The organism is Acinetobacter sp. (genome assembly GCF_045628685.1).
Classification (GTDB): Bacteria; Pseudomonadota; Gammaproteobacteria; order Pseudomonadales; family Moraxellaceae; genus Acinetobacter.
Genome location: NZ_JAZQPV010000026.1, coordinates 1 through 48,823 on the forward strand (window position 1 = coordinate 1; position 48,823 = coordinate 48,823).

General features: G+C 42.2%; 43 protein-coding genes, 1 other RNA gene and 2 pseudogenes. 11 read left to right on the forward strand and 35 right to left on the reverse strand.

Annotation, left to right across the window (positions count from 1 at the left end):
- Together ACKI4H_RS03725 and ssrA are read right to left on the reverse strand one after the other, a co-directional pair.
- The coding region (locus ACKI4H_RS03725; protein WP_407303955.1) for a tyrosine-type recombinase/integrase at positions 1 to 594 on the reverse strand (594 nt) is incomplete at its 3' end.
- A gap of 176 nt (positions 595 to 770) precedes the next feature.
- Positions 771 to 1,129, reverse strand: a transfer-messenger RNA (tmRNA) gene (ssrA, locus tag ACKI4H_RS03730).
- A gap of 130 nt (positions 1,130 to 1,259) precedes the next feature.
- On the opposite strand from ssrA, the gene glpK reads away from it, so the two are divergent.
- Positions 1,260 to 2,744 (forward strand): glycerol kinase GlpK, encoded by a 1,485-nt coding sequence (glpK, locus tag ACKI4H_RS03735; RefSeq protein ID WP_407303956.1) that lies wholly within the window; start codon positions 1,260 to 1,262, stop codon positions 2,742 to 2,744.
- Between the two features lie 68 nt (positions 2,745 to 2,812).
- On the opposite strand, the gene ACKI4H_RS03740 is transcribed toward glpK, so the two are convergent.
- The 3 genes from ACKI4H_RS03740 to ACKI4H_RS03750 all read right to left on the reverse strand — a co-directional run bounded on the left by ACKI4H_RS03740 (position 2,813) and on the right by ACKI4H_RS03750 (position 6,288).
- Positions 2,813 to 4,345, reverse strand: a complete 1,533-nt coding sequence (locus tag ACKI4H_RS03740; protein WP_407303957.1) for a DHA2 family efflux MFS transporter permease subunit — start codon at positions 4,343 to 4,345, stop codon at positions 2,813 to 2,815.
- Positions 4,346 to 4,351: 6 nt separating this feature from the next.
- Positions 4,352 to 5,503, reverse strand: a complete 1,152-nt coding sequence (locus ACKI4H_RS03745; protein WP_407303958.1) for an HlyD family efflux transporter periplasmic adaptor subunit — start codon at positions 5,501 to 5,503, stop codon at positions 4,352 to 4,354.
- A 287-nt stretch (positions 5,504 to 5,790) separates the two neighbouring features.
- Entirely contained in the window at positions 5,791 to 6,288 is a 498-nt protein-coding gene (locus tag ACKI4H_RS03750) for a thioesterase family protein (protein ID WP_407303959.1), read from the reverse strand.
- Between the two features lie 106 nt (positions 6,289 to 6,394).
- Between ACKI4H_RS03750 and hemB the strand changes: the two genes are divergently transcribed.
- Together hemB and thiO are read left to right on the forward strand one after the other, a co-directional pair.
- Positions 6,395 to 7,408 carry a porphobilinogen synthase gene (gene hemB / locus ACKI4H_RS03755; protein WP_407303960.1) on the forward strand — a complete coding sequence of 338 codons (1,014 nt, stop codon included), beginning with the start codon at positions 6,395 to 6,397 and terminating at the stop codon, positions 7,406 to 7,408.
- A gap of 18 nt (positions 7,409 to 7,426) precedes the next feature.
- A complete protein-coding gene (gene thiO / locus ACKI4H_RS03760; protein ID WP_407303961.1) occupies positions 7,427 to 8,548 on the forward strand; it encodes a glycine oxidase ThiO in 1,122 nt (373 codons plus the stop codon).
- On the opposite strand, the gene ACKI4H_RS03765 is transcribed toward thiO, so the two are convergent.
- The 4 genes from ACKI4H_RS03765 to ACKI4H_RS03780 form a co-directional block, all read right to left on the reverse strand.
- The gene (locus tag ACKI4H_RS03765) at positions 8,534 to 9,442 is read right to left on the reverse strand and encodes a TIGR01777 family oxidoreductase (RefSeq protein WP_407303962.1); all 909 of its coding nucleotides are present in this window, start codon (positions 9,440 to 9,442) and stop codon (positions 8,534 to 8,536) included. The genes thiO and ACKI4H_RS03765 overlap by 15 nt on opposite strands.
- Positions 9,443 to 9,514: 72 nt before the next feature.
- Positions 9,515 to 9,952: an ABZJ_00895 family protein gene (locus ACKI4H_RS03770; RefSeq protein ID WP_407303963.1), complete on the reverse strand. Its 438-nt coding sequence runs from the start codon at positions 9,950 to 9,952 to the stop codon at positions 9,515 to 9,517.
- Positions 9,953 to 10,357: 405 nt separating this feature from the next.
- Complete coding sequence (locus ACKI4H_RS03775; RefSeq protein WP_407303994.1) at positions 10,358 to 10,939, reverse strand: LysE family translocator; 582 nt, start codon at positions 10,937 to 10,939, stop codon at positions 10,358 to 10,360.
- Positions 10,940 to 11,282: 343 nt separating this feature from the next.
- Entirely contained in the window at positions 11,283 to 11,474 is a 192-nt protein-coding gene (locus ACKI4H_RS03780) for an NF038215 family lipoprotein (protein WP_407303965.1), read from the reverse strand.
- Positions 11,475 to 11,783: 309 nt separating this feature from the next.
- Between ACKI4H_RS03780 and ACKI4H_RS03785 the strand changes: the two genes are divergently transcribed.
- Both ACKI4H_RS03785 and ACKI4H_RS03790 read left to right on the forward strand, forming a co-directional pair.
- Entirely contained in the window at positions 11,784 to 12,653 is an 870-nt protein-coding gene (locus ACKI4H_RS03785; protein ID WP_407303966.1) for a 1-aminocyclopropane-1-carboxylate deaminase/D-cysteine desulfhydrase, read from the forward strand.
- A 66-nt stretch (positions 12,654 to 12,719) separates the two neighbouring features.
- Complete coding sequence (locus ACKI4H_RS03790; RefSeq protein ID WP_407303967.1) at positions 12,720 to 13,919, forward strand: NAD(P)/FAD-dependent oxidoreductase; 1,200 nt, start codon at positions 12,720 to 12,722, stop codon at positions 13,917 to 13,919.
- A 22-nt stretch (positions 13,920 to 13,941) separates the two neighbouring features.
- Here ACKI4H_RS03790 and ACKI4H_RS03795 read toward each other — a convergent pair whose 3' ends face one another.
- From ACKI4H_RS03795 to eat, 7 genes and pseudogenes are all read right to left on the reverse strand, one after another.
- The gene (locus tag ACKI4H_RS03795; protein ID WP_407303969.1) at positions 13,942 to 14,100 is read right to left on the reverse strand and encodes a hypothetical protein; all 159 of its coding nucleotides are present in this window, start codon (positions 14,098 to 14,100) and stop codon (positions 13,942 to 13,944) included.
- Between the two features lie 138 nt (positions 14,101 to 14,238).
- On the reverse strand, positions 14,239 to 14,412 hold the full coding sequence (locus ACKI4H_RS03800) for a hypothetical protein (protein WP_407303971.1): 174 nt from the start codon (positions 14,410 to 14,412) through the stop codon (positions 14,239 to 14,241).
- Positions 14,413 to 14,485: 73 nt separating this feature from the next.
- Positions 14,486 to 16,393 (reverse strand): mechanosensitive ion channel, encoded by a 1,908-nt coding sequence (locus tag ACKI4H_RS03805; protein ID WP_407303972.1) that lies wholly within the window; start codon positions 16,391 to 16,393, stop codon positions 14,486 to 14,488.
- A gap of 331 nt (positions 16,394 to 16,724) precedes the next feature.
- Positions 16,725 to 16,997: pseudogene (locus tag ACKI4H_RS03810) on the reverse strand (hypothetical protein); the annotation flags it as partial.
- Positions 16,998 to 17,119: 122 nt separating this feature from the next.
- Positions 17,120 to 17,938, reverse strand: a complete 819-nt coding sequence (gene eutC / locus ACKI4H_RS03815) for an ethanolamine ammonia-lyase subunit EutC (protein ID WP_407303973.1) — start codon at positions 17,936 to 17,938, stop codon at positions 17,120 to 17,122.
- Between the two features lie 15 nt (positions 17,939 to 17,953).
- On the reverse strand, positions 17,954 to 19,339 hold the full coding sequence (locus ACKI4H_RS03820; RefSeq protein ID WP_407303974.1) for an ethanolamine ammonia-lyase subunit EutB: 1,386 nt from the start codon (positions 19,337 to 19,339) through the stop codon (positions 17,954 to 17,956).
- Positions 19,340 to 19,374: 35 nt separating this feature from the next.
- The gene (gene eat / locus ACKI4H_RS03825) at positions 19,375 to 20,817 is read right to left on the reverse strand and encodes an ethanolamine permease (protein ID WP_407303975.1); all 1,443 of its coding nucleotides are present in this window, start codon (positions 20,815 to 20,817) and stop codon (positions 19,375 to 19,377) included.
- A gap of 217 nt (positions 20,818 to 21,034) precedes the next feature.
- On the opposite strand from eat, the gene ACKI4H_RS03830 reads away from it, so the two are divergent.
- A complete protein-coding gene (locus ACKI4H_RS03830; protein ID WP_131267781.1) occupies positions 21,035 to 21,457 on the forward strand; it encodes a hypothetical protein in 423 nt (140 codons plus the stop codon).
- 133 nt (positions 21,458 to 21,590) lie between these two features.
- On the opposite strand, the gene ACKI4H_RS03835 is transcribed toward ACKI4H_RS03830, so the two are convergent.
- Entirely contained in the window at positions 21,591 to 22,352 is a 762-nt protein-coding gene (locus ACKI4H_RS03835) for a ferredoxin--NADP reductase (protein ID WP_407303977.1), read from the reverse strand.
- Positions 22,353 to 22,437: 85 nt separating this feature from the next.
- On the opposite strand from ACKI4H_RS03835, the gene gigC reads away from it, so the two are divergent.
- Positions 22,438 to 23,322: a LysR family transcriptional regulator GigC gene (gene gigC, locus ACKI4H_RS03840; RefSeq protein ID WP_407303978.1), complete on the forward strand. Its 885-nt coding sequence runs from the start codon at positions 22,438 to 22,440 to the stop codon at positions 23,320 to 23,322.
- Between the two features lie 50 nt (positions 23,323 to 23,372).
- Here gigC and ACKI4H_RS03845 read toward each other — a convergent pair whose 3' ends face one another.
- From ACKI4H_RS03845 to ndhC, 16 genes are all read right to left on the reverse strand, one after another.
- Positions 23,373 to 23,987, reverse strand: coding sequence for a cold shock domain-containing protein (locus ACKI4H_RS03845; RefSeq protein ID WP_407303979.1), 615 nt, complete (start codon positions 23,985 to 23,987; stop codon positions 23,373 to 23,375).
- 123 nt (positions 23,988 to 24,110) lie between these two features.
- A complete protein-coding gene (locus ACKI4H_RS03850; protein ID WP_407303980.1) occupies positions 24,111 to 24,407 on the reverse strand; it encodes a cold shock domain-containing protein in 297 nt (98 codons plus the stop codon).
- 85 nt (positions 24,408 to 24,492) lie between these two features.
- Positions 24,493 to 25,128 (reverse strand): uracil phosphoribosyltransferase, encoded by a 636-nt coding sequence (gene upp / locus ACKI4H_RS03855; RefSeq protein WP_131268658.1) that lies wholly within the window; start codon positions 25,126 to 25,128, stop codon positions 24,493 to 24,495.
- Positions 25,129 to 25,250: 122 nt separating this feature from the next.
- A complete protein-coding gene (nuoN, locus tag ACKI4H_RS03860; protein WP_407303981.1) occupies positions 25,251 to 26,744 on the reverse strand; it encodes an NADH-quinone oxidoreductase subunit NuoN in 1,494 nt (497 codons plus the stop codon).
- Between the two features lie 3 nt (positions 26,745 to 26,747).
- Positions 26,748 to 28,352 carry an NADH-quinone oxidoreductase subunit M gene (gene nuoM / locus ACKI4H_RS03865; RefSeq protein WP_407303995.1) on the reverse strand — a complete coding sequence of 535 codons (1,605 nt, stop codon included), beginning with the start codon at positions 28,350 to 28,352 and terminating at the stop codon, positions 26,748 to 26,750.
- Positions 28,353 to 28,359: 7 nt separating this feature from the next.
- Positions 28,360 to 30,249 carry an NADH-quinone oxidoreductase subunit L gene (nuoL, locus tag ACKI4H_RS03870; protein ID WP_407303982.1) on the reverse strand — a complete coding sequence of 630 codons (1,890 nt, stop codon included), beginning with the start codon at positions 30,247 to 30,249 and terminating at the stop codon, positions 28,360 to 28,362.
- Positions 30,246 to 30,554 (reverse strand): NADH-quinone oxidoreductase subunit NuoK, encoded by a 309-nt coding sequence (nuoK, locus tag ACKI4H_RS03875; RefSeq protein ID WP_039621332.1) that lies wholly within the window; start codon positions 30,552 to 30,554, stop codon positions 30,246 to 30,248. Before nuoK ends, nuoL begins: the two co-directional genes overlap by 4 nt.
- Complete coding sequence (gene nuoJ, locus ACKI4H_RS03880; RefSeq protein ID WP_407303996.1) at positions 30,554 to 31,072, reverse strand: NADH-quinone oxidoreductase subunit J; 519 nt, start codon at positions 31,070 to 31,072, stop codon at positions 30,554 to 30,556. Before nuoJ ends, nuoK begins: the two co-directional genes overlap by 1 nt.
- A complete protein-coding gene (gene nuoI / locus ACKI4H_RS03885; RefSeq protein WP_067870251.1) occupies positions 31,072 to 31,614 on the reverse strand; it encodes an NADH-quinone oxidoreductase subunit NuoI in 543 nt (180 codons plus the stop codon). The genes nuoJ and nuoI overlap by 1 nt, the downstream gene beginning before the upstream one ends.
- A gap of 18 nt (positions 31,615 to 31,632) precedes the next feature.
- The gene (gene nuoH, locus ACKI4H_RS03890; RefSeq protein ID WP_131214221.1) at positions 31,633 to 32,649 is read right to left on the reverse strand and encodes an NADH-quinone oxidoreductase subunit NuoH; all 1,017 of its coding nucleotides are present in this window, start codon (positions 32,647 to 32,649) and stop codon (positions 31,633 to 31,635) included.
- A 3-nt stretch (positions 32,650 to 32,652) separates the two neighbouring features.
- The gene (nuoG, locus tag ACKI4H_RS03895) at positions 32,653 to 35,334 is read right to left on the reverse strand and encodes an NADH-quinone oxidoreductase subunit NuoG (protein WP_407303983.1); all 2,682 of its coding nucleotides are present in this window, start codon (positions 35,332 to 35,334) and stop codon (positions 32,653 to 32,655) included.
- An 11-nt stretch (positions 35,335 to 35,345) separates the two neighbouring features.
- Positions 35,346 to 36,677: an NADH-quinone oxidoreductase subunit NuoF gene (nuoF, locus tag ACKI4H_RS03900; RefSeq protein ID WP_407303984.1), complete on the reverse strand. Its 1,332-nt coding sequence runs from the start codon at positions 36,675 to 36,677 to the stop codon at positions 35,346 to 35,348.
- Entirely contained in the window at positions 36,674 to 37,183 is a 510-nt protein-coding gene (gene nuoE, locus ACKI4H_RS03905) for an NADH-quinone oxidoreductase subunit NuoE (protein WP_407303985.1), read from the reverse strand. The genes nuoF and nuoE overlap by 4 nt, the downstream gene beginning before the upstream one ends.
- A gap of 14 nt (positions 37,184 to 37,197) precedes the next feature.
- Positions 37,198 to 38,985 carry an NADH-quinone oxidoreductase subunit C/D gene (nuoC, locus tag ACKI4H_RS03910; protein WP_407303986.1) on the reverse strand — a complete coding sequence of 596 codons (1,788 nt, stop codon included), beginning with the start codon at positions 38,983 to 38,985 and terminating at the stop codon, positions 37,198 to 37,200.
- Between the two features lie 88 nt (positions 38,986 to 39,073).
- Positions 39,074 to 39,751, reverse strand: coding sequence for a NuoB/complex I 20 kDa subunit family protein (locus ACKI4H_RS03915; protein WP_407303987.1), 678 nt, complete (start codon positions 39,749 to 39,751; stop codon positions 39,074 to 39,076).
- Between the two features lie 6 nt (positions 39,752 to 39,757).
- A complete protein-coding gene (gene ndhC / locus ACKI4H_RS03920; protein ID WP_407303988.1) occupies positions 39,758 to 40,306 on the reverse strand; it encodes an NADH-quinone oxidoreductase subunit A in 549 nt (182 codons plus the stop codon).
- 648 nt (positions 40,307 to 40,954) lie between these two features.
- On the opposite strand from ndhC, the gene ACKI4H_RS03925 reads away from it, so the two are divergent.
- Entirely contained in the window at positions 40,955 to 41,311 is a 357-nt protein-coding gene (locus ACKI4H_RS03925; protein WP_407303990.1) for a hypothetical protein, read from the forward strand.
- 43 nt (positions 41,312 to 41,354) lie between these two features.
- Here the strand turns inward: ACKI4H_RS03925 and bfmS are convergent, their stop codons facing one another.
- Together bfmS and bfmR are read right to left on the reverse strand one after the other, a co-directional pair.
- On the reverse strand, positions 41,355 to 43,013 hold the full coding sequence (bfmS, locus tag ACKI4H_RS03930; protein WP_407303991.1) for a sensor histidine kinase BfmS: 1,659 nt from the start codon (positions 43,011 to 43,013) through the stop codon (positions 41,355 to 41,357).
- 31 nt (positions 43,014 to 43,044) lie between these two features.
- Positions 43,045 to 43,761 (reverse strand): response regulator transcription factor BfmR, encoded by a 717-nt coding sequence (bfmR, locus tag ACKI4H_RS03935; protein ID WP_067726452.1) that lies wholly within the window; start codon positions 43,759 to 43,761, stop codon positions 43,045 to 43,047.
- A 588-nt stretch (positions 43,762 to 44,349) separates the two neighbouring features.
- Here bfmR and ACKI4H_RS03940 point away from each other — a divergent pair.
- From ACKI4H_RS03940 to ACKI4H_RS03950, 3 genes and pseudogenes are all read left to right on the forward strand, one after another.
- Entirely contained in the window at positions 44,350 to 47,184 is a 2,835-nt protein-coding gene (locus tag ACKI4H_RS03940) for a ribonucleoside-diphosphate reductase subunit alpha (RefSeq protein ID WP_407303992.1), read from the forward strand.
- 131 nt (positions 47,185 to 47,315) lie between these two features.
- Positions 47,316 to 48,554 (forward strand): tyrosine-type recombinase/integrase, encoded by a 1,239-nt coding sequence (locus ACKI4H_RS03945; RefSeq protein WP_407303993.1) that lies wholly within the window; start codon positions 47,316 to 47,318, stop codon positions 48,552 to 48,554.
- Between the two features lie 2 nt (positions 48,555 to 48,556).
- Positions 48,557 to 48,823 (forward strand): annotated as a pseudogene (locus ACKI4H_RS03950) (site-specific integrase); the annotation flags it as partial.

Genomic DNA, 48,823 nt, shown 5'->3' on the forward strand with positions numbered 1-48,823 from the left:
TGGGTTGTAATCAATACGCCCAGTGACTTTTGCATAATCATAAATATCACGGCACATTGCACACATGCGCTTCACTTGCTCATAAATCTTTCGCTCAAGTTGGATACGTTTTAAATATTCCATCCACTCAATCGGGCGAATCGAAACAAATAACCGCTTTCCGAACATTGGGAAAATATGCTTTTCTAATGCTCCCTTATTACGAGTCATTGTGTCAGCTACCCACTGAGTTTGCTTTGTATCAAGCCATTCACGGGCTAAAGCTTCAAACGTAGCATTATTAGTTTCGAGTTCTTTAATCTTCCGCTCTTGCTTACTAATAATCGGATTCTCGCCGTTACCGATATCATTCAATAACTCTTGTGCTTTCTTTCGAGCCAACTTACCTTTAATAGCAGGATACCCACCCAATCCAATCCAAGACCATTTTCCATCGGGTTTTTTATATCGTAATTGCCAAGATTTATTGCCATTCTTTTGTACAAAGAAATAAAGCCCATTACCGTCTAATTCGCGATAGTCTTTATCTTCGGGCTTTAAATTTTCCAGTGTCGTATCTGATAAAGGGCGCTTTTTAATATCCGAACGCTTCATTGTGTATCACAGTGGTTTCAATAATTTATCAATGATACACGATGTGATACATGATACAAACTCGTATACTCGGTTAAGCTCAGTTATATACAGGCATAAAAAAAGGCTTGATCCTTTCAGAATCAAGCCTTTCCGCTTTATATCACATCATATTCAGTCATATAAAGCTAGGTATTTGGTGGAGGTGGCGGGAGTTGAACCCGCGTCCGCCAGCATTACGCTCGAGAATACTACATGCTTAGATATCGTCTATTGTTTTAACTCTTTGTGACCCGACGAACAGGGTACAAATCGCGATCCTCTTAATTTAGTACAAAGCCCCGAGGCTTGACTTTATACGGCCTTGTGTGCGTGCGCTTCAGTCGGTCTCTCTAACCACAAGTATTCGGAGAGGCGGACAAGCTGCCCTTAGGCAGCTAGAGCGTATGATTCGTCGTTTGCGACTAAAAAATGCAAATTTGATTTACGAGAGAAAATGCGCTCTCGGCATGCATCTATGAGTTTCATCACCAGCGTCGAAGCCAGAAACACCCCCAAAGTACAAAGCGATCATAGCATAAATGTCAAAAATTACGACATCTTTTCTAAACATTTACACAACTAGATGCGCTTAGTTACATTATTGCGCTAATATTTTATTTTTCAAGCCTAATAATAGAAAAATTATGAGCTACTTACTTGCACTCGATCAGGGAACTACTTCTAGTCGCGCGATTATTTTTAATGAGCATGGGCAAGTTCAGGCAACTGCTCAACGTGAAATTAATATCCAAACTCCACATTCGGGTTGGGTGGAGCAAGATGCGCAAGAAATCTGGACAACGCAAATTGCTGTAGTCCAACAAGCATTGGCCTCTGCCCGCATTCTCGCCAAAGATATCAAAGCCATTGGACTGACCAACCAACGAGAAACCACAGTAATTTGGGATAAAAGAAATAGTAAGCCTCTTGCCCCTGCCATTATCTGGCAAGATCGTCGTGCAACCGAATGGTGTAACCAGCTCACACGACAAAATTTGAAGGATAAAATTCATCAAATAACAGGTTTACTCATAGACCCTTATTTCAGTGCAGGAAAATTGGTTTGGCTTCTGGAAAATATAGAGGGCTTACGCGCTCTGGCCGAACAAGGACATGTGGCTTTTGGCACAGTCGATAGCTGGCTGATGTGGAACTTAACCCAAGGTGCTGAACATGTGATTGAAGCCAGTAATGCGTCACGGACCATGCTGATGAATCTGCAAACTCAGGTTTGGGATGAAGAGCTGCTTGAACTGTTTAATATTCCCCGTTCAGTTTTACCCAAAATCATTTCGTCTGATCACTACATTGCCGACACTGCCACCGGTTTACTGGGTGCCAATATTCCGATTACCGGTATTTTAGGCGACCAGCAATCTGCACTTTTTGGCCAATCTTGCTTTGATGTAGGCACGGCGAAAAATACCTATGGTACAGGTTGCTTCATGCTCTTTAACACGGGTCATCAAATTCAATTTAGCCAAAATAAATTACTCAGTACACTTGCATGGCAATGTCATGATCAAACCACTTATGCACTTGAAGGCAGTGTGTTTATGGCAGGTGCCATTGTGCAATGGCTGCGTGATGGATTGGGCATTATTCAAAACAGCAGCGAAATTGAAGCACTGGCTTGCCAAGTGGAGGATACCGATGGTGTTATTTTAGTACCTGCTTTTACCGGACTAGGTGCCCCGCATTGGGACAGTGATGCTCGTGCCCTGCTTTGTGGAATGTCACGCGGAACCAATAAAGCCCATATTGCCCGTGCAGCACTGGAATCCATTGCATTTCAGGTCTCTGATGTTCTCACCGCAATGCAATCCGACATTGCTCATCCGTTGAAAGAATTAAGGGTAGATGGCGGTGCCTGTCGAAATGATATGTTGATGCAATTCCAAGCAGATATTCTCAATGTTCCGGTACTGCGTCCAAAGATGCTGGAATCGACGGCTTGGGGAGTGGCTGCAATGGCGGGATTAAAAGCAGGTGTATTTTCCAATTTGTCTGAGATTTCAGAATCTTGGCAGTTAGATCGTGCATTTGAACCAAATATACAGGCGGATCAGCGTCAAAGCCGTTTAGGTCAGTGGCAAACCGCTTTAAAGCGGTCACGATCAGATATATAAGGTTAACTGCAATATTTTTATAAAAAACCTCTGAATTCAGCGGTTTTTTAGTCTTAGATGCATGAGTATTAATGCGCGTGACCACCGCCCCCCACACCCAGTTTGGGCCTTGGTGCGAGCCAAACAATCAATGCAGCAAACACAAAAATCATCGCTAAAATTAAAAACACATGGTTGGCTGATAAAGTTAAAGCTTCCTTATCGACCAGACTTGATATATAACCCAGTGCACCTTGTGAACTCATCCCGGTTTGCATCAGGGTATTTTGTACTTCATCCACATGTAAGTTGGAAACCATTTCACTACGTGCAACTTTGGCATGATCATCCCAAAGGGTTACGGCAATGGAAGCACCGATTGCTCCAGCCATGGTACGCAAGAAATTCATTAAGCCGGCAGCAGATGCCATTTCATGGGGCTGCACCGAAGCCAGTGCCATATTAGATAAAGGAATAAAGAAAAATGGCACAGCAAAACCTTGTAGAATTTGTGGCCATGCCAATGCCATAAAATCAGCATCAGTGGTCCAGAAAGCACGCATCAAGGTCACTGCGGCCAAAAGACTTAAACCAAAACTGGCTAAAATCCGTTGGTCATATTTGGTTGCCATTTTTGCCACAATCGGTGACATCAGCAAACTGCCAAAGCCCATGGTTGCAGTGAGATAACCGGCCCATGTGGCGGTATAACCCAAATTAATCTGCACCCACTGCGGAATCAGCACAATACTGGAAAAAAATGCACCGAAAGCGAAAGCTAAGGATAAGACTGAGAAGGTAAAGCCGCGATATCTAAAAATCTGGATATTGACCACAGGATGCTGTTCGGTCAGTTCCCAGATAATAAACAGAACTAACCCGACGACAGTAATCACGGCCAAGACGCAAATAAAACTACTGTTAAACCAGTCATTTTCATGCCCGAGATCGAGCATCAACTGCAATGCGCCAATCCATAGAATCAGCAAAAACAGTCCAATAGTGTCAATTCTGATTTTTGAAATTAAGGTTTCAGCAGGTTTTAACAGGCGTAATGCTGCAATCGCACAAAAAATTCCCACTGGAATATTGATAAAGAAAATCCAATGCCAGGACAGGTTGTCACTGATCGCACCGCCTAAAATCGGACCCAGAATCGGGCCAACGACGGTAGTCATTGCCCACATGCCCATGGCTTGAGATTGCTTTTCCGGAGGGAAAATACGCATCAGCAAGGTTTGGCTAAGCGGCATGATCGGTCCACCAAACAAGCCTTGTCCGATACGGCAAAAGACCAACATTTCCAGACTGCTGGATAATCCACAGAGAATGGAAAAAATCGTAAAGCCAATCAGACTGATCACAAACAGCCGCACCGCACCAAAGCGCCCTGCGAGCCATCCGGTCAGCGGAACACAAATCGCTTCTGCAACAGCATACGAAGTAATGACCCATGTTCCTTGAGAACTGGACACTGCCAGACTGCCGGTGATATGCGGCACTGAAACATTGGCAATGGTCATATCCAGCACCACCATAAAGTTGGCCAAAGCCAACACAAAGGCTGCAAGAATCAGGCGACCCCCTTTCAGGTCGCCAAATGGTACGTAGTTATTGTTCATAAGCCACTACTTCGAAGCGAGATTGATTTTCGCTTCCATCGACAAGCCTACGCGTAAAGGATGCTCGGCCAATTCTTTAGGATCAAGGGCAATACGCACCGGTAAACGCTGAACCACCTTAATCCAGTTACCAGTCGCATTTTGTGCGGGAATTAAGGCAAATGCCGAACCTGTACCACCCGAAAAGCCCACGACTTTGCCATGAAACTCGACATCATCGCCATATAGGTCAGAGATAAGAATAGCCTCTTGTCCGGCTTGTACTTTTGCCAACTGGCTTTCTTTGAAGTTAGCATCGACATAGAGTTTATTAATCGGCACCAGCATCATTAACACGGTACCCGCAGCAACACGCTGTCCAACCTGAATATTTCGACGCGCAATCACACCATCAAACGGCGCTTTAATTTCGGTACGTTCCAAATCCAGTAGTGCCTGTTTCAGTTTTGCCTGAGCAATCAATACATCTGGCGTTGAGGTTTCATTACTGCCACGAATTAACGCTTCATTTGCAGCCAAAGTACTTTGCGCCGCTTTCTGACTTGATTGTGCTTGAGCCAAGCCAGCTTTGGCCAAATCCAAACCGGCCTGAGCATTATTCACGGCACTTTGTGCAGTACTGAGTTCTTCTTTAGAGATTGCACCTGAAGCACTCAATTGGGCACGTCGTGCCAAATCATCCTGTGCCTTATTGAATTCAGCTTGGGCTTTAGCAACCTGTGCTTCTGCGCTGTGAATACCATCATCGCTGACATAGACTTGTGAATTTAAGGCACTGCTGTTGGCTTGCGTCTGTTTGTATTGACGTTTTGCTTTTATCAATTCTGCTTGTGCCTGGGCAACCGCAATTTCTGCATCACGATTGTCCACCCGAACCAAAATATCACCCTGTTTTACCGCTTGAGTATCACTCACCATAACCTGTGCAACTTGCCCATTTACCATGGAAGTAATGGATGCAGTTTCTGCACCGACATAGGCATTATCGGTACTCACTGAATGATTTAAAAACAATGCCCAGATGGCATATAGAATAGCTGCAATAATAAAGATCAACGCAACCAAGCTTAAGGCTTTCTTGCGTTTTGTTTTTGCAGGAGTTTCCGAAATGTCTGCGTCTGGTTGTGTTTCTGGCAGGGTATTTTGCGCATCTGTCATCGATTATTCCTAAATCCAACAGACTTGGTCACTACACATCATAGATGCCGTTCTAATTAATCTGAAACGAACCGCTATGCAAGACAACGAATGTCAGGAGATGGTGTCAATGAGAAAGTCGTTTTTTCTTTAAATATTGATGCGCATTTTAATGACAAAAAATCATGATGCGATAATAAAAATGTAACTCCCCAGTCTTTAAAAATGAATTCGGCACTGAATTTTCATTCAATGCCGAATAAACAGGTTCTTTGTGCTGGTTTTAGCACACTGGCCTTAAAGCCAACTTAATAGGCATACGATGCAATTGCAGTTGCAATCGGCTTATCTTCATCATTGACCAAGGTCATGCGCATAGTGCAGCCCTTACGACCTAAACGTAAGGTTTCAGCACGTGCAATAAAATATTTGCCACGGCCCGGCGCTAAATAATCGACCCGCATATCAACCGTTGCCAAGCGAGTGACTTTTTTAATGGTGTCAGGCAATTGGTCAGCTTCAGCCTTTTTATATAACTCGCCCATTGCAACAATACCGCCGATACTGTCCAAAATCGTCGCAGCTACCCCACCGTGTAAAATCTGAAAAGCGACATTACCAATCATAAAAGGCTGCATTTCAATATAAGCTTCAATTTGACCATCAACGACACGCATGATCATCTCGTTGTGCTTGAAGTAAGGAGAGCTATTGAATGCATGACACAATTGCTTCAGGACCACATCAATATCCACTTTCGAGCCTAAATGAATACTTCCTGTCCACTTTTTATCTGAATCACTCATAATCTGCTCGAATACCTTAATTTGAGAAATAGCTATTAACTTTTGCCCCAAAATTTTATTCTGGGGCTACAATAGCTGTAGTTTAATACTGATCATTGAGATTGTTATGACTTATACGTTCAATCGTCCTGCATTTCCTGCGACTCGCATGCGCAGAATTCGTAAAAATGACAAATTACGGTCTATGGTACGTGAAACCCAGTTGACGACAGATCATCTCATTTACCCAGTATTCGTACTTCCGGGACAAAATCAGACTCAGGATGTTCCAAGTATGCCGAAGGTTCAGCGACTTTCCGCTGATCTGCTGTTAAAAAAATCAGAACGCTTGCTTGAATTAGGGGTTTCTAAACTGGCTTTATTCCCGGTTACTCCACAAGAAGATAAAAGCCTAACTGCAGAAGCTGCCTGGCATGAAGATGGCCTGGTTCAAAACACCATTCGCCTGCTGAAAAAAGAATTGCCGGAAATGGTGCTAATTACTGATGGCGCTCTTGACCCTTATACCACGCACGGTCAGGATGGCATCATTGATGACACCGGTTATGTGCTGAATGATGAAACCGTTGAATGCCTGATTAAACAAGCCTTGAGTCATGCCGAAGCCGGTGCCGATGTGGTTGCACCCAGTGACATGATGGATGGCCGTATTGGCGCAATTCGTACTGCGCTTGAAGCGAATGGTCATATCTATACCAACATCATGGCGTACTCGGCAAAATATGCGTCTAGCTTCTACGGCCCGTTCCGTGATGCTGTCGGTTCATCCAGTAATCTGAAAGGTGGCAACAAATACAATTACCAGATGGATATTGGCAACCGCGCTGAAGCCTTGCATGAAATTGCACTGGATATTCAGGAAGGTGCAGACATGGTGATTGTGAAACCGGGTATGCCTTATCTCGACATTGTGCGCGAAGTGAAAGATACTTTTGGCGTACCGACTTTCGTTTATCAAGTGAGCGGTGAATACGCGATGCTGGCCGGTGCCATTCAAAATGGCTGGTTATCTGATGATGTGATTATTGAATCACTCATGAGTTGCCGCCGTGCCGGTGCTGATGGCATCTGGACTTACTTCGCTGAAGAAGCTGCACTTAAACTGAAAGACATGAAATAAGGATTAGTGGCTTAAGCGATGAAAGTTGCCATTATCGGAGCAGGAATTAGCGGCCTACTGTCTGCTTTAGAACTTGTGGAACACGGCTGTTCCGTCATCATTTTCGATCAGCAGCAAGCTGGCAAAGCCGCCTCCTGGGCGGGTGGTGGCATCCTTTCTCCGATGTATCCATGGCGCTATCCACGCGCGGTGAATCAATTGGCACAATATGGCAAGTCACTGTATTTGGAATGGAATGAAAAATTAAAACCTATCACGGGTATTGATTTTGAAATTCATGATACTGGCATGCTGATTCTGGATGAAAGTGATTTTGATATCGGACAGCGCTACGCCCAGCAGTTTGATGAACCGATGCAGCAATGCCAACTTCTCCAACAGCCTCAACTTCAACAGATCAACCCGCATATTTCAGCGCAATTTAGTCAGGCGCTATATTTTTCACAGCTGTCTAATGTCCGTAATCCACGTCTGCTCAAGTCCATTATCAGTTATTTAAAACAACACCCGCAGGTACAATTCTATGAAAATACCTGGGTGGATCATTTTCATATTCAACAGCAGCGTGTGACCTCTGTTCAAACCCAATCCGGTCACCAGATTCAGGCCGACCAGATCATCATTGCAACCGGTGCATGGTCCGCGCACTGGTCGCAACAATTGAATATGAGCATTCCGGTCAAGCCCGTTCAGGGACAAATGCTGCTGTTTAAAACCCCTGAGCAGTGGTTGTCAACCATCTGCATGAATAAGGTGATGTACCTAATTCCACGTCAGGACGGTCATATAGTCTGTGGTTCCAGTATGGATGAGCTGGGTTTTGAACACCGACCGAATATTCAAACCCAACAGACTATTTACAAAGCCTGTCTGGAAATGGTGCCAGAACTTGAACAGTTTCCGATTGTGAAACAATGGGCAGGACTCAGACCAAGTTCACCTACTGGCGTACCCTATATCGGGAAAATGCCAGAGTTTGATAATCTATGGGCCAATTTCGGACATTTCCGTAATGGTTTATGTATGGGACCTGCCTCGGCACGTTTATTAAGACAGCTGATGCTTGAGCAGCCCACATGTGTAGATCCTGCTGCTTTTAGCACTCAGAGATTAGAATCTGAAGCTTTAACTACCCGCTAAAATATCGACCAAAGCCAGCTTCAAAGTGGGATATTTAAACTCAAACCCCAGTTCCTGCAGTGCTTTCGGTTGTACATATTGACCGTTCAAAACCAGTTGCGATTGTTCGCCCAACATCCCCTTCAAAACAAAAGCCGGTAAACAGAATAAAGGTTTACGATGCAGTTGCTGTGCAGCTGTTTGAGCAAATTGCCCTTGGGTCATTTTTTCTGGACAGACCACATTAAAAATTTGCGTGCTCGTTTCTTTTACCATGAGAAATTCAATCGCACGCAATACATCTTGAATATGCACCCACACCACGGGTTGCCGACCATGTCCGATTTTCCCAACCATATTCAGTTTAATCGGCAACAGTATGCGTGGAAGAATGCCTCCCTTCTTTGCAAATACAATACCGAAACGCACGATTTTGGTATTCTGCTGTTGAAAGCTTAATGTCGCCTGTTCCCATAACTGACATAGTTCCGACATAAAAATAGATTGTGGTGCAGACTGTTCGGTACAAATTTCTGACCATTGTTCGTTCGGATCAATACCGTAATAGCCCACTGCAGAACCTGAAATAATACGTTTCGGGAAAATTTGTCTTTTTTCTAAATATCGGTACAGCTGATGAGTGATTTCAACCCGACTCTGAATGAGTTGCTGCTTTCTTTTTGCTGTCCAGCGCGACTGGCCAATATTTTCACCAGCCAGATTAATCACATAATCAATCCGATCTGTTTTAAGATCCTCCAGACTCTGAACCCAGCTCAAACCAGGATGATTGGAAATCTTATTTTTCTGACGTGTCAGCCCAAACACCGCATAATCACGCGCCAATAGATAAGGCAGTAAATGCGAGCCAATAAAACCACTTGCGCCAGTGACCAGTACGTTTTCTTTTAGCATTCGACTATCTCACTTGAGTATTCCTATCTATAAAATAGGCTCATTTTTAGTTCAAGCGTATCGCAATTTATCTTAGCCAAGCATTTTTTTTGCCATGCGCTGGGCTTGTTTACCGTAAAACCAAAAGCTGATGAGATAAAATGGAATCATAAAAATGAGTAAGCGTGAGATAAGCAGCAATTGAAACTCACTTTGTGAGACAAAATCCCACCACAATTGAAAAATATTGGGCTGGCTAAAATTAAAGATGAGCTGTCCAAAAACAGCAAAAATATAATTATATAAAAAGAAAATCAAAACAAAAATTAAGCTGAATCTGTTACGTTCGGTTTGTGTCGGTGCGCGCTGTTCGTTACGAATAAATTTAAACAATACCAAAATCATCGCAATCAAATAAGGAAACGCTGTTAATACTTGACCTACTACATTTGGCAAAAAACCGGCAACAATCCCTGCAAGCAGAGTAAATAAAATTAAATATATAAAAAACCTTAAGAAATATTTACTCATTAGATTATTTTGAGGACCAAATTTATGATAAGAACTCCTATTATAAAAAAAAATGAATTTTTTTTCATTTTATTGTCAACCAATCTGTAATCCTCTGCGTTATATAAGGTAAGAAGTTCATAAATCCGTTAATTTGTACCGGCATCCACAATATTTTCGGTGAACTTTTTCTAAAGCAATAAACTTAGTTTCAAGTTTTAGTAAGGAACAGCAGCCCAAGCTAAAACTTGTGACAGATTTTTTTGACCGACGATTTCATCATCACTCGAATCGTCGGTCTTTTATTTTCTACAGTTTATTTTTTTCTCTTAGAAATACATATGAAACATTAACTTCACCCAATACCCGCGCTATCTTTGAGCGATCAGAAGAATAAAATGCTCTCACACATAAATAATAAGAAAACTATTTCATTCCAAAAATGAGTTTCAAACCAAGTAAAGTCATCACTCCACCTGCAATACGGTCAAATAGTGCTTTAAATTTTAAATAGACTTTTCGTGGGCCTTCAGCCGACAATGCAACCGCAACCAATGAATACCAGCCTGCATCAATAAAGAAACACAGCACAGGCAAAACCACATAAAAATAAGCAGGAATATCCTTGGGTAAGAGTGCTGTAAAAACACTGGCCAAAATAATCGCAATTTTTGGATTACTCATTTGGGTAATTAAACCCAAACGGTATGCCTGTTTAAAACTCATCGGTTGAACTGAGGCATTTACTGAATCCATCCGCTCTTTGGCATGTTTAATAATTTTAAAAGCCAACCACAGCAAGTATAAACCACCACAAATTTTTAAAGCCAAATATGCTGATGGCACAGCGAGTAAAACAGCTTGTAAACCCATCACGGCAAGTAAGCCAAAAACGGCAGCGCCGGTACCTGTACCTAAAGCAGTAAACAGACCATGCTTACGTGAAATCGCAATTGAATTTTTAGCCACATAAATAAACGTTGGCCCTGGACTGATTGCGCCCAACATTAAAGCCAAAGTAATTGAGCCTAATATCAATAACGATTCCAATGCTTTTTACCTTAAATCATGCGGAAAATTTGTTGGCTAATTCTACGTGGTTTAGATTCTTATTACCCTAACAATTTTATCTTTCTGATAGATTCTATAATCACATTTTAGACAGACACAAAATGCAGAGGATGATTTTATTCAATCCTCATCTAGGCCACAGTTCAGGCATATTCGGAAAATAGCACTTTTTTTTATATTCTTCTTAATGGTTTAAAATAATACAAGTTGTTTGCAAAAATAAAGGGATCTACTTCAAATTTTCACAAATCTGGCAGCCTCCTAATTTCTTTCCAATCTATTAATGTTGAGCCACTGGCTTAATTTCACGAGCGTTAAGCTGCGAGGTTCGGTAGTCCTGGTCATAAACTGGCATACCACCAATAATCATGGTTCGAGCTTGAGTTTTCGGCTTGTTATATTCATCTTTTGCCTCACATGCTGCTAGCAACAAGAGTAAGCAAACAGATATACTCATGGAGAGCTTTTTCATCACATATCCTCTTTTTTCATAGTTGTTATGTTTTCTAGCTTAGCATCAATGTGTGTTTTTTAATCATTTTTTTGTTTCTTAAATTCAATTAGTTCAGATATTTTTACAAATAAGCCTAGACGGAAAATTTACTATAGCCAAAAATATTGCTTCAAAGTTTATTTCAATCAATTGAGTTATAAAATTAATGGTCTTTCCTAGGTAGATTTTAGCAATCTGTATAGATCGACACTCTCAAGCAAATAATATAATTCGTGATAAAAATATTTTGCGTACAATACGATTGAATATTCGAAGGATCGTGACGAAATGTTTGATCAGATTGCACAGTCAGTGGCCTACCAAAAACTTGATCTTGATGCTGCTGTGTCAGTCACGGTCAAGCGATTAGATCAAATTCATCCGCAAATCTCCGGCAACAAGTTTTTTAAACTGAAATACAATTTTCTTGAGACACAAAAACAAGGTTTAAATAAAGTCCTGACCTTTGGGGGGGCTTATTCCAACCATATTGTGGCAACGGCATATGCAGCGCATTTATTTGGCTTCAAAAGCGTCGGGATTATTCGCGGTGAAGAACTGGCAAGCAAAGCATTGAATCCGACTTTAGCCACGGCGCAGCAGTTTGGCATGCAACTGCATTTTATTTCGCGTGAACAATATAGACAAAAAGATCATCCTGAATATCTGGCTAAATTAACCCAACAATTTGCTGAACATTTTTTTATCCCTGAAGGTGGAACCAATCCGTTTGCCATTCAGGGCTGCAAGGAAATCTTAAATGCTAAAGACCTGCAAAATTATGATGTCATCTGTTGTGCCGTCGGTACAGGCGGAACCCTTTCAGGAATTATTGAAGCAAGTTCAGGGCATCACAAGGTTCTGGGTTTTTCAGCCTTAAAAGGTAATTTTTTACAGCGCGATGTACAACAATGGACGACCAAGCAGAAATGGCAAATAACCGATGCTTATTGCTGTGGAGGTTATGCTAAAACCACGCCTGAGCTCTTACAATTTATGCAGTCTTTTGAAGACAAGCACAATATTCCCCTAGAGCAAGTTTATACTGCCAAAATGATGATGGGCTTGTTTGACTTAATTGAACAAAATTATTTTTCTCCCGACGCACGTATTCTGGTCATTCATACGGGTGGCTTGCAAGGTCGCCACACTAAATAAGATCAAGCCTGAAATTGCCGCTAAAATTGTCTATAATGCCCTGTTTTATCTCCCGCGAGTTGTTCCATGTCTACAAATCAGTATGATGTCATTGTTTTAGGTGCAGGTGCATCAGGTCTGATGTTGGCATATATGGCGGCGCAACGTGGTCGTAAAGTTTTGGTGCTAGAAAAAGCCAATAAAGTCGGTAAGAAAATTCTGATGTCTGGTGGAGGTAAATGTAACTTTACCAATCTGTATATCGAACCTGAAAACTTCATTTCACATAATCCGCACTTCGTGATTTCTGCCCTGACGCGTTATACCAACTGGGACTTTATTGGCTTGGTTTGCGAACATGGCATTGAATACGAAGAGCGTAAACACGGCCAGCTTTTTACCTTAAACGGGGCCAAAGAAATTTTGGCCATGCTGTTGGCAGAATGTGATAAAACTGCTTTGGTGGATATTAAAACCAGTTGTGAAGTGAAAGCTGTTAACCCTATTGAGGGTCAAGGTTTTCAAGTGGCAACATCTTTGGGCTATTTTCAAGCTGTATCTGTAGTAGTGGCAACCGGTGGTTTATCCGTTCCTACGCTGGGTGGTTCAGGAATCGGTTATGAGATTGCCAAACAGTTTGGGCATCATATTCACCCTACCCGTGCGGGCTTAGTGCCTTTCACTTTTTCCGATCAATTCAAAGAAGTGACTACCCGTTTAAGCGGTAATGCAGTCGATGCAACGCTCTCCAACGATTTAAATAGTTTTACCGAAGCCCTGCTGTTTACCCATCGTGGTTTAAGTGGACCAAGTTCACTGCAACTTTCCAATTATTGGGATGTCGGTCAGCGCTTTAATATTAACTTTCTGCCTTATATCGATCTGGTTGATTTTTTTAAATCGAAAAAAGCCAGTCAACCGAAAGTCTTGCTTCGAACTTTATTAAATGAGCATCTGCCTAAAAGTGTGGTCCTGGAATTGCAAAATTTAATCTGGGCTGAATCGGCAGATCTGACGATGGGTAATTTGAGTGATGAAAAGCTTGAACAGATTGCTCAGCGCTTGCATGCTTTTGAGGTAAAACCCTCTGGGACTGAAGGTTATCGTACTGCTGAAGTGACTTTAGGTGGTGTGGATACCACAGAAGTTTCATCCAAAACAATGGAAAGTAAAAAGCAAAAAGGCCTTTATTTTATTGGTGAAGTGCTTGATGTATCCGGTCATTTAGGCGGTTTTAATTTTCAATGGGCATGGTCATCTGCACATGCCGCATCGAAATATGTTTAATAAAACACCTATTCTGAGCCGATTATTCTAAATAATCTGTCCGTAATAAACGAACAGGTTTCGCCTGCTGTAAACGGGCAATTGTGATCTCCATTTTTGCAATTGCTTGTGTCTCAGATGAAGTTTCCGCAACATTTACCCTAGTCTTAAGCGACTTAAAAATTTTGTTCAATAACATCATTATCTCCTTTATGATGGCTATTCATATATCCCAATATGATTCTTCCCATTTCACAAAAATTAGTCTAAATTCTTATATTTTATGAAATAGTTACTTTATAAATAGCATAAAAAAGCAAGAAAAACGATCATTATTTAACTATTCTCCACCCTCATTTTGTTGTGATATATCTACTGCATAATTATGTTTTACGTGTTTATCTGCTGGCTTCAGCTTAGCAAATACGAAACGATAAGCACTGACAAAGAATCCTGCGGTAATTCCTGCAATTACAATCGGCGCAATAAAGTTATTAGGACGTTTTTTTGACATTCTCATCTCCTTTAAATTTTTACATTAAAAATCGACCACATTACTGTGGTCGATTTTATCTCAATCTAATCGATTATTTATTGTCATCTTTAGGATTGAGATTATTTGGATTTTTGTCCGTATGAATATCAACTTTGGGCTCAGGTTCACCCGTGGATCCAAATGGATTATTTTTTGGCGGATGTTGAGGATTCACAGGTACAGAATCTGGAACTGCTTGATCTGTATCTAAAGCTGTATCCTCTTGAGGAGCTGTCGTCAATGATGCAGGTGTCGGATTTGCTAATGGGAATCGACTTTCTGATGCAGATTTTGAAATATCAGAAGGTGTTGAAGGCGCGCCTCCATCCATTTCCAATTCAGAAGATTTATTGGCTGAAGGATCAGACCCTTTATCTTCAACACCATGTTCAGTAAATTCTTGTGCAGCATGAGCAGAGATTGAATCTGAACCATTTGTTGCAGTCATGATATCTGAATTGTCCTGATGTAAAGGATTCGGCTCTTTCGCATCTCTCTTACATTTATCAATCAAGTCTGTTAATACTTGCTCTGCTGGGTTACGACCGCCTAAACCGAAAGCAAGAGCAAATGCCACTGCAACTGCACCGAGTGTTAAACCGAAGGCTAGGTTCACAATGGAATCGGCAATACCCATTGCACGTAAGCCCATGGCAATCACTAAGCCTATAATCAGGATACGAACCAAGTTTGCCAACCAGCGTGAACTGGTATATTCACCACGTTCAATGACTTTCGCGACCAGGTTTGCAAGCCAGAAGCCGATCATCAAGATGACAGCACCCAGTAAAATATTGGCACCAAACTGGATAAACATCGAGATCAGTGCACTGACCTGGTCAAATCCAAGACGGTTGGCAGCTTCAGATACTGCAAATAACATGGTAAAGAAAACGATCAGGTATCCAATAATAGCCGATACTTTAGTTGTTCCCAAAAAGCGTTGTGCATCCATTTTGGCAGGTAGTTCATCAACGCCGGTTCCCGCCAATATGTCAACCACCAGATTAGCCACAAAACGTGAAACCACATAAGCCAAAATCAGAATTAGGCCAGCCGCAATAATCTGCGGGATCGCATTCATAATTTCATACAACATCGCAGTTGCGGGTTGTGAAATGGATTGAATGCCTAAGGCTTCAAATGCAACAATCAGCGCAGTAATAATAATGATGGCAAAGACAAATGAACCCAGAACTCGGGGCAAATTAGAGTTTTTTAACAAACCAATTTTTTGCGTTTCATGCTGTAAATTTAAACTGCCCACCAAACCTTCGACAATGCCACGTACAATTTTTGCCAGAATATAACCGACAAAAACAATGACTGCTGCAATGAAGATATTCGGCAAGTAGGAAACAACTTCACTCACCATATTTTGAATTGGGAATAACAGACCGTTGAGACCTAAAATAGACAGTACAATCGGGAGGAATAACAACAAAATGAGCCAATAAATAATGTCGCTAATATTCTTGCTGAGAGGACTAACACCAACATTAGCACTCAACTTTTCATCTAGCTGGGTACGGTCAAGCAGTTTGTGCATGCCTGCTCTAACAAGAGTAGCCACAATCCAACCGATAAAAGCAACAGCAATTGCAGCTAAAAGTTGTGGAATAAACAATAGGAATTGTTGAATCATAACGCTAAATGGTCCACTCACACTGGTGAGGTTAAGCACATTTAAAGCACCTATGATCGCAATGATCATCACTATCCAGAACACAATACGCGATACGATAATTTCAATATTTGCGCGATGTCCAGTTGTGCTTGAAAGTTTTTTATTTGTCTCTATTTTTTCCAAAAGTTTTCTAATTCCTGCTGCAATAATAAGAGCAAGAATCCAACCAATCAATAAAATGGCAACAGCGGCTAGAATGGGATGGAATTGATTCCAGTAATATATGGCATCAAGTTCCCCCCTTCTAGGGCCTCCGGAAAAATATTCATTCATGTTGTATTTCCTCTTGTTATTACTTATTGAAGTCTTACTGCGATGAATCGCTTTATTATCTTGACCAAGCCTATGTGAGCAAGCTTATATGAGCGAGCCGAACCAAAAAAAATTATCAGGTTAAAAACACATTAGAATTTGCTTATTTTTAATTCAATACAAATCATCATAAATACAACAAAAGCGCACATTAGATTGCAAAAAAGCCCCAGTCTTTTCAAACCAGGGCTTTAAATAATTAGAATAAAATTATCTTTTAATTTCCGTTACTTTTTCCCACGCCTACATTATCAGCAGCTTTGGTAATTGCGTCACTTTCACCTGCTTCTCTTGCGGTATCCACATCGGTGGCGACTGCTTCATCGGATGCAGTGGCTGTTCCGGTTGCTGGAGTGGTATTGTTTGATGTCGCTGTTTGGGCTGAAGGGTCAGGATGTCCAGGAGGTGCATCTTGAGCATTTGGTTCGCTATCCGCAAACATGTAAGCCAGTAAGGCAATAAGAAAAATACCTACAATAACCAAAATATAAACAGGCAAGCGTTTCTTTTGCGATTTTTCTTCTGGAGTGATTACATGAGGCGGTTTATTGAAATCGTGTGGCATATGCCTATCCCCTTTTTATTTGTCATACCCATATTTTCATACTAGCAATACTTGTTGCCCTATTATGTATAGAAGCATAGTGACATGGTGAATACATGTAAATTTCACTTAAAGGCTTAAGCTTAAAAAATCCATTTTTCAGTGGCTTGAGCGACTGATTCCACAACCACCTCATGTTCATCTTTCAGTTTGACACCAGAGAGCTGTAACTGTCGTGATTTTCTCATCAGTGCCATTAAACGCTGAATGGCAACTCGTTCAGATAACCCCGCAGTACGCACATTGGAAATACAATTGCGCATCGCATCATGGCAGCCTTTATAAGCATTCCAGGTGTAATAGATGCCCATACTGTCCGGTGAACTCAAACCCGGACGTTCACCGATCAGCATCACCAGCATTTTAGCGTTTAGAATCTGCGCGACTTCATCACCCAATGCGACACGGCTACCCGTTGCAATCACCAGTGGTGCAACAGACCAGCCTTCATTAATGCAAGAGTGGTGTAATTGTGCAATAAAATACGCTGCATTATCTTCGATGGCACGCGCAGATAAACCGTCACCCGCCACAATCAGCACATCATATTCTGCTTTATGTTGCGGCTGATATTGTTTTAATAACTGCCGGGATGTTTTCGACAGTTCCCGACCTAAATCTGGACGTTTTAAATAAAGGTCTTTATCTTCTGCACAACTGGAAATCTGCAAAATATCGCTGTTCAGTTTCGCCAATTGTTCTACGAATGCCTGAACATCAAGAATTTTTAAAACTGCGTCTTTGGCCTGCGCATGTGCCAGTTGAAATTCCAGTGAAGGCTTGGTCGGTTGACTGCCACCAACGCGTCCCAAGGCAATTCGGGCATCGGTGAACTGTTTCAGTTGTTCCCAGGCATTTTGTGTCAGTTCGGGTTGAAATTGAATATCGTATTGGACTTTCATTGTTAAACCCTCGACTCATGACAGAATTAAACGGGAAAATTTTTCTGGGAGTTGGCTTGGCCATTGCAATTGTGAGGACTGCTGTTTCAAAATTCCCTGTTGTTCAAGCCAAGCTGAAAACTCGGGTGCAGGCTGCAAACCTAATAATTGGCGAATGTATAAAGCATCATGAAAAGAGGTGGTTTGATAATTCAGCATCACATCATCTGAACCAGGAATACCCATAATGAAATTAATGCCGGCATTGGCCAGTAAAGTTAATAGTACATCCATATCGTCCTGATCGGCATCGGCATGGTTGGTATAGCAAATATCACAGCCCATCGGCAAACCCAGCAATTTCCCACAGAAATGATCTTCCAGTCCTGCCCGAATAATCTGTTTGCCGTTGTATAAGTATTCAGGTCCGATAAACCCGACTACAGTATTGACCAGAAAAGGATAATATTTCCGGGCCACGGCATAGGCACGGGCTTCCATGGTTTGTTGATCGACCCCATGATGGGCATTACTGGATAAGGCACTGCCCTGTCCGGTTTCAAAATACATGACATTTTGACCGACCGTACCGCGCTTTAAACTTAAAGCCGCTTCATAACCCTCCTGCAACACATTCAAGTCAATGCCAAAAGCACTATTGGCGGCTTGTGAACCGGCAATCGACTGAAACATCAAATCGACTGGAATGTTTTTATTGGCCAGCTCTATGCCTGAAGTAACATGCGTCAAGACACAAGACTGGGTCGGAATTTCATATTCATAAATAATATGATCCAGCAGTTTTAACAGTTCTGATAGATTTTGAAGATTATCGGTAGCGGGGTTAATGCCAATGACGGCATCACCATTGCCATACATCAGACCGTCTAAAATACTGGCGGAAATACCGAGTAAGTCATCGGTAGGATGATTCGGTTGTAATCGGGTTGAAAGTCGTCCTTCCAAACCAATGGTGTTACGAAATCGAGTGATCACCGTGCATTTTTTGGCGACCAGAATTAAATCCTGATTGCGCATGATTTTGCTGACTGCAGCCACCATTTCAGGTGTTAGACCGGATTGTAAATACTGTAATTTTTCTGTGGTTGCATCCTCACTGAGTAGCCAATTGCGAAAGTCGCCTACAGTAAAATGTGCAATCGGATAAAAAGCCAAGGCATCATGTTCATCAATAATTAAACGGGTGACTTCATCCTGCTCATAATCAATCAGCGTTTCATTTAGAAACTGCTTGAGCGGTACATCTGCCAGGCACATTTGCGCTGCGACCCGTTCTGTTGCATCACATGCTGCAATTCCTGCCAACTGATCTCCCGACCGTTCAGGCGTCGCTTTTGCCATCAAGGTTTTTAAGTCTGCAAAAACATAATGATGATGAGCCACATTGATTTGATACAGCATGATGCATTGCTCCTGATTCTATCTTCTAATAAGTATTATTTCAGTTCATGTTGTGCTGCCTGAATATTGGCAAACTCTTCTTCTGGTGTTCCCGCAACCAATTGATTTCGGCTATATAAGAAGAAATAAAGAATAAAGGCTGCATAAATTGTGGCCGCCATCAGCCATACTTTAGGGTCAACCACGAAGCCTGCCACGACCGCAATGGCTGCCAGAATCAAAGCAATCGATGCAGTGATGATCCCGCCCGGTGCTTTATACGGACGCGGCATATCAGGTTTTGAAGTTTTCAGTTTGATGTATGCCATCATCATCAGCACATAAGAAATGGTTGCACCAAAAACAGCCATCAAAATAAGAAGATCACCCTCTCCGGTTAAAGACAGCATAAAACCAATAATACCCGGAATGATAATCGCCCAATGCGGAGCATGGTTGTTATTTGTTAAAGAGAGTTTTTTCGGTAAATAGCCGGCACGTGACAGCGCGAAAACTTGCCGAGAGTAGGCATAAATAATAGAAAAGAAACTTGCGATTAACCCTGCCAAACCTACAAAGTTCACAAAGCCAGCCAGCCAGGTATTTTCACCATAAACTGCTTTTAAGGCATCCACCAGTGGTGCACCGGAATTTTTTAAAGTATCTGCACCCGCTGCACCCGTCCCTAAAACCAAGATACTTAATGCAAAAATGAAGAGGATGACCATGGAACCGATTAAGCCACGCGGTAAGGATTTATGCGGCTCTTTGGCTTCTTCCGCCGCTAAAGGTACGCCTTCCACCGCAAGGAAAAACCAGATTGCATAGGGTACTGCTGCCCAAATACCTAAATATCCTAAAGGCAGCAATGCGCTAGATCCAGTTGCTTCAGTATTTACTGCAATGTTAAACAAGTTTTCACTATTGAAATACGGCGCCATGGCGAAAATAAACACCAATAAAGCGACAGCGGCAATGGCGGTAATCATAAAAATGATTTTTAATGCTTCACCTGCACCTTTTAGATGCATGCCCATAAACAGCAAATAACAAGTCAGATAAATGCTCCATCCACCGATCCCAAATAACGATTCGCAATACGCCCCAATGAAACAGGCAATCGCTGCAGGGGCAATGGCATATTCAATGAGAATCGCAGTTCCTGTGAGATAGCCGCCTAAAGGACCAAATGCCGTACGGGCAAAACTGTAACCACCACCTGCGGTCGGCAACATAGTCGACATCTCCGACATCGCCAGACACATACACAGGTACATGATCGCTACGATCACTGTGGCAATGAACATACCACCCCAACCACCCTGAGCCAGACCAAAGTTCCAGCCGGCAAAGTCACCCGAGATGACATACGCCACACCTAAACCAACCAACAACAACCAGCCGACTGCTCCTTTTTTTAATTGTCTTTGAGCAAAATATTCTTCTGTTGTATTTCCCTCAATCGGGGCATTCTCTATGACATCTTTAAGATCTGACATACGCACCTCTTATTTTATTGAATCAATAAGAGCGTTATGCATAAGCCATACCAATTTTTTAAATTTGGTAAAAAAGCGGTTCACGTGGCTGTGATACGAAAATAAATAATTGTAATTTTTATCTTTAATCTCAAATAAAGATGACTCTGGCTTTAGGTGCTGAAATAGCTAAAATGAGCTATAATTATGCACCTTGTTTTTCATGCTGCTTAACTTTATGGCGTATCGTCAGCAATCTGTAACGCTTGATTTGGACACTGATGTCACTCATCAATGTAGCTTGCATTACACTCGTGATGAACATCTCATTGGGATTATTGAATTTAATAAACCCAGTTACGTGCTTAAATGGGGTGACCTGGAATATTTTCGCCGTCGTACAGAAGAGCTTTCAGTGATGCCTTTTCCTGAATGCATTAACGCGATGGTGATTGATATTCGTAATATCGCGCCCTTTTTAGACAATGAAGTGCCGATCATTCCTTGGCGTTTATTGGAAGAAGAATGTCCAATCCGCTTGGTGGTTCCGCAAGATCGTCTTGAACATTATGCAGGTCTGTTTGAACCGACTTGGCTTACCGCAGACGTTGAAACTGCAATCCAAGAAATTCGTGAATATATCGATATGTTTGTACATTAATTAAAATCATTATAAAATTTGATTTATATATCCCTCTTTAATGAGGGATTTTTTATACTTGTTCTTCCCTTAGCAGGGATTGGGGAGGATATCTAAGTTTCCTCCCCCTTTTACAGATGAGCACGAAAAGCTATTACCAATAATTTTCGACCGCTATATTTCCTTCACCGCGGCGATTCATTTTTAAACCACGTGCCTTTAATGCTTCTTTGGTGTCTTCTACCATTTGTGGATTACCGCAAAGCATGACATGACTGGTTTCAACATTAAATTGTAAACCTGCCGCTTTTTCTAATTCGCCATTATCGATCAGTACAGGCAAGCGATCATGTAATGCTGCGTTTGGATCACGGGTGATAATCGGGATGAACTTAAACCCACTATGTCCTTCACCAAAAGTTTCTGCAATTTCTTGAATACGCTCAACATACGCCAGTTCAGATTCTGTTCTTACGCTATAAACCAAGTAAATATTTTTATATTTGGCCCAAGTATCAAAGTCTTGCAGCATAGATAAAAAAGGAGCTAGACCTGTCCCGGTTCCCAACAACCATAAATCTTGAGGTAAAGGCAATTGATAACGTGCAAGTGTCAAAAAGCCATAAGACGTTTTTTCCAGGTACAGTTCATCACCGACTTTTAGGTGCTGTAAATTGGAGGTAAATTTACCTTCTGGAACGACAATCGAGAAAAACTCCAGGATTTCATCAAAAGGAGATGACACCACAGAATAAGCTCGAACAATCAGTTCATCTTCCACTTTTAAACCAATACGCGCGAATTGTCCTGCGGTAAATTTAAAATGTGCAGGTCGTGTCATGGTAAAACTGAATAATGTATTGGTCCACCGGTGTACAGATAAGACTTTTTCTAGGCTAAATTTTTCAATTGACATGATTTCAACGTGGCATGAAAGACTATGCTCATGGTAGCATGCCAACATAATTTATTAATAATTTTTAAATGTTAAGGCTTTATTCATGCGCATGACTTTACGCCAATTGGCTGTTTTTGTAGCAGTCGCTCAAGAAGGCACAGTAACCAAAGCCAGTGATGCCGTAAAACTCACCCAAAGTGCTGCAAGTATGGCTTTAGCAGACTTAGAAGATGGCTTAGGTGCTCCGCTGTTTGATCGTTTGGGTAAACGCTTACAATTAAACGACTTAGGGCGTTATTTATTACCGCAGGCATTAGAAATTTTAGGGCGTTGTGATGCGTTTGAACAAGCTGCAAAAGGCGAACTACAAAGTATTGACTTACGCTTAGGGGCAACACTGACCATCAGTGATTATTTGATTCCAGACCTGATGGCAGATTTCTTACAAATTCAACCACAGGCACATTTACAACTTCAAGTCGGGAACACTCGCCAAATGATTGAAGCAGTCAACCAGTTTCAGCTGGATTTGGCTTTAATTGAAGGTTCATGTCATCTGCCGCAATTACAATGTATTCATTGGCGTGATGATGAACTGGCGGTATGTTGCTCACCAGAACATCCACTAGCACAGCTTGAACGCGCACTCACCCCTGCTGACTTTGAGGCGGCAGGCGTGGAATGGATTTTACGTGAAGAGGGTTCAGGGACTCGCGAAGTCTTTGATAATGCGATTCTCCAAGATTTACCCGATGCCAATATCCGTTTAACTCTCGGTCATAATGAAGCAATTCTTAAAATTGTGGCAGGTGGTATAGGGATGTCCTGTATTTCTAAACTTGCGATTGAGCCTTTACTTGAAAAAGGTCAGCTGGTTATTTTAGAGACACCTTTTTGGCAACTCACCCGTCCATTGTTCATGTTGGTACATCGTCAGAAGTATCAGGGTCCAGGTTTAAAAGCCTTTATGAAATTCTGCGAAAAATAATTTTTTTGATAAAAAAGTGCCATTAGGCGCTTTTTTATTATTTACTCGTTTTACCAACGTGAATCATTTTCACATGGTTCTCCATCACCATCCCCATCCATTAATGTACCAGGACAATGATTGATAAAATATACAGCTTCTTTATAAGAATGCATTTCGGAACAGTGCTTTCGACCATCGCAGGTAAATGTTTGAGTGTCACTTATTTTAGTATTAGCTACTACTTGTACTGTATTAGTAGCCTGAGCAGATTGTCTTCTTAAAGTTTCTCTTTGATATACTCCTGAAATTAAAGGAATAAAAACAGCACTAAATATTCCAACAATTAAAAATCCTACGATAAGATTTATAAAATTAAATCCACCACTCTTTTTTTCTTGTCGATGGGATCGTCGCTCACGCTGTTTTTGATTAATTCTTGATCGACTTTGCGGTGTATGCGTAATCGATTCAATTTTGACATCTAAACGGACGATATTATCCGCTTTGAATTTTCCATTATCTTCGACAATTCGAAACTTCAGCTTTTCCCCTATTTTAGGTTCGATACTTTTATTGGGAAAATCCTTGATATGAAAAAATAAATCTTTCGACTCACCATCCATGCTAATAAATCCAAAGCCACGTTCTACGATATAGCTTTTAACTTTCCCCTCAACAAACATAGCAATCTCTTATTGTTTAAATCTTATGTCGAGAATTGTAATAAAAAAAGCGCCTAAATGGCGCTTTTTATTGAGTATTTTAATAATCTAAATAAAATAATGAGATGGCACAAATTTATTCAATCAACGTTTGAAGTTTGATAACAACGCTGTTGAAATGGCTTCATTGTGTTCCAATATTTTTTTCTGTTTGGTTTTGGCTGGATTTGGATCAATCCGCTCAATACGTGTTGCTTTCATCTTCTCGCCATTTTGTTCAAGCACAAATTTTACTTTTTCATTGCGCTTTGGCTCAACCTCTGTGGCTGTGGCAAAATCTGAGATATGGAAAAATATATCTTCCCCTGCCATTGAAATAAAACCGAATCCTTTTTCAGGATTGTATTTGAATATTTTGCCAAATCTGTATTCTAATTTCATGAACTTTACTCTAATCTGTAAACGCTATTACTACAGTATATAAAAAAGAGGCTTTAAAAGCCCCCTTTCTGATCAAATTCAAAAATTAGTCTTTTTGAACTGAACCAAAAATTTTATCGCCTGCATCGCCAAGACCTGGAACGATATAACCATTTTGATTTAAACCATCATCAATCGATGCAGTAAAAATAATCACATCAGGATGAGCTGCTTCAACACGTTTGATCCCTTCAGGCGCTGCAACCAAAACCATGACACGGATATCTTTACAGCCACTTGCTTTCAATACATCAATCGCTGCAACCAGTGATGAACCTGTCGCTAACATTGGATCGATAATCATCGCAAGACGGTTTTGAACGTCTGGTACCAGTTTTTTGTAGTAAGTACGCGCCTCTAAAGTTTTTTCATCACGTTCCAAGCCTAGAACCGATACTTTCGCACTTGGAATAAGATTTAAGAAACCATCCAACATGCCAATGCCGGCACGTAAAATCGGCACAACGGTAATTTTTTTACCGACAATACGATCTACAATTACCTTGCCATTCCAGCCATCAATTTCGTGATCACATACCGGTAAATCTTTGGTCGCTTCATAAGTGAGAAGCATGGTGACTTCTTGTGCTAATTCGCGAAAGTTTTTTGTACTAATGTCTGCACGGCGTAGCAAACCAAGTTTATGTCGAATGAGCGGATGACGGATTTCATGAATAGCCACGGGAGAACACCTAAAAGATGAGATAAAATTTCTCCTATTATAAATGTTTTTTATATCTCATATAAACCAAAAAGCCCCCTAAGATAGGAGGCTTTTTGTTTAAAACTAATCGTTTTTTTAGATTACTGCTGAGAAAGCATGAAATGCAGTGGAGATAAAATCTCTGCTTGAAGCGCCATCTTGATGATTGGATCTGGGTAAACCCCGATTACCAATACTGCAAGTGCAGCAGCAAGCACCATCATACCACCCACTTTTTGACCCCAATGTTTATCGGCATCAATACGTGGGGTATCTGGAGGAGTCATGTACATCACTACCATTACACGAAGGTAATAATACAGACCAATACCAGAACCGACGATGATCATTGCAGCAAGGAACCAGTGCTGCGTTGTTACCGCAGCCATTACTACCAAGAACTTACCAATGAAGCCTGCAGTCAAGGGAATACCGGCAAGAGACAACATCATTACAGTCAAAGTTGCGGTCAGTACTGGACGACGCCAGAACAAACCACGGTAATCCGCCAAACTTTCTGCTTCATTGGCGTTGTTATATGGGCTCGACATTAATGCAACCACACCGAACGCACCAATCGTCGTTAACACATAAGTGATCACATAAACCGTTACATTACCTAAGCTTGCGTAAGTCATGCTGATTAAACCAATCAACAAATAACCAAAGTGTGCAATTGAAGAGTAACCCAGGATACGTTTCAAGTTGACTTGACGTACCGCAAGGAAGTTACCCACCAAGATTGAAAGCACCGCAATAATCGTAATGATGGTGACGATTGAATCAACTAGGATTGCGCCTGAAGTTAATAAGTAACGTACGAATAAACCGATGGTTGCAACTTTTGCAACCGTCGCAAGGAATGTTGCGATTGGCGCTGGCGCACCTGCATAAACGTCTGGTGTCCATTTGTGGAACGGTGCAAGAGACAATTTAAATGCAACGGCACAGATAATTAGACCTAGACCTAAAATCACCATCGGTTGCTGGATCGCTTGCATTAACGCTTGGACATTGTCATAGAAAGACAATGAACCGGTATACGCATAAATATAAGCCATGCCCATTAACAGCATTGCAGAAGCAGTTGCTGAAAGAACCAGATATTTAATACCCGCTTCTAAAGAACGTGACCGCTGATGCGTATATGCCAACAGACCGTATACAGGAATCGACATTAACTCAAGGCTGATGAAGAAAGATGCATAGTGAGAGCTTGCCACCATGAGCATTGCACCCGCAACCGAGCACAACATCAAGATGTATAGTTCTTCACGGTTATCTTTGTAGCTGTCAATATAAGCGTGTGACAAGGTACAGCAAGCAAGAGACGCAACAATAATCAGCAACTGATAAAGCATGCTAAATGGATCAACCATAAACATGCCCATCACGTTCGATGGTGCAAATGCACCACCAAACATAGCGAATAGGATATATACCGCAGCAAGGTTTAAGCCCACTACAGACGTTGTCGCAATTAAATTATGGTTACGTTTAATTGCAATGAGAAGCATCACAACGATCGCAGTTAAAGCCACGATCATCACAGGAGCTAATGGCATGAGCTCAGAAAATGACATTGTGAAGTTCATGGCTTATTGGATCTCCACATTTTGTTGAGATACGACTTGTTGAGTCGCATCGACAACGTCTTGAACTGGGATATAGCTATTTGCTAACCACGCCATGCTTGAATTTGAAATATCAAGGAAGCTTTGTGGGTAGATACCAAGCCATAGTAGCGCAACAGCACAAACTAACAGAATAACAATCTCACGTGCATTTAAGTCTTTCAGTGGGCTTGTATAATGTTGTTTTTGCTCTTCGTTTGGCGTACCAAACATTGCTTTGTGGATAAGGATTAAGCCATAAAGACCTGCCAACACCAAGCTGATTGCTGCCAAAATGGTAAAGGTTGGGAATTTTTCGAATGAACCCATCAAAATCAGGAATTCACCAATAAAGTTACCCAGACCCGGAATACCTACAAGGGCTGCAACAAAGAACATCAAGAAGAATGGAAGGTATTGGAACTGACCACGAATACCGCCCATTTTACGCAAGTCACGGGTATGTAAACGTTCATACACCTGACCACACATAATGAACAGTGCAGCAGATGACAAGCCATGTGCCAGCATCATGATCATTAGACCTTGGAAGGTCAAAATATTACCTGCGTAGATCGCAAGGAGTACAAAGCCCATGTGCGAAATAGAGGTATAAGCAAGCAAACGTTTCATATCGGTTTGTTGGAAAGCACACCAGGCGCCGTAGAATACACCAATTAAACCGAAGATGATCGCGATGTCTGCAAACTGTGCAGAAGCCGCCGGAAAGAATGGAATAACGAAACGAAGTAAACCGTATGCAGCGGTTTTAATCAAGATACCCGCCAAGTCGACAGAACCTGCTGTCGGTGCCTGAGCATGCGCATCTGGTAACCAGCCGTGCAATGGGAACACTGGAAGTTTCACAGCGAAACCAATAAACATACAGATCATCAAGGCATAAGCCACTGATGGTAATTGTGCATCAAGCGTATTCGCTACACCTAACAAATAGTTGTAATCAAATCCGATCATGCCTGTCATCATGTAACCGTAAACCACAAGGCCTAGGATACCGATGAGCATGATTAAACCTGCCACCTGGGTATAGATGAAGAACTTGGTCGCTGCGTATACACGTGATTTGTTGTCCGCGCCCTTATGACCCCATAACGCAATCAGGAAGTAGATTGGTACAAGCATCATCTCCCAGAAGAAGAAGAACAGGAACAGGTCAATCGCGATGAATACACCGATGACCCCACCTAAAGACCATAAAAGGTTTAAGTGGAAGAATCCGACATTCTTTTGAATCTCGCCCCATGAACAACCTACTGCAAGTACACCCAGTAATGCAGTCAAGCCCACCATAAGAAGTGAAAGCCCATCCACTGCCAAGTGAATGTTAATACCGAGGGTTTGAATCCAAGGCACCATAAATTCGGCGGACCAAGTCGGAACTTTAGCACCTAATTCATAGGTAAAATTACCAGATTGCCAAAGTAAAACAGTTAAGCCTAAAGTTACGAGCATACCGATTAAGGCAATATAACGTGGCAATTTGTCATCGACCTTGTCGACTAACCAACAAATAAAACCTGCAATGAACGGTACGAGGATCAGTGCGGGTAAAATCCAGTTGTTTGTGATTTCCATCTTATTTCCCCACTACCTGAATCACGATCAAGATCATCAGCAATACCACTACACCGAGTGACATACTTGATGCGTATTCACGCAATGAACCTGTTTGACGTGAGCTTGTGAAGCTATGACCCCCTTTAACAATCGCAGGAAGCACTAACCACAAACCATCAATTGGATCACGACCTAAAATTTTCGCGATAAGCAAATATGGTTTTACAAATACGATGTTATACAACGCATCAAAACCAAGTGCATTGCGGCAAATATTGGCAAGACCGATACCGAATGAAGTTTCTGCAAAAGCTTTAACAGCCTTGTAAGCAAAAGCAAACAAGATCACTCCAACTACAAGACCAGCAAGTGCAATACCGACTGCGGTATATTCAGCACCGTGTACACCGGCTTCAAGCGTTTCAGGAATAATGAACGCAGGAATTTTCGCAGAGTTTAAAATTGCTTCTACTGGTGCTTTTAAGAAGTATGCCAGACCAGTTGAAAGCACTGCCAAGATACCCAACGGAGCCCAATAAGTCGCGCCTTTGATTTCATGATATGGGGTGTTTTCTTTACCAAAGAATACAACCCAGATTAAACGGAATGTATAAATAGATGTTAAGAATGCACCCGCAACACCAACCCAGTACACACTGTTATAAACAGCAACACTTTGTCCCTGCGCCCAAACTGCACCAAGGATCGCATCTTTCGAGAAGAAACCGATGGTTAGGAATGGAATGGCAGCCAAGGCACCGCCACCAATCGCGAAGCAGGCAAACAAGAATTTGTTATGTTTGAACAAGCCACCCATTTTGAAGATGTTTTGTTCGTGGTGATAAGCCAGAATCACCGCACCAGACGACAAGAACAATAATGCCTTGAAGAATGCGTGTGAAAGCATATGGAATAAACCGGCTTGGTATGCTTCAGCACCGACAGCCATAAACATGTAACCGAGCTGACTCATGGTTGAGTAAGCCAAGATACGTTTGATGTCGGTTTGAACCAATGCAGCAAAACCGGCAACAATCAATGTTACCGCACCTGTAATCGAGATGAACATCATCACTTCAGGTGTCATTTCAAACACAGAGAACATACGGCAGCACAGGTAAATACCTGCAGTAACCATTGTTGCAGCATGGATCAATGCAGAAACAGGTGTAGGACCTGCCATCGCATCGGCGAGCCATGTTTGTAATGGAATTTGCGCAGATTTACCGGCAGCACCCAAGAACAACATTAAAGATGTCCAGATCGCAAGTGAATGGTCACCCGCTAAAACTTGAGGTGCATTGGCAACGATTGTTCCAATATGCAAAGTACCAAATTGTTGGTAAAGCAAGAACAATGCGATCAGCAAGAATACATCACCGATACGGGTTACGGTAAATGCTTTAATTGCTGCATAACCATTTTCAGGTTTTTGGTAGTAGTAACCAATCAGCAAGTATGAACATAGACCTACACCTTCCCAACCCAAGAACAATAACGCCAGGTTATCGCCCAATACGAGAAGCAACATGCTCGCTACGAACAGGTTGAAGTAAGAGAAGAAACGCGCGAAGTCTTCATCACCACGCATGTACCATGATGCAAAGATGTGGATTAAGAAACCAACACCTGTCACCATGCCCATCATCAGTAATGACAGACCGTCTAGATGCAGGCTCATGCCTGGCGCTAAACCACCCACGTTGAACCATGTCCAAAGATGTTGAACTTGAGCAACTGAGCCATTCGCGACAAAGCCCATACCAGCAATCAGTGCAAATAAAGCCGAAAGACCGACTGAACCCACGCCAATAATCGCTGCTACATTTTCAGGAAGCTTGTTACGCCCCGCCGCCAAAAGGATAAAACCAATGAGCGGAAATAATACTGTTAAATATAAATAACTCATCCGCGCATCTCACTAGCAGCATCCACATCCAAATGATGGAAGCGATGGTAGAACTGAAGGACGATCGCAAGACCAATACACGCCTCTGCAGCAGCAAGAGTTAAAATCAGGATGAACATGATTTGTCCATCCGGTTGTACCCATGCGCTACCTGCTAAAACAAACGCAAGTGCAGCTGCGTTCATCATCACTTCAAGGCTCATTAACATAAATAATAGGTTGCGTCGCACCATTACACCGTAGAAACCGAGTGCAAAAAGAATGGTTGCAACGATCAAACCATGTTCTAAAGGGATGTTGCCCATTATTCTTTTTCCTTTTCTGCACTTGGTTCACGTTTACCTAAATGGAAGGCTGCAACCAGGGCTGCAAGCAATAACATCGCGGCAACTTCTACCAATAGTAAGTAGTGAGTAAAGAGCGCTGTACCGACAACTTTCGGTCCAACCACTTCGGTGCCCATCACAGGACCAGCAGTGGTGTAATCCGAACCGAGCATCCAGACAAGCACTAGGCCCATCAGGAAACTCACCATTGCAGGATATGCCCATGCAGATGAAGTGAGCCACTTACGTTCCTGATCAACCGTATGTTGACCAAGATTCAGCATCATCACCACAAACACAAACAACACCATGATCGCGCCGGCATAAACAATAATTTCGAGCGCACCAGCGAATGGTGCACCCACGATCATGAACATCCCTGCAACTGCAAGCAGAGACACAATTAAGCTAAGCAATGCATGTACAGGATTCGCGTTGGTAACAACACGAATCGTAGAGACAATGGCCACGAGTGCCATCAAATAAAATGGCCACATCATGGTAATAAGCTCCGTACGTCAACAGGCGCGCTTTCGCGTTGTGCTTGACCTTTATCTTTACCTGCTACAGCCATACCCGCTACGCGGTAGAAGTTGTAGTCAGGATATTTACCAGGACCTGAAATGAGCAAGTTTTCTTTCTCATAAACCAAGTCTTGACGAACGTATTCGCCTAATTCGAAATCTGGTGTCATCTGGATTGCAGTCGTCGGACATGCTTCTTCACACATACCGCAGAAAATGCAACGAGAGAAGTTGATACGGAAAAACTCCGGATACCAACGACCATCTTCTTTTTCTGCTTTTTGCAGTGAAATACAGCCCACCGGACAAGCAACCGCACATAAGTTACATGCAACACAGCGCTCTTCGCCATCTGGGTCACGTGTCAATACAATACGACCACGGAAACGCGGCGGAACAATTTGTTCACCTGGTACTTCTGGATATAAAATGGTGTCACGTTTACGTGTCACGTGGCTGAATACCATCCACAATGAACGTACGATTGACCCAAATCCAGCTAGAATTTTATACATTTTGTACTCCCTGCTGTCCTAGGCCTGATTCATCAGAATCACAGCACCAGTCACCAACAAGTTGACCAACGCCAATGGCAAACAAATTTTCCAACCAAAGTTCATTACTTGGTCATAACGTGGACGCATTAACGAACCACGAGCCAAGACAAACATCATGACAAAAAATGCTGTTTTGATAATGAACCAGAATACTGGTGGAATAAATGGAATTTCTAGGTTGAATGGCGCTAACCAACCACCGAAGAATAAAGTCACGATCAGTGCTGAAATAAGTACGACGTTGACATATTCTGCAACGAAGAACATACCCCATTTCATACCGCCGTATTCGACATGGTAACCTTCCGCCAATTCTTGTTCAGCTTCTGGTTGGTCAAATGGATGACGATGCGTTACCGCAACACCAGCAACAATAAAGATCAAGAAACCCAAGAATTGAGGAATAACAAACCAGACATCACGTTGCGCTTCAACGATCTCGCGCATGTTGAATGAGCCTGCAATTGCGACCACACCCATCAGCGAGATACCCAAGAACACTTCATAAGAAATGGTTTGAGCTGCAGAACGAAGACCACCGAGCAATGCATATTTGTTATTTGAAGCCCAGCCACCGAACAGTACTGCATAGACTGCGATACCAGCCATTGCCATAAAGAACAATAGCCCGATACTCATGTCTGCAACACCCAGTGTTGGACTTACAGGAATCACCATGAACGACAGTACCGCAGTTGCCATGGCAACTGCGGGTGCTAAACGGAAAGTCAGCTTGTCAGCAAACTTAGGTGTCCAGTCTTCCTTGAACATGATTTTCAGCATGTCGGCAACGATTTGGAACATTCCCCCAGGACCAACACGGTTTGGACCGTAACGGTCTTGCCACAATGCAAGTAAACGACGTTCGATGAATGACATCAACGCAGCGACAAGCACCACCACAAGCAAGATCACAATCGCCTGAACTACAGAGTAAGCGATTGGCCAATTCTCAGCCCAAAGCGGTGTTTGACGTATAATTTCTTGATTCATGAATTACACTCCTACCGCGACTGATACAGGCTCTGCGAGTGAAACCGTTGGTGCAAGACCAATTGGATAACCAATATAACCTGTAGGTAAATATTCAATCACTTGAACTGGAAGGCTAATGTTTGCTTCGCCAGATTTCACAGTAATTTTTTGACCGTCTTGAATATTTAGACGCGCAGCATCTTGTTCACCCACTGCAAATACTGCTTCAGGAATACGCGATTCCATGGCAGGTGTTTTCACAGTGAACTCACCAGAACCAAAAATATGATGCATTGGCACTAAACGGAAACTTTCCAGATGCACAACAACTGGCGTTGGTGCAACGAAAGTACGTGCAGGACGTTTGGTTAGACGATCGAATAAACGCACACCTGCATCACCACCTTTCAAATGGCCACCCACGTTGTCTTGGTATTTGTTCCAAGCTTGCGGAGAGTTCCAGCCCGCAGACCATGCAAATGGAACCAGTGAAGATGGCGTTTCATTCCCCACATAACCTTCCATAGAGAACGTTAATGCAGAATCGATATCGATCGGCTGTTTTGGTTCATGTACAGATAACGGCGCACGCATTGCAGTACGACCTGAATAACGGCGGGGTTCACGCGCAATTTTCAAGCCATGCACACGGTAGCCCGCATCTGGTGCCACATCTCGAATCGCTTCAAGTGCAGGAACATTTTTCGCAACTGACTCAATCACGTCATCAAGCAATGTCCATGAAATTGCCTTACCTTGTAAGCCAGTTTCAATGGCATGTAACCAGCGCCATGATTCTTTAATCGCATACTCTGGTTTGTAGTAGCTTGGGTCATACACTTGGTAGAAACGTTGTGCACGGCCTTCCTGAGAAACGACAGTACCATCACCTTCCGCGAAGCTTGCCGCTGAAAGTACAATCGATGCTTTTGCAACAGTTGCAGTTTCGGCATGATCAAGCACGATCACTTCTTTGGCTTTGGCAAATGCTGCATCCACCTGAGCTGTTGGTAAACGACGGTATAGGTCGTTTTCAACCACGATAATGGTATCGTAATCTTGAGCGAATGCCTGTTCTAGGCTTAATCCGCCAAAGATTGCCAAGCCCATTGAGTTCACTTCAGGAACAGTCAATGTAAGACCTGCATTACCAAGATTCTGTGCAACTTGTGCAGCAGCTTCCATGATTGCCGGGTCTTGCAAGCTTGTACCAGAGATAATCAATGGTTTTTTCGCAGCTTTTAAGGTGTCGGCAATGGTTTGTGCAAATGCTTTGGCATCGTCATCCAGACCCGCGATGTTTTCACCAGCAACTGCCGCAGCAACCGCAAAGCCTAAACGCGCGATGTCATTTGGAGAAGCAACCACTTCACCCGTTGCAACGTCCGCCAAACGTGTTTGAGTCGCAGCAAGGATGTAAATCGGAGATTTTGCATCTTGACCAATACGTTGTACCGGTTCAGCCAGCCATTCTTGCGTACGACGTTCTGCCGCCATTTCTTTGGCTTTGTTTTTCGCAGCTTGGCGAACAGACAATGCCATACGTGGCGCAGTTTGAGTTAAGTCTTCACCCAAAATCAACACAGCGTCATAGCTTTCGATTTCACGCATCGTCGGGTTATAAACACCCTCGGTTTGCATGATAGAAGCCGCAAGCTCAACCAGATTTTGTTCTTTTTGAGACATACCTGTTGAGTAATTGTCTTGACCGACCAATTCACGAAGTGCGAAGTTGGATTCAAGCGATGCACGTGGAGACCCGATACCCAAAACTTTTTTGCCTTGAATATTTGTAATCACGGTATCTAATGCTTGATCAACAGAAACCGTAGTCACGTTTGCGCCATTACGGAACTGTGGCTGACGCGGACGATCTGCACGGTTGACATAACCCGTACCGAAACGACCTTTATCACACAGGAAGTATTGGTTAACGTCACCGTTAAAGCGGTTTTCTACACGACGAAGTTCACCATAACGCTCACCCGGAGAGATATTACAACCTGAAGAACAGCCGTGGCATACGCTTGGCGCATACTGCATGTCCCATTTACGGTTATAACGTTCTGAGTGGGTTTTATCAGTGAATACACCCGTTGGGCAGACTTCAGTCAGGTTACCCGAGAATTCAGATTCTAAAGTGCCTGATTCCGGACGACCGAAGTAAACACGAGAAGCATTCGCATAGACACCAAAGTCTGTACCGCCTGCGTAGTCATTGTAGTAACGAACACAACGGTAGCAGGCGATACAACGGTTCATTTCATGAGAAATAAATGAGCCTAGCTCCTGGTTGTAATGTGTACGTTTGGTGAAACGGTAACGACGACGATCGTGCTGTGTCATCACCGTCATATCTTGTAAATGACAGTGACCACCCTCTTCACAGACTGGACAGTCGTGCGGGTGATTGGTCATCAAGAATTCAACAATCGAGGCACGGAATTCCGTTGCTTCTTTGTCTTCAATTGAAATATAGGAATTGTCAGAAGCTGGCGTCATACATGACATCACCAAACGGCCACGCGTATCTTCAGGATTTGCGTATTGTTTGACGGCACATTGACGGCAAGAACCAACTGAACCTAAGGATGGATGCCAACAGAAGTATGGAATATCCAGACCCAAAGACAAACATGCTTGCAGCAAGTTTTCCGAGCCATTTACTTCGTAGTCTTTTCCATCGACATGAATTGTAGCCATAGTCGAATTCCTTAAACTTGTTCTGCGTGGCTAGCTTGAGCAGCAGGACGATTCGTCACTTTTGCTTCAAACTCGCTACGGAAATGTTTGAGTGCGCCCATAAGCGGTTCCATTGCACCCGGTGCGTGGGCACAGAAAGTTTTACCAATCCATAACTTACGAGTTAACTCTTGTAAGTGATCGATATCTTCCTGCTTACCTTCGCCATTCTCTAAGGCTTTAAGCGCTTTCACTGCCCAAGGTAAGCCATCACGACATGGAGTACAGAAACCACATGATTCACGCGCAAAGAATTCTTCTAAGTTACGTGTCGCTGAAACCATACATTGGGTTTCATCAACCACCATTAACAAACAAGTTCCTAAACGTGAGCCTGCTTTCATGATGCTTTCCGCATCCATTGGCAGGTCAATGTGTTCAGCAGCCAAGAAGTCTGTAGAAGCACCTCCTGGTAGCCAGGCTTTTAATTTAAGACCATCACGCATACCACCAGCATAATCTTCAATTACTTCACGCGCAGTGGTACCAAAAGGAAGTTCCCAAAGACCCGGGAATTTAACTTTGCCTGATGCACCGTAAATCTTGGTGCCTGGATCTTTCGATTTACCTTCAGATAAACCGACATACCATTCAGGACCACGAAGTATGATCGCCGGTAAGTTGTTGAAGGTCTCTACGTTATTGACAATGGTAGGACGACCCCAAGCACCTGCAACTTGCGGGAATGGCGGTTTGGTACGCGGATTGGCACGGCGACCTTCAAGCGAGTTAATCAATGCAGTTTCTTCACCGCAAATATAACGACCCGCACCGGTATGCACGTGCATCTCAAAGTTCCAGCCTGTACCCAGGATGTTTTCACCCAAGTAACCTTTGGCACGAATTTGCGCTAATGCTTCATTTAAATAAGCAGCAGCTTCAATGTACTCGCCACGGATGAAGATATAACCCTGAGTTGCTTCTAATGTATAAGCCGCAATCAACATTCCTTCGATCAATTGGTGTGGAAGTTTCTCCATCAACAAACGGTCTTTGAATGTCCCTGGTTCCATCTCATCGGCATTACAGATCAGGTAACGAGGGCCGCCATCATTTGGTGCCATCAATGACCACTTAATCCCTGCCGGGAAACCTGCACCACCACGACCTTTTACAGTTGCAGCTTTAACCACATCAAGCACTTCAGCCGGTTTCATGCCCAATGCTTTTTTAAAGCCGGCATAACCTTCAAGTACTTCGTAATCATCAGCGTTACGAACTTCATCACGCTTGCTTAAACGCCAAGTCAGTGGATGAGTTTCCGGGTTACCGTCGCCATAAATCGGTTTTGGTTCAGTATTCATACATACTTCTCCAATAACTGTTTAACTGAAGACACTTCAACCAATCCGTGAGTATCTTCATTAATCATTAGGGTTGGACCTTTGTCACAGTTCCCCAAGCAGCAGATTGGCAAAATCGTGAAACGACCATCAGCAGTCGTTTGACCAAATTGAATACCAAGCTCGCGCTGGAACGCTTCAGCCAAAGTTTCCGCACCCATCAAGAAGCATGCAATTGAATCACATAGCAAAATTACATTGCGACCTACTGGTTGACGGTAGATACGGTTATAAAACGTAGCCACTCCTTCCAGGTCCGCAACACTCATAGAGAGCATTTGTGCAATCGCATTCATTTGCGCATCATCCACCCAACCGTTACGGCGTTGAACGCATTTCAATGCATCCAAACATGCTGCGCGTGGGTATGGATAATGGTCAATGTGATGTTCAATATCGTGGATTTCTTCCGAAGTTAAAATCCCTTCTACATTCACACGTGGCTTTTTATCAGTCAAAATCATCATAATGCGTTTACCCCTTAGCGATCCACGTCAGCCATAACGACATCAATAGTCGCTAAATAAATGATCAAGTCAGATACAAGACTGCCGTTAATCACAGAAGGCATTTGCTGTAAGTGCGTGAAGGTTGGTGTACGAATACGGGTACGGTAACTCATGGTTGACTTGTCTGAAGTCAAGTAGTAGTTCGATGCACCTTTTACCACTTCTGCCATTACAGAAGCTTCACCTGCAGGCATAACAGGACCCCATGACACGCTCAGGAAGTGCGTAATCAAGGTCTCAATATCTTGTAATGTCTTGTCTTTTGGCGGTGGAACAGCCAGTGGATGATCCGCTTTATAGTCACCAGACGGCATGTTGTCTAAACATTGCTTAACGATTTTTAATGATTCTTCAATTTCACGGAAGTGAACCATAACACGCGCATAAGCATCACCTTCGTACTCAAGTGGCACTTCGAAATCGTAGTTTTCATAACCGCTATAAGGACGGTATTTACGAACGTCGAAATCAATCCCTGTTGCACGTAGACCCGTACCCGTTACACCCCAAGCCAATGCAGATTTTGCATCGTATTGCGCTACACCTTGGGTACGACCCATGAATACCGAGTTGCGTAATGCAGCTGTGTAGTATTCATTCATACGTTTAGGCATCCATTCGAGAATTTCACGAATGAGTTTTTGCCAGTTGTTTGGAAGGTCGTGCGCGGTACCGCCAATACGGAACCAGGCGGGGTGCATACGGTAACCCGTGATCGCTTCAATCGCATCATAGATTTTTTGACGATCCGCAAACATGTAGAACACAGGCGTCATACCGCCGGCATCCTGAATCGCTGTACCAATGAACAATAAGTGGTTATTGATACGGAACAATTCAGACATCATGACACGGATACATTGCGCACGGTCAGGAACAGTAATTCCCGCCATTTGTTCCACACCCATCACATAAGGCATGTTTTGCGCACAACCACCGAGGTAGTCAACACGGTCGGTATACGGAATGAATGAATGCCAAGTTTGACGTTCAGCCATCTTTTCCACACCACGGTGGTGATAACCGATATCAGGCACACAATCTTTCACTTCTTCGCCATCTAACTGCAAGATCACACGGAATGCACCATGCGCAGATGGATGGTTCGGACCCAAGTTCAGGAACATGAAGTCTTCGTCTGCGTTGCCGCGTTTTAGACCCCAGTCTTCAGGCACGAAACGCAGGTGTTCTTGCTCGAAATCCTGTTTCGCCTGATTCTGCATATACGGGGTATATTCAGTCGCACGTGCAGCATATTCTTTGCGAAGCGGGTGACCTTCCCAAAAGGTTGGCAACAAAATACGACGGAGCATTGGATGCCCTTCGAAATTAATGCCGAACATATCGTATGCTTCACGTTCGTACCAGTTGGCATTTGGCCAAATGTTGGTTGCAGTTGGAAGATTTAAATCACTCTCATTCAACGCAATTTTTATACGAATATCACTGTTACGTTCTAGCGATAACAAATGATAGAACACGGTAAAGTCTGAGGCAGGCAGACCGTCGCGGTGCGTACGTAAACGCTCATCTACCGCCGACAAGTCAAACAGCATCACGTATGGACGTGACACTGTACGCAAGAACATTAAAACGTCTTGTACACGTGCGCGCTCAACCCAGACCGTTGGAAAATCTTCAAAAGTCGCTTGCACGTAGAAGTTCTCACCAAACTTGGTTTTGAGTTCTTCTACAATTGCAAATGCTGGGCGTGAATCAACTGGAGTTGATTCTGGCATAGCAATGTCAGTTTCAGCCATTGGCTTGGCTTCCTATTTAATACAAATTCAAGTCAACTTTAACGACAATTACACCCAGACCGGGTGCATCAATATTTCATCGTTAAAATTATTCAATTTCATCCATAGAGCGTAAGTTTTTCACTGCAATACGTTCAGCATTCTTACGGTCACGTTCTGGCTGCATCTTTGGCTTATACACTGGCTGAAGATCATCACCAATAACCGCTGAAAGTGGACGGCGCTCTAATTGAATTTGGTCTTGTAACAGCATTAATGCCTGCAATAATGCTTCAGGACGTGGCGGACAACCTGGGACGTACACATCGACAGGAATGATTTTATCCACACCCTGTACAACAGAATAAATGTCATACATACCGCCAGAGTTTGCACAAGCGCCCATTGAAATCACCCATTTAGGCTCTAACATTTGCTCGTATAAACGCTGAATTACAGGTGCCATTTTTACAAAGCAGGTCCCTGCAACAATCATTAAATCCGCCTGACGCGGTGAAGCACGAATAACTTCGGCACCAAAACGTGACATATCATGCACACCGGTTAAGGTTGTTGCATACTCTACGTAACAGCATGATGTACCAAAGTTAAAAGGCCAGACAGAGTTTTTACGACCCCAGTTTACAGCTGTATGCATCACGTCCTCTAAACGAGTCATGAATACATTTTTATTCACTTCTTCTTCAAGCGGATCGGTAACGACCTGACGCTCCTGAAGTGGATATTGATCAGCATCCGGATTCGCACGGGTCAATGTATATTTCATCCCGAGTTACTCCTTAATAGATGATGTAGCCGGTGTTTTAGCTTTCACACGACCAGAAGATTGAGCTGGAATTTGACCTGTAGGGTCCATAACCAACTCTTCGATAGAGTTAAAGCGAGTGATTTCTGCAAGGTTCATATTTGCTGAACCCATTTTTGGTTGTACCGCTGCCGATTTGCGACGGTCTGTGGGTGCCCAGTTTAATGCACCTACAGAAATTGCATAAACCAAAGCAATCAATAAATCCACCACAAAAATTACAACAGTGGTAAAACCGAGCCAACCTACCTCACGAACCGATGTAGCCCATGCGTAGAGATAAAGTGCTTCCAAGTCAAATACTACAAAGAAAATTGCAACCAAGTAGAACTTAGCAGACAAACGGATACGTGCTCCACCAGCACCTACCACACCTGACTCAAATTGCTCTTGCTTCGCACGGCCCCATGACTTACCCCCAAGGAGTAAAGGAACTGTGAGCATAAAGACACAAAGAAATGTAACGCCGATCACGAAGGCAATAATTGCCCAATCGTATGGAGTAATGGCACTCATGCGGGGATAACTCCTGGCAGGCCTAATTTATTAACAAAGAATGTATGTATTGGCCTTCAAATACACCAAACACAAAATTAATCCCGCCAATTGTACCTGATTTATGATTTCACTTGCTAGCTTATAAGCCTTAGTCTTTTGGATGATTTTTTGGTCATATTGTCCTTTTTCCAAAGCCTAAGCCCTATTGTTTATCTTGCAATCGCTTTATTAAATCAAAAAAAGAAAATTGATTATTTTTTTCAAATCCATGGAATCCAGCTGCATATTTTCCAGAAAAATCCAAATTTTATAATATTATCTATTTACTTAAGTACATGACCACTGCACACAAAACGCTCAATTTTGACCCACTGTCTTCTCAATTGCCATTCGTCCCTCTAAATCATTAGAGTAAATCATGGTTGTTGCATCTCCCCCATAAAGATCAGTGCTGTTAACAAGATCATGATGAATATGAGTTTTTTCCGTAGTATTGTTTAGTGTAGTTTTTTAAATCCTTAACCTTTATATAAAACAATAAATACGAATTCACAGTACATATTTTGTGTGTTTTTTTGCAATTCCAACCCATCTCGGGATGATCTACCTGCCTATTTATGCTATTCCTATCTGTATTCGTAGGACAAAAAAATAAGGAACAAACACATGGGCTTAGAATATACACACGAATCTGAATATTTTTTCTTTGCACAACTCTTGGTACGTCACGTGGAAGGATATATAGAAAAACATCCGGATGCCCAGAATGCTATTTTCGACCTCCGTGATATTTATGAGCTTTTTCGCCAAGATTTTGCATCTGCAACTACCAATCTGGATGCTATTTTAAATCTTGCAGATCAATATAAAGTTGAAACCCTAAATGGCGACCAAAAACTGATTAGCCATTATACGGTCGATCCTAAAAACAATTCTTTGCTTTTAGATTTCAATACGGATGCCCTAAAAAGCTTAAGACAAGGCAAACCGATTATTGAACCCGATGCCACGCTGAACGAATAATCCACAAAAAAGCACCGGACCCGGTGCTTTTTTATTACATGATTTAAAACTCTACACTGTCTTTCACTACACCAGTTTTCTTGCTCGATTTATTAAATCTTTCTACAGGCCACGTCATGGTAAAACGCGCCCCACCCAAACTCGGGCTTTTATCGACCTCAATATTACCGCCAAACCAATACGCGATACGACTTACAATAGACAAACCCAGGCCATAACCACCGGAAGCACGGGTACGACTGTCATCTAAACGGGCAAAAGCCTCAAAAATACGCTTGCGCTCTTCTTCGGGAATACCTGCCCCATCATCTTCAACCTGTACATAAGCCAAGCCTTCCTCATTGATCCCACCGCTTACAATCACTTTATAATCACAGTAGCGAACCGCATTTCCCACCAGATTCTGTACCACACGGTGCAAGTAACGACGCTCCGCATCCACCACAATATTAAGAGGGGGTGCCTTTAGCTCAATTTCTTTCTGGGTTTTGAGCGCTTCAGTTTCAACAACCACTTGATCCAGCACTTCAAACAAGACAATTTTTTCAAAATCTAAAGACGGTGTACCTTGTTCGAGTTTTGCATAGGTCATGATTTCATCAATCAAGGTATTCAGCGCTTCAATATCTTTATCAATCTGCTCGACTTGCTGTAAACGGTATTCATAGTCATCCTCGTCTGCGAGCATTTCCATACCAAAGCGGATACGTGCCACAGGGGTGCGCAGCTCATGCGAAACTGCACGCATCAATTCACGTTGCGCCTCAATCAAGCGCTGAATATGATCCGACATACTGTTGTAATTGGTCGCCAGATTTGCCATTTCATCCGTACCATCGACCGGCAAACGCAAGGTCATGTCTCCCGACTTCATGCGATGCAAGGCATAATTGACTTCGCGCAAACGACGTTGCATTGGCACAAGCAGGCCATACACCCCTAAACTCAACACAAACAGGCTGAGCAAGGTAATCCCGGCTGCAAGCTGGAAAGGCATCCAGTTAAATAACGGCACAGGACCAAGCACTAACACCTCAGAAGGTGAGCTAGGCATAGGTGAAACAATCGAAATAGTCGTTCCACGGACCGATGCATTGTCACGGTATAAAATAATACTGTGGTCTAATCGAAGTCGACCTATCTGTTCAGAATCAAGGGGGAGGTTTTGAACCTTTTCAATATTAACAGGATAGGAAAACTTAGATTGAATTTTTGCCAGATATTCTTTTTCTTGTCCTGGGTAATACACCAGATAATCCAGAATAAAAATGGGTAACGCTTTCATTTGGCGTTCTCCAATTTTATCTACCTTAATATAAAGCAGATGCTTGGGATCATTTTTCAAGCCAATAATCACGTAAGCGATCGAGTTTTGCGCATCATAACGAACCGCAGCCTCTTGATCATTAATTCGTCTTTTTTCGGTGCGCGATAAATCAACTTTATTTGCATCTACATAGTAAATGGGCAGCTCCAGCAAATTGGAAGCATCAGAAATCCAGTCTTTTTTCTGCTGCTCATTCGGCTGCCGGGCGATCCCCTCACTAATAATATAGGATATCCCATCGGTTAAAGATTCACGATATTCTTGCGCACGCTGGTAATTAATAATTTGTACCAACAGATAGCCAAATACTGCCACCAAGGCGACCAAAATGACTAACCCCGCATAAATACGCAAGAATATACTATGTTTAAACAAGAGGACGTCCTATAGGCATTAAGTACAACGATTAAAGACCGTTGGTTTCTTTAACAAATAAATAACCCTTACTACGGACTGTCTTAATACGTTTTGGATTTTCAGGATCATCACCAATTTTTGGACGAATACGTGAAATACGCACATCAATTGAACGGTCTTGGCCATCATATTCGATACCGCGTAGACGCTCAAAAATATCTTCACGAGACAAAATGCGCCCGGCATTTGAAGCCAATAACCACAACAGGTCATATTCAGCGCTGGTAAAGTCAACCAACTCCCCATTCAAAGTCACCGAACGCCCCCCGTTGTCAATTACAAGGTCATCAAATTCGATACGTTGCGCAACTTCATCTTCAGGTGCTTTGTCGGTACGGCGCAATAATGCACGGATACGCGCTAAAAGAACACGTGGCTGAACAGGTTTGGCAACATAATCATCTGCCCCCATTTCCAGACCCAAAACCTGGTCCATATCTTCGGTACGTGCAGTCAACATCAGAATCGGTTGATGATAATGTGGACGAACTTCACGACAAATGGTTAAACCATCAGCACCTGGCAACATCACATCCAGTACAACCAAGTCTGGTTGTTCAGCAATAATACGACGGATTGCGCGATTACCGTCAGGTTCTACCCCAACTTCTAATCCATTACGAATCAGGTATTCTTGAGTCAAACGTGCAAGACGTTCATCGTCTTCAACAATTAAAATTTTAGGTAACTTTTCTTCTTGGCTCATAAAATGCCCCTTTATATGGATTAAGGTATCCTTAAAAATCCTGCGGATACGCTTCAATATACACAGCAATATACACACGTTTACATTGTAAACAAGATAGCATTCACCAAACTGATACATCAAAGTAGCTTTTTGTTATATTTTTATTAAGTGTTGAATTGATTGAACTTTTAAAATTTAATGCACATTTCCACCATTTAATTAATATATCTTGTTACAAAATGATGAATTTATATACATTTTGCCATTTTGTTCAGAATATGACTAATTAATCGCATTCTTTCAACTTATCCACAATGTTATCTATAAGCACTTAATCCCAGCTTTGTTATGCTAGACCCCTATCCAATAAGGCTTATACAAGAAACATAAAAATAGAGATCTTTTTGCAATGAGATATTGCGAAGAAATAGAAAAATTTTTACTAAAATGTCAATATTGATCTAAGCTCATTTTTCCCGTATCTTGTGTTCAATTCGATTTTAAACCACTAGTTCTTGTGTTTATTCCTCAAACACTGAGATGAGATTTCGTCCAGTTCAAATGGTCCACACACATAACAATAGATGACAATGGAGCTATGCCAACATGAGCGTAATCACTTCAATTCCTGGTCAACTTCAGGTGATTAAACGCACCGGTGATGTTGCTACCTTTGATGCAGAGAAAATCTCTGTCGCGATAGGTAAAGCTTTTCTGGCTGTAGAAGGTCAACAGAGCGCTGATTCAAGCCGTATTCATGACCGTATAGAACAACTTACTGAAATGGTGATGAATACTTTTAACCGTCGTTTACCGTCTGGTGGCACGATTCACATTGAAGAAATTCAAGACCAAGTTGAACTTGCGCTTATGCGTACCGGCGAACAAAAAGTTGCACGTGCGTATGTGATCTACCGTGATCAACGTGCTGATGCCCGTAAACAAACTGGTGCACACCATCACCCGACTTTACAAGTAACGGCTGCCAATGGTCAGCTTCAACCGCTTGACTTGGGCGCGCTACAGGCCCATGTAGAAAAAGCGGCTGAAGGTCTGGAAGGTATTGATGTTCAAGCGATCGTTGATGAAACCATCAAAAACTTGTATAACGGCGTAAAAGAGTCTGACATCTCAACCACAATGATGATGGCGACCCGTACCCGTATTGAACAAGAACCAAATTATACTTATGTAACTGCGCGTTTACTCCGTGATAACTTGGTTGCTACAGGTTTAGAGTTCTTAGGCCTACCTACAGACACCAACGAAGGGGATGCTTTAGAAACTTTCCTCAAGAAAGGTATCGAGCTTGATCTTCTGTCTCCGGAACTGCTTAACTTTGACCTTGCGAAATTGGCAGCAGCGATTCAACCAGAACGCTCAAACCAGTTCACTTACTTAGGTCTGCAAACATTATTTGACCGTTACTTCATCCATTCAAATGGTATCCGTTTTGAATTACCGCAACTGTTCTTCATGCGCGTTTCAATGGGTCTGTCGTTAAATGAAGAAAACCGTGAAGATCGTGCCATCGAATTCTACAACTTGTTGTCTAGCTTCGACTATATGGCATCAACACCTACCCTATTTAACTCTGGTACTTTACGTCCACAGTTGTCTAGCTGTTACTTAACCACCATTGGCGATGACCTGTACAACATTTATGGCGCAATGCGTGATAACGCAATGTTGTCTAAATGGGCAGGCGGTTTAGGCAATGACTGGACGCCAGTTCGTGCCTTAAACTCATACATCAAAGGGACAAACGGTAAATCACAAGGTGTTGTTCCATTCCTTAAAGTAGCCAACGATACTGCGGTTGCGGTTAACCAAGGTGGTAAGCGTAAAGGTGCAGTATGTGCCTACCTTGAAACCTGGCACCTGGACATCGAAGAATTCCTGGAACTTCGTAAGAACACGGGTGATGACCGTCGTCGTACCCATGACATGAACACTGCAAACTGGGTTCCAGACTTGTTCATGCAACGTGTATTTGAAGATGGCGACTGGACTTTATTCACACCTTCTGAAACACCAGATCTACATGATTTGACTGGCGTAGAATTCGCTGAGCGTTATGCTTACTACGAAGGCATTGCCAAAGAAAATAATATGTTGCACAAAGTGATTCGTGCAAAAGATTTGTGGCGTAAAATGCTGTCCATGTTGTTTGAAACAGGTCATCCTTGGATTACATTCAAAGATGTATGTAACTTGCGTTCACCACAACAACACGTGGGTGTAGTACATTCATCTAACTTGTGTACAGAAATTACTTTGAACACCAATGAAGATGAAATCGCGGTATGTAACCTCGGTTCAATCAATCTTGTACAACACGTTCAAGGTGGTGTGTTAGATCGTGAAAAATTGGCGCGTACAGTAAAAACTGCTGTTCGTATGCTCGACAACGTAATCGACATCAACTACTACGCTGTACCGCAAGCACGTACTTCAAACATGAAGCATCGTCCTGTCGGTATGGGCATCATGGGCTTCCAGGATGCATTGTATGAAATGAACCTGGCTTATGGTTCTGATGCTGCGGTTGATTTTGCCGATGAATCTATGGAAGTGATTTCTTACTACGCTATTTCAACTTCAAGCGATTTGGCTGTTGAACGTGGTACATATGAGACATTTAAAGGATCACTTTGGGATCAAGGCATCTTGCCAATTGACTCTTTAGATATCGTTGCTAAATCACGCCCAGAACGCATGTTCGAAGTTGACCGCACGACTCGTCTGGATTGGGATACTTTACGTAGCAAAGTTCAAAAAGACGGTATGCGCAACTCGAACGTGATGGCGATTGCTCCAACTGCAACCATCTCGAACATTTGTGGTGTTTCTCAGTCTATCGAACCGACTTTCCAAAACCTGTATGTGAAATCTAACCTTTCTGGTGAATTCACAGTGATCAACCCGTACCTGGTACGTGCGTTAAAAGATCGTGGTCTTTGGGATTCTGTGATGGTGAACGACCTTAAACACTTTGAAGGTTCTGTTCAAAAAATTTCGCGTATTCCTGAAGAGCTTAAAGCCATCTTCGCGACTGCGTTTGAAGTTGAGCCACGCTGGATTGTGGATGCTGCATCACGCCGTCAAAAATGGATCGATCAAGCACAGTCTCTTAACCTTTACATCTCTGGTGCAAATGGTAAGAAACTGGACATGACGTACAAAATGGCTTGGTTACGTGGTCTTAAAACCACTTATTACCTTCGTGCATTGGGTGCGACTTCTACAGAGAAATCGACCATTAACACTGGTGCATTGAACGCAGTAAAATCAAACATGGGCCCTGCTGTTATCACTAGCGCACCTGTGGTTGAAGCAGTGAAAAAACCTGAAGCAGTAGCTGAAGACGATTTTGCTCAAGCAGCTCCAGTGCCATTGGCATGTTCAATTGACAACCCTGATTGTGAGGCTTGTCAGTGACAGTGATATACTTTAAAAAGTATACATAGTTAAACAATACCCCTTGTAAAACTTAGCATTAAGCTCTTTACAAGGGGTATATTTTTGTATTTAATAAATCTAAGGATAGTGATAATTAAAAAACGTATACAATGATTAAAAGAAGTATTAAAGAGTTTATCGCTAGTGATAAACGCCCCATGGTCATTCTCATAGATGAGAACAGAATTCCTTTGTTCTATCCAAACGTTTATGCAATGACTAAGTTTAGGAGTTTAGGACGTTCAACTAGTACAACTGACAAAGTACTAAGATGTATTGGTATCGCCCATCTATGGGCAACGTTAAATAATATTATTTTGGAAGAAAGTATTCTGTCTTCAGATTTTTTAACCATACAACAACTTCAAGATTTAGCTTTTTTTCTTAGATTAAATCGAAAACATCAAGACGAAATGGTGGTCACAAAAAATGAACATCAATCATTAAATCCTAAAAAAATAACAAAAAAGCTTGAAAATCTCATCTATATACCGCAGTCAAAACCCGATCACAATCCTTCGACTTCCCCCGCAGAAGGCTCATTTCGTATCAAAGCCATTTCTAATTACCTTAAGTTCCTACTACAAAGATCAAAACATCGTCTAAACAAAGACAAATTTAATGACATTGAACAACGCCTAAATTATTTCTCTTCACTTGCCCCAAAAGTCTCTAATAAAGGTGATCAAGATGCACCAGAGGGGCTCGCCCATAATGAACGAGATATACTACTAGAACTCATAAAGCCCGAGCATCCAGACAATCCTTTTCGAAATGACTTTCTCAAACATAGAAATCAATTAATCTATGAAATACTGTTAAGTACAGGAATGAGAAGAGGTGAACTGAGATATTTAAAGATAGAAGATATTAACTACACGACACATAAAATCAACATTCGTGTATCTAAAACCAAAGAACGAGAAATTAAATGCTCTTCAGTAATCTGTGAAAATTTTCATAGCTATATTACGAAATATTTAAATAAGATACCTTTTAAAAGTAGGAAGCATGGGTATTTATTTACAACACAGACTGGTAAACATTTATCAAATGATGCAATCAATTTAATGTTTAGAACTTTAAGACATCGAGCAAATTTATCCACACGTATAACACCCCATACAATGAGAAGAACTTGGAATGATGTGTTTAGTGAGATGCTAGATAGCCTTCCAAAAAATCAAAAACCAAATAAAGAAATAGAAAAGCAGATTCGAAATAGATTAATGGGATGGAGCTCAATATCAGAAATGAGTAATCAATATGCACGACGATCTATCAGAGAAAAAGCAGATGAACTTGCTGAATTATTAGCAAATAGTATAAATAAAAATTCAGAGCCTTAAGTATGCGCAATAATATAATTGAAGAAATAGATTTAATTACGGAACGAACTGTAATCTTTCTAGATGGTCGAGTATTGATAGTACCCCTATTTTCCACATTCGCTATTCCAAATCATGATAACCAAAATATTAAGTTAGACTTCAGTATATTCTCTATAAACTCAAAGCTTCATCATGCACTATCGAATATTATTGTAGATTTATTATCAACACATTCAATAAGATACGTTTCAACCATTCTTTATGCATTTAAAGATTGGTTAGATTTA

What these genes read in the sequence shown, in the direction of transcription:
- glpK (WP_407303956.1), top strand. Translation starts at nt 1,260, where the DNA reads ATGAGCTACTTACTTGCACTCGATCAGGGAACTACTTCTAGTCGCGCG.
- ACKI4H_RS03740 (WP_407303957.1), bottom strand. Translation starts at nt 4,345, where the DNA reads ATGAACAATAACTACGTACCATTTGGCGACCTGAAAGGGGGTCGCCTG.
- ACKI4H_RS03745 (WP_407303958.1), bottom strand. Translation starts at nt 5,503, where the DNA reads ATGACAGATGCGCAAAATACCCTGCCAGAAACACAACCAGACGCAGAC.
- ACKI4H_RS03750 (WP_407303959.1), bottom strand. Translation starts at nt 6,288, where the DNA reads ATGAGTGATTCAGATAAAAAGTGGACAGGAAGTATTCATTTAGGCTCG.
- hemB (WP_407303960.1), top strand. Translation starts at nt 6,395, where the DNA reads ATGACTTATACGTTCAATCGTCCTGCATTTCCTGCGACTCGCATGCGC.
- thiO (WP_407303961.1), top strand. Translation starts at nt 7,427, where the DNA reads ATGAAAGTTGCCATTATCGGAGCAGGAATTAGCGGCCTACTGTCTGCT.
- ACKI4H_RS03765 (WP_407303962.1), bottom strand. Translation starts at nt 9,442, where the DNA reads ATGCTAAAAGAAAACGTACTGGTCACTGGCGCAAGTGGTTTTATTGGC.
- ACKI4H_RS03770 (WP_407303963.1), bottom strand. Translation starts at nt 9,952, where the DNA reads ATGAGTAAATATTTCTTAAGGTTTTTTATATATTTAATTTTATTTACT.
- ACKI4H_RS03775 (WP_407303994.1), bottom strand. Translation starts at nt 10,939, where the DNA reads ATGTTGGGCGCAATCAGTCCAGGGCCAACGTTTATTTATGTGGCTAAA.
- ACKI4H_RS03780 (WP_407303965.1), bottom strand. Translation starts at nt 11,474, where the DNA reads ATGAAAAAGCTCTCCATGAGTATATCTGTTTGCTTACTCTTGTTGCTA.
- ACKI4H_RS03785 (WP_407303966.1), top strand. Translation starts at nt 11,784, where the DNA reads ATGTTTGATCAGATTGCACAGTCAGTGGCCTACCAAAAACTTGATCTT.
- ACKI4H_RS03790 (WP_407303967.1), top strand. Translation starts at nt 12,720, where the DNA reads ATGTCTACAAATCAGTATGATGTCATTGTTTTAGGTGCAGGTGCATCA.
- ACKI4H_RS03795 (WP_407303969.1), bottom strand. Translation starts at nt 14,100, where the DNA reads ATGATGTTATTGAACAAAATTTTTAAGTCGCTTAAGACTAGGGTAAAT.
- ACKI4H_RS03800 (WP_407303971.1), bottom strand. Translation starts at nt 14,412, where the DNA reads ATGTCAAAAAAACGTCCTAATAACTTTATTGCGCCGATTGTAATTGCA.
- ACKI4H_RS03805 (WP_407303972.1), bottom strand. Translation starts at nt 16,393, where the DNA reads ATGAATGAATATTTTTCCGGAGGCCCTAGAAGGGGGGAACTTGATGCC.
- eutC (WP_407303973.1), bottom strand. Translation starts at nt 17,938, where the DNA reads ATGAAAGTCCAATACGATATTCAATTTCAACCCGAACTGACACAAAAT.
- ACKI4H_RS03820 (WP_407303974.1), bottom strand. Translation starts at nt 19,339, where the DNA reads ATGCTGTATCAAATCAATGTGGCTCATCATCATTATGTTTTTGCAGAC.
- eat (WP_407303975.1), bottom strand. Translation starts at nt 20,817, where the DNA reads ATGTCAGATCTTAAAGATGTCATAGAGAATGCCCCGATTGAGGGAAAT.
- ACKI4H_RS03830 (WP_131267781.1), top strand. Translation starts at nt 21,035, where the DNA reads ATGGCGTATCGTCAGCAATCTGTAACGCTTGATTTGGACACTGATGTC.
- ACKI4H_RS03835 (WP_407303977.1), bottom strand. Translation starts at nt 22,352, where the DNA reads ATGTCAATTGAAAAATTTAGCCTAGAAAAAGTCTTATCTGTACACCGG.
- gigC (WP_407303978.1), top strand. Translation starts at nt 22,438, where the DNA reads ATGCGCATGACTTTACGCCAATTGGCTGTTTTTGTAGCAGTCGCTCAA.
- ACKI4H_RS03845 (WP_407303979.1), bottom strand. Translation starts at nt 23,987, where the DNA reads ATGTTTGTTGAGGGGAAAGTTAAAAGCTATATCGTAGAACGTGGCTTT.
- ACKI4H_RS03850 (WP_407303980.1), bottom strand. Translation starts at nt 24,407, where the DNA reads ATGAAATTAGAATACAGATTTGGCAAAATATTCAAATACAATCCTGAA.
- nuoN (WP_407303981.1), bottom strand. Translation starts at nt 26,744, where the DNA reads ATGAACTTCACAATGTCATTTTCTGAGCTCATGCCATTAGCTCCTGTG.
- nuoL (WP_407303982.1), bottom strand. Translation starts at nt 30,249, where the DNA reads ATGAGTTATTTATATTTAACAGTATTATTTCCGCTCATTGGTTTTATC.
- nuoK (WP_039621332.1), bottom strand. Translation starts at nt 30,554, where the DNA reads ATGGGCAACATCCCTTTAGAACATGGTTTGATCGTTGCAACCATTCTT.
- nuoJ (WP_407303996.1), bottom strand. Translation starts at nt 31,072, where the DNA reads ATGTGGCCATTTTATTTGATGGCACTCGTGGCCATTGTCTCTACGATT.
- nuoI (WP_067870251.1), bottom strand. Translation starts at nt 31,614, where the DNA reads ATGTATAAAATTCTAGCTGGATTTGGGTCAATCGTACGTTCATTGTGG.
- nuoH (WP_131214221.1), bottom strand. Translation starts at nt 32,649, where the DNA reads ATGAATCAAGAAATTATACGTCAAACACCGCTTTGGGCTGAGAATTGG.
- nuoG (WP_407303983.1), bottom strand. Translation starts at nt 35,334, where the DNA reads ATGGCTACAATTCATGTCGATGGAAAAGACTACGAAGTAAATGGCTCG.
- nuoF (WP_407303984.1), bottom strand. Translation starts at nt 36,677, where the DNA reads ATGAATACTGAACCAAAACCGATTTATGGCGACGGTAACCCGGAAACT.
- nuoE (WP_407303985.1), bottom strand. Translation starts at nt 37,183, where the DNA reads ATGATGATTTTGACTGATAAAAAGCCACGTGTGAATGTAGAAGGGATT.
- nuoC (WP_407303986.1), bottom strand. Translation starts at nt 38,985, where the DNA reads ATGGCTGAAACTGACATTGCTATGCCAGAATCAACTCCAGTTGATTCA.
- ACKI4H_RS03915 (WP_407303987.1), bottom strand. Translation starts at nt 39,751, where the DNA reads ATGAAATATACATTGACCCGTGCGAATCCGGATGCTGATCAATATCCA.
- ndhC (WP_407303988.1), bottom strand. Translation starts at nt 40,306, where the DNA reads ATGAGTGCCATTACTCCATACGATTGGGCAATTATTGCCTTCGTGATC.
- ACKI4H_RS03925 (WP_407303990.1), top strand. Translation starts at nt 40,955, where the DNA reads ATGGGCTTAGAATATACACACGAATCTGAATATTTTTTCTTTGCACAA.
- bfmR (WP_067726452.1), bottom strand. Translation starts at nt 43,761, where the DNA reads ATGAGCCAAGAAGAAAAGTTACCTAAAATTTTAATTGTTGAAGACGAT.
- ACKI4H_RS03940 (WP_407303992.1), top strand. Translation starts at nt 44,350, where the DNA reads ATGAGCGTAATCACTTCAATTCCTGGTCAACTTCAGGTGATTAAACGC.
- ACKI4H_RS03945 (WP_407303993.1), top strand. Translation starts at nt 47,316, where the DNA reads ATGATTAAAAGAAGTATTAAAGAGTTTATCGCTAGTGATAAACGCCCC.